Source organism: Phormidesmis sp. 146-12 (genome assembly GCF_052939495.1).
Genome location: NZ_JBJPHS010000039.1, coordinates 1 through 57192, shown reverse-complemented (window position 1 = coordinate 57192; position 57192 = coordinate 1). Strand labels below are relative to the sequence as shown.

Annotated in this window: 45 protein-coding genes and 1 pseudogene; 21 read left to right on the top strand and 25 right to left on the bottom strand. The window is 47.9% G+C overall.

The genetic code is table 11. The features are described from left to right. Positions 1 to 404: 404 nt before the first annotated feature. Positions 405 to 923 carry a hypothetical protein gene (locus ACKFKF_RS17385; protein WP_446868840.1) on the bottom strand — a complete coding sequence of 173 codons (519 nt, stop codon included), beginning with the start codon at positions 921 to 923 and terminating at the stop codon, positions 405 to 407. 461 nt (positions 924 to 1384) lie between these two features. On the opposite strand from ACKFKF_RS17385, the gene ACKFKF_RS17380 reads away from it, so the two are divergent. After that, positions 1385 to 1732 (top strand): hypothetical protein, encoded by a 348-nt coding sequence (locus tag ACKFKF_RS17380; RefSeq protein WP_446860044.1) that lies wholly within the window; start codon positions 1385 to 1387, stop codon positions 1730 to 1732. 45 nt (positions 1733 to 1777) lie between these two features. Here ACKFKF_RS17380 and ACKFKF_RS17375 read toward each other — a convergent pair whose 3' ends face one another. The 6 genes from ACKFKF_RS17375 to glgA form a co-directional block, all read right to left on the bottom strand. Next, positions 1778 to 2503 carry an ABC transporter ATP-binding protein gene (locus ACKFKF_RS17375; protein ID WP_446868839.1) on the bottom strand — a complete coding sequence of 242 codons (726 nt, stop codon included), beginning with the start codon at positions 2501 to 2503 and terminating at the stop codon, positions 1778 to 1780. Between the two features lie 61 nt (positions 2504 to 2564). Next, positions 2565 to 2792, bottom strand: coding sequence for an indolepyruvate ferredoxin oxidoreductase subunit alpha (locus tag ACKFKF_RS17370; RefSeq protein WP_446860042.1), 228 nt, complete (start codon positions 2790 to 2792; stop codon positions 2565 to 2567). A gap of 36 nt (positions 2793 to 2828) precedes the next feature. Beyond that, entirely contained in the window at positions 2829 to 4082 is a 1254-nt protein-coding gene (locus tag ACKFKF_RS17365; protein ID WP_446868838.1) for an ATP phosphoribosyltransferase regulatory subunit, read from the bottom strand. Next, the gene (locus ACKFKF_RS17360; RefSeq protein ID WP_446860040.1) at positions 4082 to 5017 is read right to left on the bottom strand and encodes a J domain-containing protein; all 936 of its coding nucleotides are present in this window, start codon (positions 5015 to 5017) and stop codon (positions 4082 to 4084) included. Before ACKFKF_RS17360 ends, ACKFKF_RS17365 begins: the two co-directional genes overlap by 1 nt. Before the next feature lie 139 nt (positions 5018 to 5156). Next, on the bottom strand, positions 5157 to 5987 hold the full coding sequence (locus ACKFKF_RS17355) for an inositol monophosphatase family protein (RefSeq protein WP_446868837.1): 831 nt from the start codon (positions 5985 to 5987) through the stop codon (positions 5157 to 5159). Between the two features lie 8 nt (positions 5988 to 5995). Next, positions 5996 to 7471 carry a glycogen synthase GlgA gene (gene glgA / locus ACKFKF_RS17350; protein WP_446868836.1) on the bottom strand — a complete coding sequence of 492 codons (1476 nt, stop codon included), beginning with the start codon at positions 7469 to 7471 and terminating at the stop codon, positions 5996 to 5998. Positions 7472 to 7991: 520 nt separating this feature from the next. Here glgA and ACKFKF_RS17345 point away from each other — a divergent pair. Next, on the top strand, positions 7992 to 9077 hold the full coding sequence (locus ACKFKF_RS17345) for a glycosyltransferase family 4 protein (RefSeq protein ID WP_446868835.1): 1086 nt from the start codon (positions 7992 to 7994) through the stop codon (positions 9075 to 9077). Positions 9078 to 9299: 222 nt separating this feature from the next. Here the strand turns inward: ACKFKF_RS17345 and ACKFKF_RS17340 are convergent, their stop codons facing one another. The 4 genes from ACKFKF_RS17340 to ACKFKF_RS17325 form a co-directional block, all read right to left on the bottom strand. Further along, the gene (locus ACKFKF_RS17340; RefSeq protein WP_446868834.1) at positions 9300 to 10184 is read right to left on the bottom strand and encodes an alpha/beta fold hydrolase; all 885 of its coding nucleotides are present in this window, start codon (positions 10182 to 10184) and stop codon (positions 9300 to 9302) included. A 461-nt stretch (positions 10185 to 10645) separates the two neighbouring features. Continuing rightward, entirely contained in the window at positions 10646 to 11491 is an 846-nt protein-coding gene (locus tag ACKFKF_RS17335) for a hypothetical protein (RefSeq protein WP_446868833.1), read from the bottom strand. Between the two features lie 576 nt (positions 11492 to 12067). Beyond that, positions 12068 to 13099 (bottom strand): polysaccharide biosynthesis/export family protein, encoded by a 1032-nt coding sequence (locus ACKFKF_RS17330; protein WP_446868832.1) that lies wholly within the window; start codon positions 13097 to 13099, stop codon positions 12068 to 12070. A gap of 272 nt (positions 13100 to 13371) precedes the next feature. Then, on the bottom strand, positions 13372 to 15561 hold the full coding sequence (locus ACKFKF_RS17325) for a GumC family protein (RefSeq protein ID WP_446868831.1): 2190 nt from the start codon (positions 15559 to 15561) through the stop codon (positions 13372 to 13374). Between the two features lie 453 nt (positions 15562 to 16014). Here ACKFKF_RS17325 and ACKFKF_RS17320 point away from each other — a divergent pair, with 453 nt between their 5' ends. The 3 genes and pseudogenes from ACKFKF_RS17320 to ACKFKF_RS17310 form a co-directional block, all read left to right on the top strand. Next, positions 16015 to 17406, top strand: a complete 1392-nt coding sequence (locus tag ACKFKF_RS17320; RefSeq protein WP_446868830.1) for a sugar transferase — start codon at positions 16015 to 16017, stop codon at positions 17404 to 17406. Further along, complete coding sequence (gene galE, locus ACKFKF_RS17315) at positions 17403 to 18506, top strand: UDP-glucose 4-epimerase GalE (protein WP_446868829.1); 1104 nt, start codon at positions 17403 to 17405, stop codon at positions 18504 to 18506. Before ACKFKF_RS17320 ends, galE begins: the two co-directional genes overlap by 4 nt. Further along, positions 18472 to 18951: pseudogene (locus ACKFKF_RS17310) on the top strand (YdcF family protein); the annotation flags it as partial. The gene galE and the pseudogene ACKFKF_RS17310, both read left to right, overlap by 35 nt. Before the next feature lie 117 nt (positions 18952 to 19068). On the opposite strand, the gene ACKFKF_RS17305 reads toward ACKFKF_RS17310, so the two are convergent. The 3 genes from ACKFKF_RS17305 to ACKFKF_RS17295 form a co-directional block, all read right to left on the bottom strand. Continuing rightward, on the bottom strand, positions 19069 to 20196 hold the full coding sequence (locus tag ACKFKF_RS17305) for a glycosyltransferase family 2 protein (protein WP_446868828.1): 1128 nt from the start codon (positions 20194 to 20196) through the stop codon (positions 19069 to 19071). Between the two features lie 78 nt (positions 20197 to 20274). Then, positions 20275 to 21072, bottom strand: coding sequence for a glycosyltransferase family 2 protein (locus tag ACKFKF_RS17300; protein ID WP_446868827.1), 798 nt, complete (start codon positions 21070 to 21072; stop codon positions 20275 to 20277). Between the two features lie 142 nt (positions 21073 to 21214). Further along, a complete protein-coding gene (locus ACKFKF_RS17295) occupies positions 21215 to 22351 on the bottom strand; it encodes a hypothetical protein (protein WP_446868826.1) in 1137 nt (378 codons plus the stop codon). Positions 22352 to 23068: 717 nt separating this feature from the next. Between ACKFKF_RS17295 and ACKFKF_RS17290 the strand changes: the two genes are divergently transcribed. Genes ACKFKF_RS17290 through ACKFKF_RS17280 form a run of 3 tightly spaced genes read left to right on the top strand, consistent with a single transcriptional unit; the run spans position 23069 to position 26280 of the window. Beyond that, positions 23069 to 24436: a flippase gene (locus ACKFKF_RS17290; protein WP_446868825.1), complete on the top strand. Its 1368-nt coding sequence runs from the start codon at positions 23069 to 23071 to the stop codon at positions 24434 to 24436. 1 nt (position 24437) lies between these two features. After that, entirely contained in the window at positions 24438 to 25286 is an 849-nt protein-coding gene (locus ACKFKF_RS17285; protein ID WP_446868824.1) for an FkbM family methyltransferase, read from the top strand. A gap of 52 nt (positions 25287 to 25338) precedes the next feature. Continuing rightward, complete coding sequence (locus ACKFKF_RS17280; RefSeq protein ID WP_446868823.1) at positions 25339 to 26280, top strand: glycosyltransferase family 2 protein; 942 nt, start codon at positions 25339 to 25341, stop codon at positions 26278 to 26280. Between the two features lie 59 nt (positions 26281 to 26339). Here the strand turns inward: ACKFKF_RS17280 and ACKFKF_RS17275 are convergent, their stop codons facing one another. The 3 genes from ACKFKF_RS17275 to ACKFKF_RS17265 all read right to left on the bottom strand — a co-directional run bounded on the left by ACKFKF_RS17275 (position 26340) and on the right by ACKFKF_RS17265 (position 32511). Continuing rightward, positions 26340 to 27620, bottom strand: coding sequence for a glycosyltransferase family 4 protein (locus ACKFKF_RS17275; protein WP_446868822.1), 1281 nt, complete (start codon positions 27618 to 27620; stop codon positions 26340 to 26342). Position 27621: 1 nt separating this feature from the next. After that, positions 27622 to 28563: a class I SAM-dependent methyltransferase gene (locus tag ACKFKF_RS17270; protein ID WP_446868821.1), complete on the bottom strand. Its 942-nt coding sequence runs from the start codon at positions 28561 to 28563 to the stop codon at positions 27622 to 27624. Positions 28564 to 28968: 405 nt separating this feature from the next. Next, positions 28969 to 32511 carry a DUF4347 domain-containing protein gene (locus ACKFKF_RS17265; RefSeq protein WP_446868820.1) on the bottom strand — a complete coding sequence of 1181 codons (3543 nt, stop codon included), beginning with the start codon at positions 32509 to 32511 and terminating at the stop codon, positions 28969 to 28971. A 416-nt stretch (positions 32512 to 32927) separates the two neighbouring features. On the opposite strand from ACKFKF_RS17265, the gene ACKFKF_RS17260 reads away from it, so the two are divergent. Beyond that, complete coding sequence (locus ACKFKF_RS17260; protein WP_446868819.1) at positions 32928 to 33509, top strand: hypothetical protein; 582 nt, start codon at positions 32928 to 32930, stop codon at positions 33507 to 33509. A 10-nt stretch (positions 33510 to 33519) separates the two neighbouring features. Here ACKFKF_RS17260 and ACKFKF_RS17255 read toward each other — a convergent pair whose 3' ends face one another. Further along, positions 33520 to 36183 carry a CHAT domain-containing protein gene (locus tag ACKFKF_RS17255; RefSeq protein WP_446868818.1) on the bottom strand — a complete coding sequence of 888 codons (2664 nt, stop codon included), beginning with the start codon at positions 36181 to 36183 and terminating at the stop codon, positions 33520 to 33522. Between the two features lie 825 nt (positions 36184 to 37008). On the opposite strand from ACKFKF_RS17255, the gene ACKFKF_RS17250 reads away from it, so the two are divergent. The 7 genes from ACKFKF_RS17250 (at position 37009) to ACKFKF_RS17220 (ending at position 44889) form a co-directional block, all read left to right on the top strand. Beyond that, entirely contained in the window at positions 37009 to 39192 is a 2184-nt protein-coding gene (locus ACKFKF_RS17250) for a hypothetical protein (protein ID WP_446868817.1), read from the top strand. A gap of 132 nt (positions 39193 to 39324) precedes the next feature. Continuing rightward, positions 39325 to 39927: a superoxide dismutase [Fe] gene (gene sodB, locus ACKFKF_RS17245; RefSeq protein WP_446868816.1), complete on the top strand. Its 603-nt coding sequence runs from the start codon at positions 39325 to 39327 to the stop codon at positions 39925 to 39927. Positions 39928 to 39962: 35 nt separating this feature from the next. Beyond that, a complete protein-coding gene (locus ACKFKF_RS17240) occupies positions 39963 to 40097 on the top strand; it encodes a hypothetical protein (RefSeq protein ID WP_446868815.1) in 135 nt (44 codons plus the stop codon). A gap of 107 nt (positions 40098 to 40204) precedes the next feature. Continuing rightward, on the top strand, positions 40205 to 40411 hold the full coding sequence (locus ACKFKF_RS17235) for a hypothetical protein (RefSeq protein WP_446860015.1): 207 nt from the start codon (positions 40205 to 40207) through the stop codon (positions 40409 to 40411). 3 nt (positions 40412 to 40414) lie between these two features. Then, on the top strand, positions 40415 to 42580 hold the full coding sequence (ppk1, locus tag ACKFKF_RS17230; RefSeq protein WP_446868814.1) for a polyphosphate kinase 1: 2166 nt from the start codon (positions 40415 to 40417) through the stop codon (positions 42578 to 42580). A gap of 694 nt (positions 42581 to 43274) precedes the next feature. Beyond that, positions 43275 to 44264, top strand: a complete 990-nt coding sequence (locus ACKFKF_RS17225) for a sigma-70 family RNA polymerase sigma factor (protein ID WP_446860013.1) — start codon at positions 43275 to 43277, stop codon at positions 44262 to 44264. A 217-nt stretch (positions 44265 to 44481) separates the two neighbouring features. Then, positions 44482 to 44889 (top strand): response regulator, encoded by a 408-nt coding sequence (locus ACKFKF_RS17220; RefSeq protein ID WP_446868813.1) that lies wholly within the window; start codon positions 44482 to 44484, stop codon positions 44887 to 44889. A gap of 610 nt (positions 44890 to 45499) precedes the next feature. On the opposite strand, the gene hemH is transcribed toward ACKFKF_RS17220, so the two are convergent. After that, positions 45500 to 46663 carry a ferrochelatase gene (hemH, locus tag ACKFKF_RS17215; protein ID WP_446868812.1) on the bottom strand — a complete coding sequence of 388 codons (1164 nt, stop codon included), beginning with the start codon at positions 46661 to 46663 and terminating at the stop codon, positions 45500 to 45502. 228 nt (positions 46664 to 46891) lie between these two features. Here hemH and ACKFKF_RS17210 point away from each other — a divergent pair, with 228 nt between their 5' ends. Both ACKFKF_RS17210 and ACKFKF_RS17205 read left to right on the top strand, forming a co-directional pair. Continuing rightward, the gene (locus ACKFKF_RS17210; RefSeq protein ID WP_446868810.1) at positions 46892 to 48088 is read left to right on the top strand and encodes a site-specific integrase; all 1197 of its coding nucleotides are present in this window, start codon (positions 46892 to 46894) and stop codon (positions 48086 to 48088) included. A gap of 312 nt (positions 48089 to 48400) precedes the next feature. Further along, positions 48401 to 49081 (top strand): class I SAM-dependent methyltransferase, encoded by a 681-nt coding sequence (locus ACKFKF_RS17205; protein ID WP_446868809.1) that lies wholly within the window; start codon positions 48401 to 48403, stop codon positions 49079 to 49081. 116 nt (positions 49082 to 49197) lie between these two features. On the opposite strand, the gene ACKFKF_RS17200 is transcribed toward ACKFKF_RS17205, so the two are convergent. The 5 genes from ACKFKF_RS17200 to infC form a co-directional block, all read right to left on the bottom strand. Further along, the gene (locus ACKFKF_RS17200) at positions 49198 to 50316 is read right to left on the bottom strand and encodes an alpha/beta fold hydrolase (protein WP_446868807.1); all 1119 of its coding nucleotides are present in this window, start codon (positions 50314 to 50316) and stop codon (positions 49198 to 49200) included. A 32-nt stretch (positions 50317 to 50348) separates the two neighbouring features. Continuing rightward, complete coding sequence (locus ACKFKF_RS17195) at positions 50349 to 51536, bottom strand: L-dopachrome tautomerase-related protein (protein ID WP_446868806.1); 1188 nt, start codon at positions 51534 to 51536, stop codon at positions 50349 to 50351. A 325-nt stretch (positions 51537 to 51861) separates the two neighbouring features. After that, the gene (locus ACKFKF_RS17190; RefSeq protein ID WP_446868805.1) at positions 51862 to 52458 is read right to left on the bottom strand and encodes a TetR family transcriptional regulator C-terminal domain-containing protein; all 597 of its coding nucleotides are present in this window, start codon (positions 52456 to 52458) and stop codon (positions 51862 to 51864) included. Between the two features lie 346 nt (positions 52459 to 52804). Next, positions 52805 to 53368 carry an ATP-binding cassette domain-containing protein gene (locus ACKFKF_RS17185; RefSeq protein ID WP_446868804.1) on the bottom strand — a complete coding sequence of 188 codons (564 nt, stop codon included), beginning with the start codon at positions 53366 to 53368 and terminating at the stop codon, positions 52805 to 52807. A 104-nt stretch (positions 53369 to 53472) separates the two neighbouring features. Beyond that, positions 53473 to 54000, bottom strand: coding sequence for a translation initiation factor IF-3 (gene infC / locus ACKFKF_RS17180; protein WP_446868803.1), 528 nt, complete (start codon positions 53998 to 54000; stop codon positions 53473 to 53475). A 333-nt stretch (positions 54001 to 54333) separates the two neighbouring features. On the opposite strand from infC, the gene ACKFKF_RS17175 reads away from it, so the two are divergent. The 3 genes from ACKFKF_RS17175 to ACKFKF_RS17165 are packed head-to-tail and all read left to right on the top strand — an operon-like array spanning position 54334 to position 56619. Further along, positions 54334 to 55287, top strand: a complete 954-nt coding sequence (locus ACKFKF_RS17175; protein WP_446868802.1) for an alpha/beta fold hydrolase — start codon at positions 54334 to 54336, stop codon at positions 55285 to 55287. 16 nt (positions 55288 to 55303) lie between these two features. Beyond that, entirely contained in the window at positions 55304 to 55867 is a 564-nt protein-coding gene (locus tag ACKFKF_RS17170) for a hypothetical protein (protein ID WP_446868801.1), read from the top strand. Next, positions 55864 to 56619 carry an ABC transporter ATP-binding protein gene (locus tag ACKFKF_RS17165; RefSeq protein WP_446868800.1) on the top strand — a complete coding sequence of 252 codons (756 nt, stop codon included), beginning with the start codon at positions 55864 to 55866 and terminating at the stop codon, positions 56617 to 56619. The genes ACKFKF_RS17170 and ACKFKF_RS17165 overlap by 4 nt, the downstream gene beginning before the upstream one ends. Here the strand turns inward: ACKFKF_RS17165 and ACKFKF_RS17160 are convergent. After that, positions 56583 to 56903 carry a hypothetical protein gene (locus tag ACKFKF_RS17160; protein WP_446868799.1) on the bottom strand — a complete coding sequence of 107 codons (321 nt, stop codon included), beginning with the start codon at positions 56901 to 56903 and terminating at the stop codon, positions 56583 to 56585. The genes ACKFKF_RS17165 and ACKFKF_RS17160 overlap by 37 nt on opposite strands. Positions 56904 to 57192 lie beyond the last annotated feature (289 nt).

Below are 57192 nucleotides of genomic sequence, written 5' to 3'. Positions count from 1 at the left end.
GGGCGACCCTAGCTAAATCCCGATTTCGTGAATCTTAGGGGAATCGGTCTGCCACACTCTTAAGATGCAAGGGGGCTGAAGCTAAATTAAACGAAGCGAGCCACTCTCATCGAACTGACGTTAAAAAGGGGGATTTTGAATCTGGTTCCTCCCTTTTTAAGGAGGGCTAGGCGGGATCTAACCCGTTCTGCTACCAGCGAGATGACTTTTAAAACATCCTCTAAGAGGAAGGTAAACGAGGTAGGGTGAAGTGATGAACCTGTGAGAATCCTGAGAGACACCACGCAATGTCTTGACTGCCATTCAACTCATCTCCGTAAAAACGGAATCAAGAAGGGTAAGGCTGTGATTAGTAAGGCTGTGCTGAGGGTTTAAACCTGCACAAATTTTTGACAAGCTGACATCTAGAATCGAATCCCTACGCCACCCTGGAGTGAAGTCGCTGCCCCACCTCGCTTGTAGCCGTCAAAAGCAAAAATAGCATTCCCAAAAAGCACCACATTACTGTTGGGCAGCGCATAATCAATCCCCGGTTGCAGCACAAAGCTCGTCTGGTCACCAATGGGCGTATTGCTCCCGATCGGGATCGAAGCCCCTGCGCCAATATAGACATCCGTTTGCCAATTGACCGGAATATCGTAGGAAACCGTCGGAACGAGCGCCACCCCATCGCCGATCAAAACTTGTCCTCTTAGCGAAATCGGCGCTCTCAAAAGCTTGTAGCGACCTGCAATCACGCCCGAAGTTTTGCGATCGTCATTTTCTGCCCTGGTCAACCCAAACGACGCGCCAACCCCAACATAGCTACCGTAAGCCGCCTGCGAAAAAGCGGAAGCCTGGGTCATCAGCGAAAGACCTACGATCGTGCCACTTCCTACGGCGATCGCACCCACTCTCAAACGCAACCAATTAAGAACTTTCATCAATGAACTCCTCAGTAACCAAACGGCAGAATCAGGATCGGCTCCCAATATTTAGGGATCAAATGTTAAATAGATGACTTTAAAGGATGGTAATAATTCACCTAAAATGCCCTGAATATCATTTAATAATACTCAACAACTTCAGTTCTCAACCCTTCAATTTCAAACCCTTGTTCTTTTACTTGTTCTTTTAGAAGTTTCCATTTGAGCATTTATCAAAAACAAATTCATCGCTCGATAGATTTTCTTCTAGCAAATCAGGCACTTCTTAAGCAGAAAACTAATCGCTCGAATATTCTTGATGCTCTAACCGTTGCGGGTTCTGTGTCTCTTATCACAATAAATTTGGGCAATTCTTAGAAACTAATAAAGATGCGTCGAATGTTCTCCCGATCGGTCTTTAATAGGCTCATGATAGAGAAGTGCTGCATCTTCACAATCGGTCATTCTCCCGATAACTTATGGATACCTCTTATTTAGTCCCAGACGATTTGCCGCCCTCCGAATGGACAGAGCAGGATGCTTGGCTGCGCCGAAGGTTAGAAGAGGCGGTCAATCGATGTTTTTATGAGTCCTGTGATGGGGTAATGCAGGCTTTGCTCATCAATTGTCACTGGGGGTTTTCGATTACAGCAAGCGCCCTGACGTTGGTGATCCATTGCCCTGACCAGGCGATCAATCTGCGGGTTTTAAACAATGTGGTGGCGATCGCCAACCTGCTCAAACCGTTCTCAAAAACTGCCAAAATTAGCATCTGTCCCCCAAATGGCGAGGCGCTTGATGTCCGCGTGGATGAAGTCTCTGTGTAGCGAGATTTGGTTTGGAGGGATGAGGGATGAATTAGAACTGGCTCGTTAGTGGGCTTTGCCAGCACCGAGGTAGAGTTCGGCGACTTTGGGGTTGTTGAGTAAATCGATGCCTCGTCCTTCAAAGCGATCGCGCCCCGCTTCTAACACATAGCCGCGATCGGACATTTCCAAAGCTCTTTTGGCGTTTTGTTCAACGAGGACGATCGCCGTTCCGCCCCGGTTGATTTCACGAATTTGCTCGAAGACGCTGTTGACTAAAATTGGAGAGAGCGCAGCAGAAGGCTCGTCTAGCAGCAATAGACTGGGCTGTAGCATCAAGGCTTTACCCATTGCCAACATTTGCCGTTCGCCTCCAGAAAGCGTGCCTGCGCGTTGTTTGCGCCGTTCTGCCAGACGAGGAAATTTGGTGAAGATCTCATCTTTGAGCGGCTGCAAATTTACGTCTCTGACAAAGGCTCCCATCTCTAAGTTTTCTTCGACGGTCAGCGACGGAAAGGTATTGGAAATCTGCGGGACGTAACACATTCCCCGTTTGACAATCTGGTCTGATTTGAGTCCGGCAATGCTCTCACCTTTGAACGCGATCGTGCCCTCATTGGGAGTTAGCAACCCAAAGACTGCCTTTGCCAGCGTCGATTTTCCGGCTCCGTTGGGGCCAATAATTGCCACCAATTCACCGGGGTACACCTTCATGCTTATACCCTGCAAGATGTTGAGATCCTCGATATAGCCTGCGTGGATGGTGTCAACTTCGAGAAGGGGAGAGGTCATGGAGGGATGAGGGATGAGGGATGAGGGATGAGAAGAAGCCTTGAAAGTGGGCGGTCGGAGGCTATTCGGGGGTTTTTTGGAGTTCGGGGCGTTCTTCGGGGACGATCGCACCCTCGACAGGACAAACTTGTAGACAGATTCCACAGTCGATGCAAGTGGAGAAATCGATCCAGTACCAGTCTGTGCCTTTGGTGTTTTTGCCTGGCCCAGGATGAATGCAGGCAACAGGGCAAGCGTCTACGCAGTCTGCAACGCCTTCACAAATATTTGTCACGATCGTATGGGACACAGTAGTTCTCTCAATGATGGGATGCTTTCATTATCGCTAACTCAGCGTCTCCACAACCGCCGAACCGTCTGCCTTGATCCAAGCGATCTTGGCGATCCGACGGCTTTGGGCTTGGGTGCGGATGGTTTCACGATCGAGGCTCAACTCTCCAGCACCGCCGCTGAGATCAAGTTCTACCTGGAGCGGTTCGGGTTGGTTGCGTAGGGTTTGGGCGTAGGAGAAGGCGATCGCATTCGTTTGGGGCGTTTCGGAGACGACAAGCCACTCGCTCGCAGCCGTCTGCATCGGAAGCTGACCCGTCTGCAAAAGTACTTGATGAAGCTGCTCGATTTGTAGAGAGAATCCGATACTGGGGATGGTCTGTCCCTGGGGATGAAACTGACCCAAAAGCTGGTCATAGCGTCCACCTTGACCCAAAACCTGCTGACCTGAGACGGGACTGCTGACCACCTCAAACACAATCCCCGTGTAATAGTCAAAGGTGCGAATGATGCTCAAATCAAGCACGATCGCCAACTCAGAAGCCTGGTCAGATTGCAGCCGCAAACTATCTTGTAGCAGGTCAACTAGAGATTTGAGATTGTTGACGGCTTCTTGCTGACTGTCGTCCAAATCTAATTGACTCACTTGTTGAATCACATCCGCAGGCTTACCGCGTAAATCCATCAGCACCAAGGCTCGATCGCGCAGTTCATTCGACAGGGGCAAGGCTTCGAGGGTTAATCGATCGAGATGAGCGATCGCCGTACGGACTCGGTTTCGCAGATCAGACGGAAAAACAGAGAGCAGCGATCGCGTCAGGCCCGCTTCACCCAAAATCAATGACCAGCCCTGAAACCCTAGCTGATCGAGACTGTCGATCGTCAGCAATAAAATTTCTGCATCAGCCAGCAAGCCGCCGCCGCCCAACAATTCAACGCCTGCTTGATAAAATTCTTGTTGTCCCGTGTGGCTGCCTTCTTGCGCCCGACGAAACACATTGGCGTTGTAATAAAGCCGTTGAGGAAAGGTCGATCCTGCCATGCGAGTGACCGCAGTCCGCGCGATCGAGGCCGTCAATTCTGGACGCAGCCCCAACACTTCATCATTGAGATTGTGTAATTGTAAGACGGTCGATCGCTCGATCGCTCCCCCCGCCATCAATGTATCCAATCGTTCTAGCGTCGAGGTAATGATCCGATGGTAGCCCCAGCGATAAAACACCTGCTGCAACCGATCTTCGATCCAGCGTTTTTGAGCCACATCCAAAGGCAGCAGATCTCTAGCCCCAGTGGGCGGTTGATACACCATTATTTTTTCTTTCCACCGAATAGGCCGCCAAAGAGTCCGCCGTTGGGCTTGGCGTTAGTTGGCTTGCTGGCGGGTTTTGTAGACGGTTGAGAAGTTGTACCGCTGGCTTTTTGCTCTAGCCACTGTTTTCCTTCGAGCGCCACGGGGTCTTGAGGATTCGCTGACAGCGCTTTGTTAAAGTGAATTTTGGCCATCGTCCCTTGATTTTGGCGCAGGTAAACCATCCCCATCAGGCTGTGACAGCGACTATTGTTTGGCTCAATTTTTAGTGCGTCTCGTAGCTCAAGGGTCGCTTTGGCATAGTTGCCTTTAGCCATAAACCCTTCTGCTCGACGGTAATATTGCTCGGCGATCGATTCTTCTTTGGGCGCAGCGGGAGTCACCACAACTTCGGCAGCAGGCGCAGGCGTGTGAGTGGCCGTTGTAAACAGTTGGGGTTTGGGTTCGACCAGTTCTCCGTTGGCTTCTCGCCGCATGACGTAGACGAGATTGAGTTCACTGATTTGAGCCGTTAGCTCGATCGCTTGGTCAAACTGCTCATATTGTCTGCCTGCGAGATCTTGTAGCGCCGTTCGATAAAAATAATCGGGATTGCTGGCGGTCATTAGCTGTTTGGCCAGGCTGCCCATGACTTCGATCGAGGGGTTGCGCTGTGCAGACTGCCCTTTGAGCTTGAGAATGAGAACGTGATCAACGCGGTTCTTTTCTTGAGACAGCTTTTCCCAGGCGGGGTTGACCATTTTTGAAAGAAGCTGATCCGCCAGCAGTCGATCGGAGTCACTCACGGCCAGTCCGCTATCAGGGTGCAGCCGCCGCGCAATTTTCAGATAGCTTTTGCGGATTTCTTTGACATCTGCCTCGATCGACACGCCCAAGACCGAGTGATGGTCAGCAAAATCCAACATGAATAGACCTCGTTGTATTTGAAAACTCATGTTGTTTTTCTACCTGCTTGCGCTAGATGATGTTTAGTGTATGCGATCCAGCCAGACTGATCTTATTTGTCAGACGAAGTTGACTTAGAGCATTGCTCGATCGTTTAGACCGACCTGTGAGCAGCCAATCAGTCTCCGATTATTCTATAAGATTTCTCGCTTTGCTCCCAACCTCGCTCCCAACCTCTAAAAGTGCCTGACTGAGGCTGTCATGGATTTGAGAATTGGTGGCCAAAATTCTGCCAGAACTGAGTTGAAAGGGTGTGCGATCGTAAGCCGTCACCCGGCCCCCCGCTTCTTGCACCAGCACGACACCCGCCGCCATATCCCAAATCGACAAACCGCGCTCCCAGTAGCCATCCAAGCGACCGCAAGCGATATAAGCCAGATCCAAAGCGGCTGCCCCGTCTCTCCGAACTCCCTGCGTCAAATGGGTCAGATGGGCAAATTCAGCGTAGTTGGTATCGGAGGTTTGGCGGCGATCGTAGGCAAATCCAGTCACCAACAGGCTTTTACTCAAGTCATCGGTTTGAGAAACTTGCATGGGACGGCGATTACAGGTTGCTCCCAGTCCCTTTGCCGCGCGAAACAACTCCTGACGAATCGGATCGTAGACCACGCCGACTTGAGGAATTCCATCAATTAACAGCCCGATCGACACCGCCACAAACGGATATTGATGCGCGTAATTGGTCGTGCCGTCGAGGGGGTCGATCGCCCAGAGATAGTCACTTGCCAACCCCTCCAGTTTTCCAGATTCTTCTGCCAGGATGGGATGATCGGGAACGTGTCGATGCAGGACTTCTAGAATGGCTTTCTCGGCGGCTTTGTCCGCTTCGGTGACCAGATCGCCCGATCGCCCTTTTTCTTGAATGTCTTCTAACTTGCCCCAGTAGTTTTGCAAAACGGCACCCCCAGAGAGGGCGGCTTCGGTCGCGATGTCGAGGAAAATTTGCAGAGATTGCGGCATGAGTTGGGTTAACGGTGACGAATGAAGTCGTAAATTTTCAGATAGTCCTCACCCGGATGGTTCCACGAGTAGTCGTAGTTCATGCCCTGGAGGACTAACTTTTCATACAGTTCGGGAGCGTGTTGGTAAAGCCCGATCGCCCGATCCATCGCTGATTCTAGGGCGGACTTGTCGGTTTGATAAAACACATATCCGTTGCGTTCTTCTAGCGGTTTGGTGCCTTCGTAGTCGCGATCGAAAACGGTATCCAGCAGTCCACCTACGCCGCGCACGATCGGAACGGTGCCATATCTCAGCCCGATCATTTGCGTCAATCCACACGGCTCATAGTTGCTCGGAACAATGATCATGTCTGCCCCGGCATAGATTAAATGGGCCAACTCCTCGTTAAAGCCAAGTTCTAAATGGCAGTCGGGATTGTCGTTGAGAAATTGTTTTTCGTGGTGAAAGTGGGCGTTGATTCCGGCTTCGGTTGCGGAACCCAACAGAACGAATTGCGCGCCCTGCTTCAAACTGTGGTAAAGCGCGTGATGGACTAAATGAACCCCTTTTTGCTCATCCAATCGTCCAATAAAGCAGATCAACGGGCGATCGCTCTCTCGTAACAACAGCCGCTCCTGTAAAGCCTTCTTATTCTTTGCTTTGTTCGTTAAGTCGTCAACGCTGTAATGATGAGGAATGTAGCGATCGCTCTGCGGATTCCACACGTCGTAGTCGATGCCATTCAAAACGCCGCGAAACCGATCTTGATGGACATGCAGCGTATGACCTAACCCATAGCCTTCTTTGCTAAAGCGAGCTTCCCAGGCGTGATGTGGCGAAACGGTGGTGACAAAGTTGGAGTAGGTAATGCCGCCTTTCATAAAGTTGATCGCAAACGGATTAAAGTCATCGCGCAGGCGATCGGACTGAAAGTAATAAGCCGCCTGATTTAACCCAGTTGCCGCCAAAATTTCACTGCCGCCCATGCCCTGATGCTTGAAATTGTGAACGGTATAGCAAACGCGCTGATACTCCATCCCGTGAAATTTGTAAATCTCAAACAGCATCACCGGAACCAGCCCCGTTTGCCAGTCGTGACAGTGAATCACATCAGGCCGTTTGTTGCTTCTAAGCAAAAATTCCAGTGCCGCCTTACTAAAAAAGGCAAACCGAAAATTGTCATCTGAGCAACCGTAATAACAGCCTCGATCGAAGAAGCGATCGTCCGACTGCGGTTGAATAAAGAAGCACAGGCGACCATGTACCCAGCCACAAAATACCTGACAGCAAACCACGCCCCCATACCAGGGCACCATCAGATCGCGGTAGGCTTCATGCAGCCCCCAAATGTGGTCATAGCGCATACAGTCGTACATTGGCAGCACCAGTTCGACGGTGTGACCCCGCATTTCTAAATCGCGGCTGAGGCCATAAACCACATCACCCAAGCCTCCCGCCTTGATGACAGGGGCGCACTCAGAGGCAACCTGCACAATGTACATATCTGTTCTCTCTTATCAGCTTTACAAAAGTTTGTTTTTCCGGTGTTCCCCTTAAAATGATACGCAACTTTGGGCCATCGTCTAGTCGTCGATCGAGAGATATCAAAAATTCTGAACAGACAATTGGATAGGACACTCTCAGTAGAAAAATCAGTTCATAAAACAACACAAACCCTTGCTAAATCAGTTCACGATGAATAAAAAGATTGATTAGTTAGCATCTCAGTAATCTGAATTGATGTATCAGAAAAACAGATTTGAGAACGCTGAAAAAACAGCAAAAATACTGGCTTAAAATACCGATACTGAGTTTTGATCGTTTCATCTAATCACTTTGTTGATGCTAAATTGATGCTAAGGTTTTGCTAGACTAATCACAGGTTATCTACTTCATCATTTCTTCATAGAAAGCAGGAATATCACTCTAAAGAAAGATAGGAAACGCAAACGAATTGGTTTAGATGTGGAATAGAGATTCCTGTCTCAGTCATCAAGTCGGCTATTACAACGGGAGATTTATATGCGAATTGCTCAGGTTGCCCCATTGTGGGAGCGTGTTCCACCTCCAGCCTATGGCGGTATCGAGTTGGTCGTAAGTTTGTTAACCGATGAACTGGTGCGGCGGGGGCATGAAGTCACGTTGTTTGCATCGGGTGACTCCCTCAGTCTGGCTAAATTAGAGTCGGTGCATCCCCAAGCGATTCGTTTAGATCCGACCGTGAAGGAATACAGCGTTTATGAAATGCTGCAACTGAGTCATGTGTACGATCGTGCTTCTGAGTTTGATGTCATTCATTCTCACTTAGATTATTCAACGCTGCTCTACGCCAATCTGGTCAAAACGCCGACGATTCACACGTTACACGGGGCTTTTATGCCCGATCGCGAAAAGCTATTTCGTCGCGCCAAGCATCAAAATTATGTGAGCATCTCCAACGCCCAGCGCAAACCTGGGCTGGATCTCAACTATGTAGCGACAGTTTATAACGCGATCGCCGTCGATCGTCACGAATTTCACGCCCAGCCAAATGATCCGCCTTATCTAGCATTTCTGGGTCGCCTCTCGCCCGAAAAAGGGCCACATCACGCGATCGCCATTGCCAAAAAAGCTGGACTCCCGCTCAAAATGGCGGGCAAAGTTGACAAAGTAGATGTCGAATATTTTGAGCAAGAAATCAAGCCTCACATTGACGGCGACCAGATCCAGTTTCTCGGTGAAGCCAATCACACTCAAAAAAATGCGCTGATGGGCGGAGCGATCGCCACCCTGTTTCCGATCACCTGGAAGGAACCATTTGGGCTGGTGATGATCGAGTCAATGGCTGCCGGAACTCCTGTGATCGCGATGAATCTTGGCTCAACGCCAGAAGTGATCGCCCACGGTCAAAGTGGCTTTGTATGCGACACGATCGATGAATGCGTCGATGCAGTCAAAAAAGTCGAGCAGTTGGATCGATCGTTTTGTCGGCAGTACGTCGCCAAACGCTTTAGTGTAGAACGCATGACGGACGGCTATGAAGCTGCTTATCAGAAGGTTTTGGCGGAGCGGTATGTGATGAATCGTCAAGCGCGACCCCTACGACTCAGTGTTAATCGGAGTGCTTAGGATTAAATAACCTGTAGCGTTGGCTGGCGATTCAAATCTCTTATTGTTGTCAACGATCGCCCAGGGTTTCAGGACTTTTGTTTAGTCATCCAGGAGTTCCGCACTCGATCGACCAGCCAGCCCCACAAAAGGGACAAGTTTCAGGACTTTTGTTTAGTCATCCAGGAGTTCCGGTGTTGCCGTTTGGGGCACAGAGCAACATGAACTTTAATCGACCGATCGTTAGTCGAGTAGCGGTAGGAATTTTTGAATCAGTCCGATCGTCACCGCTGGCAATTCTAATTGAGGAGTGAGGCCTACGTCGTCTAAGTAGTAGAAGATGCGAATGGCTTGAGAATTCATGTCAGCAAGACGGCGGCCGATTTCTGGACTGGTGTACTCGGTTTTTTGCCCCCAAATCATTGCTGTGGGCGTGGTGAGTTGCGTAATAAATTGCGACAGGTCAAAGCTCAAATCTCCCCGAACAAACGACAGGGCTGCATATTCTGCATTGTCGCGCTCGGCAGACATTAGATAAGCGGCAGTGATTTCTGGAAAGACCCGCTCTGGATGGGCAAACTGACGCTGTTCTAAAAAGGTTTGAATGCCAAAAGACGTTGCAATTCCAGTTTTATACAGCAGCAGATCAACGATCGGCACATTCACCACTTGAGCAAATAAACTCTGGCTATAGTCTTTGCCAAATTCTTTGAGTCCCTCAGCGGTCGTTAGAATTAGTGACTTAAACAAATCAGGACGCTGGATTGCGGCTCGAATTGTATAAGCGGCGGTCAAAGAAGACGCGATCACGCGAGTAGGAGCGGTGCAGGTTTTTTCTAAAAATTCAATAATTGTGGAGATGTAGTCGTCAGGCTGATAGCGTCTAGCGGGATGATCCGATCGTCCCCAGCCAATCAGATCGGGTGCCAAAATTCGATAGTTTGCCGCAAACGCAGGATAGACTTTTGACCATTCATAAGCAGAAGACCCACCCCCAAATCCATGCAAAAAAACAAGTGTCTCTTGGGTATCCGATTCACCCCACGGAGCATCTAACGCTGTGTAGTAAACCATTCTGCCCAGGTGAGTGAGCACCGATCGTTCGCCAAAACCAGGAGGAAGAAACATGGCTAACCCTCATTAATGCTTGTCCTGATTGTAGTCGCGATCGTTTGAGAAAGGGACTGCGGACGAGGGACTTTGGACGGGGATTTTAATACCAAACGCTTTCTTGTCTGAAGTTTTTGTCCAGAAATCAATAGCTAGAGGTTGAGAGAATGTTTGAGACGGGTTTGGTTATGAGATGGAGACTCGGCAATCCCCCTGACCCCCTTCAAAAGGGCTACCGTGTACACACAAGTCGTTCTCGCTTCGTTTCAGTCGGCTTCAGCCCCCTAAATCCCCCAGTCTGGGGGACTTTGACCAAGGAAAGATTTCCAAAGTTCAAAGCCATGACGACGGCTCAAAGTCCCCCATTTTTGGGGGATTTAGGGGGCGAAGGATCTCAGCAATGACAGATCGATCGACGTGTGTGTACACGGCAGCTTCAAAAGGGAGGAACCGGATTTAATGTCTAAGGTCTAATGTCTTTATAAACTTCCGGTTAGAGCGTCTGTTTTGAGTTGTGCAAGTCTGTCGTTGAGTTGATGATGTATGCGGTCAATGGTTGATTCTTGACTGAGGATAGGACTCACCTGATTGATAATTTTCTTGAATTGTTGTTCAATACGTTTTGAGTGAATCCAGAACTTGAAGTTTCTTGGAATATCGTCTTTTGACGGCATGTATAACCGACTAATTTTGGATGGATTGTGCTGAAGATTGAGCGTAGAAAGCCAATCTTGCCACTTAAAGTCATTGATGCTGCCATCTGATTTAATCGGAATCCAGGGCACTCTCAGCGCATCCGCGACGATCGCTCCGTGCATTGCCTCTGCCAGCACACATTCTGAGAAATTAATCATGCGAATGCAGCGATCGACTTCCCAACTTGGATCAATGTAGGCGATGCCAATTTCTTTGCAGACATTTTTGAGTCCGGGGTTGGCCATGGTATGATGGGGGATGTAGGAGTATTTATAAAGCTTGGTAGTCGCAGGCTTGATAAAATTTTTCACCAAGTAGGCTCCGTCTCCACAAGCTAGAGCAGCATCCAATCCTAGAGCTTTGGCACTGAGCAGTCCGCGAACACAGTATATTCTGCCGAGTGTTTTGGCGTTGGGCAATCCTTTTTTGATGTATCCGACTCCGGTGCTAAAAATAACTCTGTTAGCGTTCTCCTGTGTGTTTAGAAGCAATTCATCATTTAGAAGCGTTCCAACTCCGACGAGTGTTGTAGTTGAGGCTTCGTCGAGCAATTCTGGAATGAGTCTGCCCCAGAGCCAAGGATTGAGTTCATCACCAAAGTTCTTTCCTGACCAGTAGTACAGTCTCATAGAAAATTAATGTCTATAGATCTCAATATCGATCGAACACCCACACATTATGGAAAGAAGATTTGTTGAATAGCGAAATGTAAAGTCAGCGTTTCTTGACATGTATCTTGTACACTTGACTTTATTTTGCACTTATGGAAAAAGGCTATCACTTCTTCCAAAATCGCTAAAGTCTCTACTCAGTGGCGATTACAGCAACCTTAAGTTAGCTGCACTGACTATCACTAGAGCAGAGAATAGCTGATTAGAAATAGCTTAAAACCCCTATTACTCAACTTTGCAATAGAGTTTAGTCTATGTGATTACTTTAACTTAGTTAAAACTTAATGTAAGTTCGACTACATTTTTCACTTCGTTATTCAGCGCTTCTACCTCCCAACTATCCAATCCTGAAGGATTTTCAGACCAGATTTGCGGTTAAAGTCCCTAACTCGTGGGGAATTTAGGGGGCTGCTCGAATTGATAACCGTAGTGAAAGACTTCATCGGACTGACGTTAAACACGATCGTCAAATCAATGCGCGTTCAACCCTACCGCCCAAACCCGTCGATTTTTGAGAAATTTATCCAAAAAAATTTATCTAAAGAGATTCAAAAAGAACCCAAAGGGCCCTAGCACCTGTGAACCAATATCCAAAATATCGCGAGCCACACTCTTGTGCACAATCAACACATCGCCATCCTGGACTTGCTGATCATCGGTCAAGTTTCGCAGATCTAGATCGCGACGATCGACCTTACCGTTTTCATTCATCCGCACAAACGTCACCTTACCTAGTCTGGCTTTTTCGGTTGGGCCGCCCGCGATCGCAACTGCGCTAGACAACGTACCCTCTGGCGGCACCTCTACTTCTCCCGGTTTTTTGACCTCACCGACAACTCGCACGCGCACCGTCTTAGGAGAAAACACCGCCCGCGCTGCAATGCGACGATCGATAGGATTGTCACCCTCCGCCTTAGGCACAAAAATCGTGTCTCCATCCATCAAAACTTGATCCGTCTGAGCATTCTCCGATCGCAGCGCTTCCCACAAATTCACGACGATCGGAGCCGCATCGCCAGTGGGACTGTATCGCTTGAGCATGACGCGACGAATGTCTGCATTGCGACTGACCCCCCCCGCCTGGAGTAGTGCCTCCGTGAGCGTCGGAGTAAACACTTGATTGGTGCTTCCGATCGCATTCAACGGAGCCAAACTTTGGAGTTGGATCGGGCCCGGACGCTGCACTTCGCCCGCTACATTGACGCGAATCGGCCGCAGTTTACTAATGCCGATCGTCACTACCGGATTTTTGAGTAACGGCTGCAATCGGGCTGTAATTTCTTGAGCCAGGGTGTCGGGTGTTTTGTTGCTGGCGACCAATCTCCCAATCAAAGGCAGAGTAATGCTTCCATCGGGTAAGACGACCTGCGCTCCCGTATATTCTTCGTAATCATAAACCTTGATATCCAACACATCTCCGGGGCCCAAAAAGTAATTGAGCGTCGCCATTGGACGAGTCACTGTTGGAGGCGGCAAGGTCGGCGAAGCCTGTGCCAACACAGAAGTTTGAATCGCTGTCGCAAAGACGATCGTCACCAGTCCAGATCGCAAAAAAGAAGGAGTCATAGAAATTAAGGGGCAAAGCATTCGTAGGGGAGGGGCTTCGGACTATAGACTTTGGACTTTGGAATCCGGTCTTTGAACTCCGGTCTAATACCAAATCAACCAACAAATGATACTCATAAAAAATCAGTTAATTAACCGATTTCTATCTCTTAGATTTGAAAAGAACCTATCAGGGAAGCCGTTTCAAAGTCCCCCAAACTGGGGGATTTAGGGGGCGAGGATCTGTATCAGTAACTAGTGGATTTGGTATGAGGTCTTGTCTAAGGTCTTGTCTAATGTCTCCGGTCTAACATCTTTTGTCTAACGTCTCCAATCGGCTTAATCGTGGGCCGATAGCCATAGTAGCGATCGACTCCGTAGTAGCTGCCCGATTCATTTTTAGGAATTACCCCATTCACCACCATGCCCAAAACGCGCTGACCGGATTGATTTAACAGTGATTTTGCAGCCGCGATCGCACCCGAATTCACCACCCCCGGACGCACCACCAACAGCACGCCATCTGCCAGCTTGCCTAGTGTCAGACCATCCGCAGCAAGCGCGATCGGCGGCGTGTCAATGATAATAAAGTCATAATCTGCTTTGGCCGCTTCGATCACGGCTGCGATCCGTTTGGAACTGAGCAACGCCATCGGATTAGGAGGAATCGTGCCCGCCGTGAGAATGTCCAAATTGATCAATCCTTCAGCGACACTGGTTCGATATTCTGCCTGACCCACCAATACATTGCTGAGTCCCTTAAAGTTGGGCAAATCCCAGATGCCATGCTGACTCGGACGACGCATATCCGCATCAATCAGCAGCACCCGACGACCCATCTGAGCATTCGAGACCGCTAGATTGGCAGCGACAAACGATTTGCCTTCGGTCGGGAGAGCACTGGTTACCAACACGACTTTTAGCGCCCGGTCAGTCAGCGTAAAGCCCAGCGTCGTTTGCAGCATCTCAAAGGCAGCACTCACAGGCGAATAGGGATTGTCTCGCACAGGAACGATCGCCGCCCCTTCTCCCAGTTTTTGCGAAAATCGAGGAATTGTCCCCAACAGCGGAAAGTCGAGCAGCCGTTTGGCTTCGTCGGTGGTTTTGACCGATTTGTCGATCGCCTCCAATATCACCATCACGGACAGACCTGCCAAAATTCCCAAAAATCCGCCCAGTGCAAGATTGAGCAAAATTCGAGGAGAAATCGGACGGTTGGGCACCATTGCCGCCGAGATGACTCGCGCATTACCCACATTTTGATTTTCGACCACCTGGACATCTTGCAGCCGTTTTAGCAGTTCTTCGTAGGTTGATCGCGCCACCTGTAATCGACGTTCTAGCCCCCGTTGAGTTTGTTCTAACCGGGGCAGCACATTGGCCCGATTTTGATTAAACACATAGGCATTTCTCAAGACGGTAACGCGATTTTCTAGTCCTCTGCGATCGACTTCCAGCTTGACCAGTTCCGCCGTCATGCCTTGTTTTAACTGACTGATTTGCAAGTTTTGATCGGCCACCACTTGAGGATTTCCCAGGGTTTGGGTAACTCGTTTGTCAAGTTGAGTTTTGAGGGCGGCTTCTCTACGCTTGAGGTTAGCGATCAGGGGGTGGCCGTCTTGATAGCGCGCCTGCTGTACCGCCAATTGATTTTGCACCTGCCGATAGTCGTTCAACACCTGCTGGACTTGAGTAGACTGACTCAGAGAGGTGAGGGCGATCGCTTGTTGTGCATTCAGGTCTAGCTGATTTTGCATCGATCGAGCGCGAGAAGTCGTGTCTGCCAATTCTGCTTGCGCTTTGGTGATTTGATCTGCCAGATCGCTCAGTCCTGTCACCATTGTTTTGGCTTCTTCGTCCAGCGATACTACCCGATTGGCTTCTTTAAATTGGCGCAAATAGCTCTCTGCTTCTGAAACTCTGGCTTCGACGGTGGGCAGTTCTTTGCTGATAAATTCTCGTGCAGCGACGGCCTCAGCCCGATTCATACGAACGTTGCTTTCTAGATAATTTTGGGTGAGCAGATTGACCACCATTGCCGCTTCTTTAGCGTTTGTGCTGCGGTAAGACAACTCTAATACATCGGTTCCCCGAATGCTTTTGACCTTTAGTTTTTTGAGAAATCCCTCAACTGTAAGCGGTTTCCCGTCTGCGTCTTTGAGCTTCAGTCTGGCAATCGTTTTCTGAATCAGAGGTGTCGATCGTATTATCTCAGACTCAGTATCTAGCGGGTTACTCAACTGGGTCAGACCGCTTAACTCTCCTGCTTTCTCCATCGTTCCAGAAAGTGAGGAGACTCGATTCGTCTTGTTAAATAAAAGGGTTCCTTCTGCTTCAAAGATAGGCTTTTGCAGGTAGGTGAGCGCAATTGTCAGCCCAAATACAGAGCCGAGCGCCATAAAACCAGCCAGCCAGCGCCGCTTAAAAATCAGCCAATAGCGCTGCAAATCGAGAGAATCTTGATTTTCAGGGTTAGATAGCATGGCAAAACCGAGAGAGAGCAGGAATGAGGGATTTGAAGGTTGAGCGCGATCGAGGTGGAATAACTCACACAAAAGTTTAGATCAAATAGAGAAGTCAGAATTTAAAGTTAATTGGCTATCTGGGTTCTTCTCTGTAGCCCATAGACGGCGAGGCCATCCTGTTTGATAGGCATCACAGTGTTTTCTCAAGTCTGTCTAACAATCTCTGTAGTATCTCGACAGTATCTCGACAAATGAAGAAAAGTTTTTGCAAATTCCGTAATCTTATCCATAATTGGGCATCTTGGTGAAATTTGTAATGGCTGTGATTTATCGGCACATGATACTTCATTTCTCAAGAATTCATCGAAAATAACTGCTTGTGGTGGTCGTTTTACAGAGAACACGATTTGATTGCTTAATTGGATTGCTCAATCGCCCTCCCATTGCCCTTTTCGCGCTTTAAGTACTCAGATGTCTAGCACTCTTTTTTCTGAATCGTCAGCAAGGCTACCGCTCTCTCGCCGTCAACTTGCGATCGCGCTTCTCACCGGAGACATTTTCGGATTTAGCATTTGTTTGTCATTGGCACTGTGGTTCCGTTTGGGTTACGTTAGCGTACATCCGCTGTTCTATAGCGTTGGATTATTTGTTTTGACTGGGTTGTATTTAGTCGATGGCTATCGTCCAGAGTTGCAGATTCAAGGCGTTTGGGTGTCGCTGCGAATTGTAATTAGTAATTTGACGATCGCGCTGCTCAGTGCGGCTCTCATTTACTTATTAGGAAGAGAGATAGCATATTCACTGGCCGGAAGAGACGTTTTGCTACTTAGTTTGACCTTATTTACGGGTTGGGCAATTGTTTTAAGACGGGGTGCGATCGCCTGGTTTCAAGCTCAATCTCAGTGCGATCGCTGGTTAGTTGTAGGGGCTGGAGAGCAGACCTGGAGACTAGTTCAGGATCTCTCAGCACTACAGCCATCGGGACAAGTCGTGATTGAAAATTCTGAACTAACCATGCTCACTTTGCCGATCGAATCGTCTGGTATTGCAGCGCACAATCATTCAACTCAGCGTTCTCAATCCTGGTCGGGGGTCATTGTCTCCGCCAAAGATGAGTTGATCGAGCCACAGATTAAGCAACTGATGCACTTGCGGTTACAGGGTACTGTGATCTATGGATTACTAGATTTCTATGAAGCGTTCTTTTATAAATTACCTTCTCGATTACTCAGTGATTGTTGGTTTATTTCGAGTAGTGGATATCGACTGATCAGCGATCGGGTCACGCTCAAAATCAAGCGCATGGTTGACGTGGTATCCGCGATTACATTGCTGTTCGTATTCTCACCTGTGATGGTCGCGGCGACTCTGGCAATTTGGTTGGATAGTCCCGGCAGTGTGTTGTATAGCCAGATGCGATCCGGGCTAAATCGTAAGCCCTTCAAGGTCTACAAGTTTCGATCAATGTATCAAGATGCCGAGACGCGGGGCGCACAATGGGCACAAGAGCGTGATCCTCGAATCACACGAGTCGGGTACTGGTTACGCCTCATGAGAATCGACGAATTGCCCCAAATCTGGAACGTGCTGCGCGGAGAAATGAGCCTGATTGGCCCTCGTCCAGAACGCCCCGAATTTGACACCAAGCTGGCAGCAGAAATTCCCTATTATGACGTTCGATATTGGGTCAAGCCGGGCATTACAGGCTGGGCACAGGTGATGTATCCCTACGGAGCCTCTGTAGAAGATGCTTACGAGAAATTAGCCTATGACTTGTACTACATCAAAAATTACTCCCTCTGGTTAGAGTGGGCGATCGCATTCAAAACCATTCGAGTTGTTCTATTAGGAAAAGGCAGATGAGTCAAAAAGTCTTGGTGACGGGCGGTGCAGGCTACATTGGTTCGCATGTGGTTCGTCAATTGGGTGAAGCAGGCTACGACGTAGTTGTTTATGACAACTGCTCAACGGGTAGCGCGTCGGCCGTGCTGTCGGGCAATTTGATTAATGCAGATTTAGCGGATGTCGATCGCCTCTACAAAGTCTTTGCGACTCATCAATTTACGGCGGTGTTCCATTTTGCAGCCAGCCTCAATGCTCCTGAATCAATCACCAATCCGCTTGACTACTACACCAACAACACTCGCAATACATTAAATTTGCTGCGCTGCTGTGAAACCTTTGGCATTGATAAGATGATCTTTTCTAGCACAGCGGCCGTCTATGGAGAACCCGATCGCAATCCCGTGACCGAAGAGACTCCCACCCGGCCCATCAACCCCTACGGCCGATCAAAGCTGATGAGTGAATGGCTAATTCAAGACACCAGCAAAGCATCTCAGTTACGTCACGTCATTTTGCGCTATTTCAACGTGGCCGGAGCCGAACCGAGAGGGCGAATCGGACAAATGAATCTTGAAGCGACGCACCTGATTCGAGCCGCCTGTGACGCTGCTTTGAGCCGTAAACCGGGCGTAAGAATCTTTGGCACTGATTTCCCCACTCCCGACGGCACTGGAATTCGTGACTACATTCATGTCGAAGATCTCGCCTCGGCTCACCTGTCAGCCCTACGCTATCTCGAAGCAGGTCACGAGAGCCAGGTATTAAACTGTGGCTATGGTCAGGGCTATAGCGTCAGGCAGGTGATCGATCGCGTCAAGGCGATTTCGGGAGTTGATTTTTCGGTCATTGAAACCGATCGCCGTCCGGGTGATCCGGCCTGTGTGACGGCCTGCGTTGATCGCATTCGTCAAATTCTCAACTGGCAACCGCGCCACTATCATTTGGATACGATCGTTCGTACTGCCCTCTACTGGGAAATTCACCGCGACAACCAGACCCTCAAGCATCCTCTCATCCAACTTCTCGCCAAGCGTCTTAGACAATCGCTTCCTGTCGCGCAGACTCCTTCTCCCAAGAGCCACCATGTACAAGCGCCCGCGATCGCGAGACATCCCTAGTCAATTGTTTAAATGGTTTTTGCTGGGATGCGTGACTGTCAGTGCAGTGGTTCCGATTCGATTAGCGATTTCAATTCACCAAACTCCCCATCCGCAGGCGATTTTTGTGTTGGGAGGAGATGTCGAGCGCATGAAGTTTGCGGCTCAATTCTGGCATTCTCACTCTGATTTAACGATTTGGATTACTGATTTTCCAGCTTACGAAGTTGAGCATCGCCAGATTTTTCAACAGTCGGGTGTTCCGGAGGATCGAGTTAGATTTGACGGCCGAGCGACCGATACTGTGACAAATTTCACTTCGCTTGCCAATGATTTTTCTCAACAAAAACTACGGCACTTTTATCTGATCACCTCGGACTATCACATGCGGCGGGCCAGGGCGATCGCGACGATCGTATTCGGTAGTCGTGGCATTACCGTGACTCCAGTTTCCGTCCCCAGCCAAAACCAACCGTCAGAATCTTTGACACGAATTTTACGAGACTGTGGGCGATCGTTTCTTTGGCTTATGACTGGTCGTAGTGGGGCAAAGTTGAATACCCGGATCGATGCCGATAGCAGATTACCAATGCTTGATTCCAAAAACATTGTGACGAACGAGTTGGTAAGCAAAGCCAGAAAAGTGAGCGATCGGCATTGTACAAATGGCTACGCTACAAAAAAACCATCGACTCAGGAACGAGGGAATTTGATTTTCTTCACCGCGCCAAAACTCTGATGCAAACGTGTCGCTATACTTTAGATTAACGCGTAAACTTTCTAACAAAGGAAGAAGAAAAGCGCCAGGAATCAACTGTTCGATCGGCAGTCCTAACTGAGGGAAAGCTACGTCAAATAACACAGCAGCAATGCTCAAAGAAATCACCAAAAAAGGTAGTTTTCCTCGAAGCTTTGAGTGTGCATGTTTAGTCGTCGTTAGAAAGCGACCTCTCCCATATCTGAAGTATTGAATAAAGAGCGATCGCCAGCTATTTCTAGGATAGTACCAGGTACGAATTTTAGAGCTAACATAAATCGCTTTTGAGTTTTGCAACTGCAATCTTTGATTAAGTTCAGCATCCTGATTTGTAACTTGATTTACGTCAAAAGTAGCTATCAGTCTGAGGTTTAGCTCATAGTCTTCATTGGGAGTTGATTCTGCACAATAACCAGAACATTCTAATAATAGCGATCGCCAAAAGCAGCCCAAATAAACAGTATCCGCGTAGCCATCGTAGTGAGGATTACGATATTTTGCGCCTCCACTCCCCAAGAAACTTCTAGTAGATAAAGCAACTCCCGATTGGAAGGCATTTTTTGCAACAAAACGCTGTGCGCCACCGACATTAGCTGCTCCAGAACTCAAAAGTTCTTCAACACAACGCTCAATATAATCAGACGCATAATCTGAATGACCATCCGCTCGTAGAAAAATTTCTCCCGTCGCCTTTTCAACCGCTATGTTGAGTCCGGCCGCTTGAAGCTTAAGAGGATTATTGATTAGTTGGACTCTCGCATCTTCCAAAGATAACTTTCTGACAATTTCTTGAGTTCCGTCATTGCTACCTCCATCTGCGATCAAGACTTCAACCAGGTTTGAATATTTGGTCGATAAGAAGTCTCGAATAATTCTTTCAATGTACAAAGATTCGTTGTAAGTTGGGATGGCGATCGTCACCGTTGGACAATTAGAAACAGAATCATCAAGCACTGAAACACCTCTGATTTATAAGACAAATCGGTTAACCAAATTACAATTTATTGACGGCATTCATCATTTAGAAATCTTTTATAAAAGCTGCTTGGCAGGAATCATCAAAAAACGTTTTGTTGTTTTTAATAAGCAGGTCGCGTCGAGCAAAAAGTTGCGAACTGGGTTAAAAGAAAAGTACTTTCTACGCAGTTTTCGATGGCATAAATAGCTTTCAAATACCTTCGTAGAGGATACCCCCGTCGTATCATAATAAGCGACTGGAAAGCGCAAGAGATGGGGTGGAGCAACTAGAGAAGCTCTTACATTAAAGTCATAGTCTGCTTCTAAAAAAAGCTGCTCATCATATCGTCCAACCTTTTCGAGAATCTCACGGGAGAAGACCGCAGATTGATGACAAATTGGATTGCCATATAGAAATAATTCTTGTTGCCATCGTTGAGGGTGTTTGATATGACGCTTGAGATATTTTCTACGACTTCTAGAAATCGTTTCTCCAAAGGCCCAAAGCCAGCGATCGCTTCGATAAGATTCTACCAGTCTGGCTACTACATTCTCATCCACAAAAACATCCCCCGAATTGAGAAAGATAATCAGATGTCCCGCAGAGTGGCTCAAGCCAATGTTAAACGCATTTGTAATTCCAGAACCCTGCTGATCAACGATTGAAAGAGACTTGCCATGATCGAACTCTTGAATAATATCTAAAGTACGATCGGTAGAGCCTCCGTCAATGATTAAATGATTAATGTGGCAGTAGGTTTGCGAACTCACACTCTCTAAAGTTGCTGGAATTACCTTAGAAGAATTTCGACTCAAGGTAACTACATCAAGCTGGATGAAAACCTGCTCATTTGTATGCGTTGGCTGGTTCATGATTGTGCTTCTCTCGATCAATGAGGCTAAATCAATGAGGCTAATTGAGTCAGTTGCGCCTCTAGTTTACGAAAATAATTTAAGAAAAGACTGAATTCTTGTAAGCGGACATTACTGGCAGAAACTCCACAATTCATCACTATCACGCTTGGTGAGGCTCAGACTTCCTTGAAACAGACTGACTGCAAATCGCACCACTGAGAAAGCCACACAACATCCAAAATAACCCTCCAGTTTTTGACAGTGTAAACACTTCCTGAGTGATTGAAAATGTCATGAAAGACCAGAAAAGTCCTATCATCAAAGGTGCAATTGGAAGGAGGGTTTGTGATAGCTTTCTTCTAAAAAATAAGTATAGTTCTTTCAAAGCATTCAGATACAACAAACCGCCAACTAGACCGCCACTCACAGCAACATAAACTAACTGACTATCCGCAGCATTGAGCAACATGCCAAAGATTTCATAGGTGCCTCCCGACCCCAATCCAATCAAACCTAGCGCAGGAGATTGAGAAACCAGCCACGCATAGTCTGAAATCACTCCAGACCAGTTGGTCACCCTACCTTCTTCTTGAACATCTGAAGTAAATAGTTCCAGGTGACGTTGAGGTAGATTTTCTAACAAGGGCTGTATGTTAACTCCCAGCATCGGACTCAAAGTCATGAAGAGATAACAGAGAGTCACACCGACTATCAAAAGCAACACTAAGCGACCTCCTAACTTGCTGCTATTTCTAAGATTTAACAGTGCATAAAAAACTAAGATAAATAAATAAACTAACAAAGATAAAAGCGCGCCTCTTGAGCCAGTAAGCCCTGTAAAAATGACGTTTAGTGAAAATAAGACTACCCAGAAAGCCTGTTTGATCTCAGTTCTTTCAATCATGAAAAATAAGCTACACAAGATTGCGAAGAAGTAAAATACAGAGCCAGTGAGCGTAGGACTAATTTCATTCAAAATCCCTAATCCGTAGTAACCTGAGAAACTTGAGGTAGTAATCTGAATAAATGCATAGATCAAGTTAGGAACAAAGCAGAAGATTAAGCTAGCCGCAATCCTCTTAAACTCCTTCGACGCTAATTTACAGGAGACTGCAAAGAAGAAACAGAAGTAGATTAGATACTGTGAGCTTTTTAAGGAAGGAAGAAGCTTTTCAAAGAGTGAGACGTTGTTAAAGCCAGAATAGTGATTGACGACTGCTACTATCGAGTTAAACAAAAACAAACTCAGAAAAGCCAGCACGATTTTGCGAATAGGACGAATTCTAGGAAGCAGCACGATCGTGATGATCGCCGTGATCGGAAGCAGAACATCGTCTACTCGAATAAAATTTAACAGCCCACTCTCGCCCAATCTAGGAGACAGAATCAGGCTCGCAGTAATCATCATTGTCCAAAACCAGAGAAAATAGTGGCTTAAAGGTTGCTGCTTCTTTGAAGGGAAAATCAAGTCGGTTTGGATCATGTCTACTGTATCTGTATTTTGGGTTCACAGGGCTTCTACTGTCTTCCTTCTTCTCCTGGTATAAGACTGCTGAGGGGGTTTGCAGAAAATGAAAATTGCAACTTAAAGAATCTTCTCGATCGACCTCAAAATTTTACTTAAAGAGTGTTAGACTTCCTCTGTATTATTGCCAAACTCTATGTCACCACTAGAGGCAGGAATTAGAGGGCGTGGATTGTAAGAAGTCATTGTTAACAACGGGTAAAGGTGCTGATTTTGTGCCCTCTCTCCATGTACAAGCTGGACTTTTCAAATCACTTGAATACTGGAGCAGCAAGCACTTTTTATGAACTTCCAGGACAGTTTCGCATTATTATATCCGGTAATCTCTCTACTGGTCTAAGAAAATGTTGAGGTAAGACTAGAATTTTTTAAGTGCAGTTGTGCCAAGATTCTGGACAGGGTGATTCTAAGTCTCCAAGGCTTTTTGTATAAAATCTACAGATGGTGTTTTTAGGTGGCGCAGTCGATATGAGTTAGAGGCATAAATTAATGACAAATAGGCTGTCCATCATCACGCAAAGGCTAAGTCCTAATCTATTGAAGATTTTAGGGAATGCAACCTGGCTGTTTTGCGACAAGATTTTACGGATGGCGATCGGACTAGTTGTAGGTGTCTGGGTTGCGCGTTATTTAGAACCGCAGCAGTTTGGTCTTTATAATTATGCGTTTGCATTCTCCTCTATCTTTAACTCGATCGCGAACTTGGGTCTCGATGGAATCATCATCAGAAACATAGTCCGTGAGCCGGAATGCAAAGATGAGACGCTGGGAACCGCTTTAATTCTAAAGTTAGTGGCCCAGCTACTAGCCATTTTGGTAGCAGTTAGCATTATTCTAATACTTCGCCCTCAAGAAGCTATATTGCATTGGCTAGTTGCAATTTTTACAGCAGGAATGCTGTTTGAGTCCTTTTATGTTATTGACTTCTGGTTTCAGTCACAAACTCAATCAAAATACTCGATTTGGGCTAAAAATATAGCATTAGTCGCCGCCAATCTTTTGAGAGTTTTACTGATTTATCTACATGCTTCGTTAACTCTATTTGCATTATCTTACTTAGTAGAAGCTTCTTTGAGCGCGCTTGGCTTATTGAGCATTTATCGACTTCAAGGAAACCTGATTAGAGCCTGGAGATTTAGCACTGAACGTGCCGTAGAATTGCTAAAAGATAGCTGGACATTAATCCTCTCCAGTTTTGTCATCATGATCTACATGAGAACTGATCAAATTATGATCGGGCAGATGAGAGACGACGCAGCGGTTGGCATCTATTCAGCAGCAGTTAGAGTATCGGAGCTTTGGTACTTTATCCCCTTAGCTATCACCAGTTCCATCTTTCCAGCCCTTGTACAAGCTAAACAAAAAGGCTCAGAGATTTACTTTGATCGACTTCAAAAAGTTCTCGATTGGTTGTCCGCCCTGGGATATGCGATCGCATTGATTGTGTCATTATCTGCTAATCAAATCGTGACGCTGCTCTATGGAGAAAGTTATGCAGAGGCTGGAGTAATCTTATCAATTCACATCTGGAGTGGTCTATTTGTCTCTTTAGGAGTGGTGCGAACCTCTTGGACGACAGTAGAAGGCTATATGTCGTTTGCATTTCTGTCAACTGCCATCGGAGCAGGGGTTAACGTCATCCTAAACTATTTCTTTATCCGGCTTTACGGAGGAGTCGGAGCGGCTATTTCTACTCTGATTGCTCAATGTTTTGCAGCCTACATTGCGACTGCTTTCTTTGCAAAAACGAGAGCATTTTTTGGAATGCAAACCAAAGCTTTAATAATCCCCAGCGCTCTTTATAGAATAAGTAAAAGCATTAAGAGTTTTTGCGATCGTTCATCCAGGAGAGATTGACATGCGGAAGGTTCTTCGTGAGAAAGTTAGAGATGTTTTAATCAGAATCTATCGACTCATTTTTCTTAGAAAATCACTTTTTAGGTTAAATCAATTAATTTTTCAACTGAGCTTGAGAGGAATAGGACTCCTCAACTATGACGATGATCAGCAGAGTGGAGAAGATGCCTTTCTTAACCAAATTTCTGAGTTCCTAGATGATGGGGTGGTCATTGACGTAGGTGCCAATGTTGGAGAGTATTCTAATAAAGTTAGAAGGCTTTCACAAACTGCCAAGATATATGCATTTGAGCCTCACCCAATAACTTTTGAGAAGTTATCAGATCAGGCAAGCCAGCATCATTACACTGCAATCAACGCAGCCTGTAGTGATATCCAAGGAAAGCTAAAACTATACGATTATCAGGGCGATCAAAGTGGCTCAACTCATGCCTCTCTTTATCAAGACGTTATCAGTAACATTCACAAAGGCGCTTCTGAAAGTTGGGAAGTAGATGTCATCACTTTGGACGAGTTTATTCAACACTCTAATCTCGATCACATCAGACTTCTCAAAGTTGACACAGAGGGAAATGAACTAAAGGTTTTATTAGGAACTCAGCAAACACTCAAGCAGAGAAATATAGATATGGTTCAATTTGAGTTTAATGAAATGAATATAGTCAGTCGAGTCTTTCTCAAAGACATTCTAAATCTGCTAACTGATTACTCATTCTACAGATTGCTTCCAGATGGACTGATTCCAATGGGTGATTATTCTCCAATGCATTGGGAGATTTTTGCTTATCAAAACATTGTTGCAATTAATAAGAAATTTCTTCCTGAAGTTCAGCATTCTCTCAAAATTTAACCCAGTCAAATCCTGATAGTTCTATCTCTCGGTAGCTCCTTAGAAAGAAGAAATGACTCCTGTTGCCTTTCTCATTTTTAATCGGCCGCACACTACTGCCAGAGTCTTTGAAGCGATTCGACAAGCTAAACCAACCCAGTTGCTTGTTGTGGCGGATGGGCCGCGATCGAACCGCACTGGAGAAGCTGAACAATGTGCTGCGGTGCGTGCCATTATTGATCAAGTTGACTGGGATTGTGACGTATTAAAAAACTATTCTGATATCAATTTAGGCTGTAAGCAGCGTGTTTCTACCGGGCTAGATTGGGTGTTTGAGCAAGTAGAGGAGGCGATTATTTTGGAGGATGATTGTCTACCAGATTCAACGTTTTTTCCTTTTTGTGAAGCTCTACTTGATCGCTATCGTGATGATTTGCGGATTATGGCGATCGCAGGCAGTAATTTTCAGTTTGGTCGCAGACGAATGCCCCACAGCTACTACTTTTCCTGTTATCCACACATTTGGGGCTGGGCAACTTGGCGGCGGGCATGGCAACAGTATGATCTTGAGATGCAGCAGTGGGAAACTCTACGCGACGGCGACTGGCTTAATGATTGGTTAGGTGATAGGAATGCGGCTCGATATTGGACGAAAATATTTCAAACCTTTTACGAAAACAAAATTGATACCTGGGATTTTGCCTGGGTTTATACCTGTTGGATGCAGAGTGGTCTAGCCATTTTACCCAATGTCAATTTAGTCTCTAATATTGGATTTGATTCGACCGCAACGCATACCAAAGCGACAGGAAGTTTGCTAGAAAATATGGCAACTCAAGCATTAGAGTTTCCCCTTGTTCACCCTTCTTTTATGATTCGAGATGCTAAGGCTGATCAGTTCACTCAAAGAATTTGTTTTGATTTAGGCCCGATCGCACGCATCAAGCGTAAGGTTGGAACAATTCGGACAAAGATACAGATGGGCACAGATGCAAAATCACGCTTAGAAGTGTAATTAAACCGAGATGAATTTTATTATGACTTGTTGACCGCCAATTCTAAAATCTGACCGCATTACGGAATTTTACTTGGGGTTTTGAGGGCGTAGAAGTCTTCTCTAATCTCTGCAAAAAGGGTCAAATAGCGTTTGGCTTGTAGATTTAATGTAAACTCCTGTTCAACCTTTTCACGAGCAGCATAGCGCAATTTTTGGGATTGACTGTTTTCAAGTACCCAGGTGATACCTTGTGCCAAGTCGATCGCGTCCAAAGGTTTTGCCAGATAGCCGTTTTGCTGATGATCAATCATATCCGGCATTCCACCAATATTAAAAGCAACACAGGGAGTTCCACAGGCGATCGATTCCATTACGGTATTTGGCAAATTGTCTTCTAGAGAAGGAGCAACGAATACATCAACGGCTGAATAAACTTGAGCTAAGGCAGTTTCATCATTGAAGTTTCCTAGATAATGCGCTTTAATTCCCAAGTCAATTCCATCAGAATGGGAGGCACCAAAAATGACAAGTTCACAGCGATCGCGAAGTTTGTGGTTGAGAGTTTCTAGCGCCGATCGCAAGTAGTTAAAGCCTTTTCTTGAGTTGCTAAGAGCATCACTTGCCCCAAAAAGAATTAAGTATTTATCCAAAGGAAGTTTCAGCTTATTCCTAACAAAGGTCTGCTCAAAAGGCTTATAGGTTTCTGTATCTAACCCATAAGGAATTACTTCAACTCTATAATCTTGAAATAAGGCACTTGAACGAGCGCAATTAGCCAGCCAGCGACTTGGAGTTACGATAGTTGGATTCAAACCAGCCCAAGCTTTTGACTTACGCTGCCACACCCAACTTGATAGATCTAAGTGATATCTAGGCGGCATTTGTGGGCAGCTTTCACAGGCTTTTAGGTAGCGATCGCACCCCTGACTATAGTGACATCCCCCTGTAAAAGCCCACATATCATGCAGTGTCCAAACGATCGGCTTTTTTAGTTGAGCGATCGCTTCTATCTTGAGAAAACCACCACCAATCCAGTGAATATTAATAATATCGGGATCTAGTTCTTTAATCTTAGACAAATTAAACGCAGGAACCCAATGTAAAGAATAAGGAGTTCGCTTATTTTTATCCAATCCTCTAAACAATATTTTAGGTAGAGCGTCAACAGAAGTTTTTAGCCGACTTAAGGTTTGAGTAACTTTTTGATCAGCCCCAATCACAGAAGAATCCTGACTAAACTTAGCGCGCACTAACATCTTTGAGTCAGTTCCACAATTGGCCAATCCCTGGTGCAGTCGATAAGCAGAACGCGCCGCGCCGCCGCTAATGTCAAAGGTACTGAGTAGTAAAGTTTTCAAGCTACCCCTTCTTTTGGTAAACAACGATGACTGAATGCCCAACTGGTAGTGCCCGATCGTCTTGTAGACCAGGTTCTAAAAATAGACTGATTAAGGTCGAAAATTTGGAGATCAGCCGATAAATCAGTGAATCATCTAACAGCCGTTCTCGAATGCTAAATAACTGCTTGAGGCGCTGGGTCAAGATGTAGGCGAGATATCCTTTTCTATGTAAAGGAGACAGCTTTTCGTGATGAATAGAGATCAACTTTAGATCAAAAAAATCAGCTACATACATCAAAGCTTTGTCAGACCACCAGGTTACATGATGAGGCGGAATGTTGAGTACATTGTTAGTCAGTAATGCATAAAAAGAATCAGCACTGGGCACTGAATAAATCAGCAAGCCACCGGGTTTGAGACATTGAAGACTAGCCTCAATAAACGATCGAACGTTTGCAACATGTTCTAATACTTGAAAGGCACAGACGACATCATAATATTCAGTCTTTGAGGCAGCATGTTCTTCCACAAATTCTCTAATTACGGTGAAACCTTTCTGAGATGCCATCGTTTGGGCTTTTTCACTTAGCTCTAATCCAACGTAGTTTTGAACGTCAATTTTCTCAGCAAAGGCTCCACTTCCGCAGCCGACTTCAAGAAGAAGGTCAGTTTTTTTAATTAGATTTTTGACATACTCATATTCATACTTTTCATCGGTATAGTACCAATCAAATCTTTGGAGTTTTTCATAAAATTGCTCTGACCCCATAACAGCAGGATGAAAAAACCTTAAGTCTGATTTAGTGCAGTGATAAAAACCAATTTGTTGAACTTGTTCTAGCTCAGATGAAACATCTAACCTCAAATAGGATTGACGGTAGACTTTCTTCAAAACCTCCGCGTCGATTTTGTCGAGCAGCGAAATATCAGACTCGCCGCTAAGAGGACAAAAAATGCTCATCTCTTTCACCATCTTGCAAACTTGTGCGGTTTCGATTTGAGTAGACTTAGGTTAGTTTGGCTAACTTTGATAGGGAAGTAGTTTATTAAAACACACGGTTGCCCACAACTCTCGAAATTGTAGAGCCAATATCTTTAATCACGCAGTCTCCGCAAATTTGTGAGCACACAAAAGTTTGAACCTGAAGCCAAGCGCTCTTTTTTGACACTCTCCAGGGCTAAAGCCACGGGGATTCTTGGCTCTACGACAGTACTTGCTCAGGCAGGTTGTCACCAGCATGAGTAGAGGCTCCGTCTCCCCAAGCACTGCACGGTTCAAGACCTGATCTGAGTCGTTCAAACAAAAAAATAGAGCAGACTGTGCAATCTGCCCTAAGCTTGAGAAATTCGATCGAGCGACTCGTGTCTACAGCACCAGCGGAAGGTCAGTCGATGAGCTAAAGTTCAATCCGTCAAGCTTCCAAATCGTTGTTGAGTTGGTATTGTCGGCTCGCCATAGAATATCTACTTTTCCATCTTTGTCATAGTCTTGGAGTCCGACGACTTCCCAGTTCGCGCCTCCTACGGTCGGTAGTGAGAAGGATGACTCAAAGCTGGTGCTATTCATCTTCCAAACGTTGGTAAAGCCATCTTGAGCGTCATACCAGAGAATGTCGATCGAGCCATCTCGGTCAAAGTCAGCTACGCCCGCAATCCTCCAGTTAGATCCCAGAATCGAAGGCAGCGTTATAGAAGACCCAAAACTGGTGTTGTTCATCTTCCAAACGCTGTTGGCTCCAGTGTTGGAGTCGCGCCAGAGAATGTCGGTAAAGCCATCTTTGTCAAAGTCTGCTAAACCTGCGATACTCCAACCTCCTGTGACGGTCGCCAGCGCGATCGACGAGGCAAAACTGGTGCCGTTCATCTTCCAAATGCCGTTGCCTCCGGTGTTGGGGTCGCGCCAGAGAATGTCGGTAAAGCCATCTTTGTCAAAGTCTGCCAACCCTGCGACGCTCCAGCCTCCTGTGACGGTTGCCAGCGCGATTGACGAGGCAAAACTGGTGCCGTTCATCTTCCAAATGCCGTTGCCTCCGGTGTTAGGGTCGCGCCAGAGAATGTCGGTAAAGCCATCCTTGTCAAAGTCTGCCAATCCCATCACTTTCCAGCCTCCAGTCACGGTGGGCAGGTCGATCGACGAGGCAAAACTGGTGCCGTTCATTTTCCAAATGCTGTTTTGTCCGGTGATTGCGTTGCGCCAGAGCAGGTCGATCGAGCCATCTCGGTCAAAGTCGGCGTTGCTCACGACTTGCCAGGCAGAGGTCGCATCATCATTGACCAAAATTCCTAACCCAATGCCTGTGCCGCTGATGGTTGAATTACTCGCATTAGAGAGCCGAACGCCAAAACTTTCGTTATTTTCGGGCTGGGTGTCTCCGTTGGCAAGAAGGGTGATAGTTTGAGTTGTTTGGTTGGGGGCAAAGGTGAGTTGACCAGAAGCCGCTACATAGTCACTATCAGCGACGGTGGCTGTGGCATCAACCGTAGTGTAGTTGACGGTGACGGTATCGTTGATAGCTTGTGAGAGTGTGACGGTGAAGGTATAAGCCGTGGTGCCGCTGTTACCTTCGTTTTGAGTAACCCGGTTGATGCCCAGGGTGGGGAGGGGAGTGACTGCGATCGTAACCGTTTCTACCGCCGTACTAAATGCTGTGGTGCCTCCGTTGTTGGTGACACTCACACTGGCTTGTCCGTTGCTTCCACCATCAGCCCCATCCCAGGCCCGAACGCTAATTTGTGCGTTACCCGCATAGGTGGCATTGGGGACAAATCGAATCCGGGTGTCGGTCTGAAGGGCGATCTGACCCACATTGAAGATGCCTTGAGCCGAAGTCGTGTTGTCACCCAAAAAGACAAAGTTAGGCAGCGCATAGGGGCTAGGCGATCCGTCTGGAGAAGTCCAGTTGCGGTAGTCGCGTAAAGTCCCCGTCAAAATCTGCGTCCCATTAGCAAACAACTGATAGGTGTTGCCTTGAATCGCTAATCGGTAGGCCGTGAGTGCATTGGTGTTAAAGGAGATACTTTCGGCTCCTACAAACTGATTTTGAGCGTCTAAATTTTGGGCAAAAATGCGACCGTTCGTGCCGTCAAATTGAAAGCCTAGCTCAATGCCTTGATTGTCCTGACCGAGCAGAATGACTGCAAAGCCTCGATCGTTATTCGTATGGGTTTCTTGCAGAACTTGTAGATTGAAGGAGAGATCGTAACCGGAAGCGCGATCGAGGGATGGAAACGCCGGATTCTTGAAGGATTGTGAGAAATCAGGATTGATTTGATAGTTGGTGTAGCCTGCATAGTTGCGGATATCTGCTGTGGTGTTGAGCAGAGTGCCGTTGGTTCCAGGGAATTGAGTTGAGGTTCCCGCTAAAGCTATACCAGAGACAAATCGCAGATTGTTATAAGACAGCCAACTCTGGGTGTTAATCGCATTTCCTAGTTCAGGGGCGTAGAGAGGCGTTGCGCCTAACAAGGTAGCAGCATTGTCCGAAACAGTGCCCAGATTTGTCCAGTTGGTGCCGCCGTTTGTAGAGAATTGCCAGGTTCCATTGGTGTTGTCGGCTCCGGTAATGGCAATCCCCTTGAGTGCTCCAAAGTCTGCATCCGTGATGCCCGTTCCGCCCAAACTCGCAATCAGATCAGCGACTCGCGTCCCAATGGGATTAGAGACTCCTTGCCGAATAGTTGGTAAAGTCGGGTTGCCAGTAGTATCTAGCACAGGAGCAACGTTGCCACGCAAGCTATTGATCCAGGTTGTATTACTTCCACCGTTAGGAAGTCCAGGCGTTGCAGATGTGGATACGGTATCAGGCGACCAGTTATTTGCATTGGTAGCACCCGCAGCACCGTTACTCTGGTAGGCCGTAAATTTTCCTCCGTCACTGCTTTGTCTAGGCAGAACATAAATTTGTGTTCCACTGGTATTGACTAGCTGCGGAAGATCTGTCTGGCTTGCATTACCAAATTCACCAGACAGTCCACTCCAGCCAAGAGTGCGAGTGAGTGCAAAGTTTCCAGTGGCGTTTAGGGAAGAGACTTGTAGAGAGTAGTCTCCTGCTGTGGGGTTATAGGCTAAGTCCGGGGTGATCGTTCCATCTTGATCACCCCCGTTGTACAGCACAATCAACGTTCCCGATTTCAACGATGCAAAGCCAGTACCAGTTAGTTGAATGTTTAGTGAATTGTTGCCATCCAGGAGTCGATGGTTCTGAAGATTCAGGTTATCGGTGACGACCAAAATTTCGACCCACTCTTTCCCTCCACCACTGCCTTGAGAAAACTCGTTGATGGTCACATCCCCTACATTTGCCAAAGTGTGGTCATAACGGGCCAAAGCTTGTGGGTCGAAGACTAAAGGTGTCTCAATGTCTCCCGTCTTCACTTCCAAATCCCAATCGCCACCGAGAGCCGAACTGCCTGTCAAGTCATCCGAAGCGGCGACCTCTGCACCTGTCAATTTTGCCAACTGTTGTACAAAGGTTTGACCGATTTTACCCTCGGCCACATCGCAGCCATAAAGCAGAATATCAGCATCTTCGGTCAGCGCACTTGCCCAGGATTGTAGTTGGTTGGCGTAACGATCGAGATCGCCCAAATCCACCCAATCCCCTCCCAAGGCTAAACTTCCGGCTGCTCCATGAGAGAGGATCTGCAAACTGGAAATGTTGGATCGTCCTATCAGAGTTTGAGTAATCTGAGCGATCGCGTCCGTCGAATCGAGAATGTGAACTTCGGCTTGGGTGCCTGCGATCAAACTTTGATAATCGCTCACCTTGGAATCGACAAACAGTAGAGAAGCCGATCGCGACAGTGAAGTTGTGAGCGGGGCTGATGCCGCCTGCGAGGTCAAATCGGGTAAGGCCGTCTCTAACGACACTTCAGAACGATTCCAAACGGACGATCCAGCAGATTCCATATTCTGTACTCCTAAAACTCACAAGTTAAAACGATCGGGCAACTCTAATTCGTGTCAGCAAAAGACTAAAGCCATTGTGCCCGTTATTAAGTTACAAAAATCACTCAGCTTATCCGGCAACTACTAGCTTTAGAAACAATAATTGGCTCAAAAAACACCGATACAAAACAATCCGGCTGTGAGTTGACGCGACAAACTTCACCAATTCGCCTGTATTTGAACAAGAAGGATTTGTATAAATTGTGAATTGTCTTCTGTTTTTAATAGCGATTACAACAAAAATCAGTCCCTTCACGGCTCGGTTTACTTATGTCGTTAGGTAGGTTTTCTTTCTAATAAATTAAGGAAAATTAGCTAAACAGGGAATTATTCAGTAAAATCTGTACGCATTGGATAAACAATTCCTTAAAATCGTTATGGTGAACCAACAGGGCACTGATCAGGGTGGCACTTCTCCGGCGCTCCCCCCTCGAAAACGACTCTCCCCTCGAAAACAGCCCCCCTTCTGGCTAAGAATTTTAATCACATTCGCCGATCGACATCCCTTCTTGCTCTGGAGCGGAGTTTGGCTGCTGATGGTGTCGATGTCTTGGGCTGGCGTTAGAAGTTTGATTCATATCGATCTGGCAGAGGTCGAAACGCCACAGCCGCAACTGGCAGTCGAAACCCCTCAGCCCTCACAATCTCCTCAGTTTGAAGCCAAGCCTGCCTCTTCGTTTGGATTGTTAGCCGCGATCGCGCTGGGCTGTGGTGGCATGTCTTTCTTGCTGGCCAGACAACTGACCCCTAGCAAACCTCAACCGAGACTGGTGACCCGCCCAAAACCCCCTTCTACTATGCAGATCGCGGCTCCTCAGAGGTCTACTCCTGCGACCAGCCCTCAACCGATCGTGACTGTCGTTCCGACTGAGGAGGCGCATCCTTTAGACTGGGGCGATGCGAGTTTGGCGGACATGATGGACATTCGCAAACAAAAGTCGATTTCTTCGCTGATGTGAGGGTAGCGAACTACTTGATTGCCTGCAAGGATTTCCAGTCGGCGATCGCGGCTTCTGTCCAGAGCCAGTTTCGAGAGAGCGTGCCCGGTAAGAATTTGTCGGGGGCAGCTTTGTTGACGCGATCGCGCAGTTTGACCGCTTCCCCTCGAAGTCTAGCTTGTTGAGCAGGCGGCTGACTGGGTGCAGATTTGAGAGAAGCCAGCGCCAAACCCGCGTAAGCAGTCAGCGCATCTTGAGAAGGTGCCCCATTTTTTTTCAGTTCCTCACTCAGTTTAAGGGACTGAAACCAAGAATCTGTCGCTCGCTGCAAATTGCCCTCTGCGTAGTAAGCAAAGCCTAGAGCATTGAAGTAGAGCGGATCAGGCTTGTTTTTGGCAGCGCTTTCCCAATAGCGGCGCGCATCCCCAAAACTGTAATTGCGGCTGCCACGAGCGATCGATTGCCAGGCGATTCTTCCTCTCAAAAAACTAATCGCGGGCGTGTCGAGTTGATTAGGCGGCACGGAAGCAAAGGCCGTTTCGGCAGCGGTGATGGCTCCGCGATCGAGCAACGCTTCTACACCCTCTTGCCCCAATCTCAAGTTGCCCTGACTAAAATTCTTGATAGCCAGTGCGGTTGCGTCGTTGGTTTCATCTCGACTGGGGTTCGCTGAATTGGCTGGAGTTTTGGGATTTTGGGTGAGCGCGTCCAGTTGGGGCAGTATCTCATTGGGTCGAGGATTTTTGGGCAAGAAGCGAGAGGCTCCCCAGATGCCAACGCCTAGAATGACGACGCTGGTCACGCCCACGATCGCCCACGATCGCTTGAACCCCCAAGATTTTTGCCGTGATGGAGCTTCTTGAGGGCGAGCAAAAATTCGATCGACGGGAGTTGATTGGGTCAGTGAATCGGTGGAGGCGATCGTCATTTCTGACCCTCCTGAAACTCCAGACTGAACGAGATTGCTGGGCTGAGGGGGATTGCTGGACTGAACGAGGTTATTGGGCTGAGGATTGCTGGACGAGACGGAATTTTGACCAGGGAGATTATGAGCCACTTGGAGGCGCTGCAAGTTGTGTCGAGCGCTTTCTAAAGTGGAGTCAAGCTCGACCGCCATCTCGTAAGCAACGATCGCCTGAGTAGTTCTACCGTAGTCTTCGAGGGCAGTACCCAAATAGTAGTAAGCCGGAGCCGAATTGGGATCAATCGCCAAGGCATCTCCAAAGGTCGCGATCGCCGCCGCTGTATCGCCCTGCTCATACAAAACTTGCCCCAGGGTGATCAGGTCTTCGGCGCTGTGAGAGGGGGCGCTGTTTGAAGCAGCCTGCTCATCTGGGAAGAGATCTTCACCTGGCTGAAAAGGATTTTGAGCGGTCGCTTCGGGGGGGCGAATCAGTTCTCCAAACATGTCTTCGACCGCTTTTTGGTCGTCTGGGTAGTCCGGGTCATTGAGATCAATCTCTTCGATAAAGTCCTCCGCCTCGGCTTCGTCCCACTCGTTGATCGGCGGTTGCAAATAGCCGTCAAAATCGGGATGCAGGTAGAGGATCGGCAATGCCCAATACAACTGATTGGAGCCATAGGACGAAAGTAATCCTTGTCTAGCGCGGCTGAGACTGAGATCGATGGGCGATCGCTGTTTGAGGTTGCGATAAAACAAACGGCTCAAGGTCAAAGCGACATCATCAGGAATGCGTTCGGCCATCGCCAACACAGCGGGAACGCCTCGCTTTAAAAGCGCCTCGGTGAGATTTCCGGCATCGGCTTCTCGGTCGGGATCAGAGGTCGCCGTATAAACGCCCCGACAGGAGTTAAAAACAGCCATGTGAATGCCGTTGTTAACCAGCAAGCCCGCTAGATCGTCTCCACTCAACACTTCAGTCAGTCCTGTGCGATCGCTCACTAGATAGAGATCGCCGCCCGATGCGCCTAGATTGCTGTGCCCCGCGTAATGGAGAACTTGATAGCGACCTTGCTCGATCGCTTGGGTGAGTTGTTCGCGTCCAGGTTGTTCGAGAATCGTCAATTCGATGCCTGAGAGGGTGTCCTGCGCCTCTTTTTGAAGTTCTTGGTTAAGGTGATGAGCTTCTTCTTTGAGGGCCAGCACTTCTTGATCAGTGGGAGCCGCCAAAACCATGAGAATTCGTAGCGTCTGGCTCTGGTCTGGCGAGTGGGTGGGGGTTCTGAGCGGACGGGGCGAATGGAGAACCGTGGCCATCGAGGCAGAGGCCTGATAGCGAGAGAAAATGACATCAGTGCCCGTCGAAAGCGGACGATTGCCCGCATGTAGCACTTCCCAGGGGAGGCGAGGTAGGAGATCTCCCTTTAAGCCCAGTCGCAGCCGCAGATCTTCTCGATGGTTGTGAGCAATGCCTTGAGCAATCACCCAGCTATCGCGAATCGTGCCCTGAAACAGAGAGTTGTAGAGGTTTTGCCCAAACTCCACCAGGCTCGAAGACAGCGTGGCACCATTTTCTGACCCCGATCGCGTGCGTTGACCCAATGAGATCAAATTTCCTCGCAGCAGACCCAGCAGCGGATCGTGCATGAGTTGACCTGCTTGAGTCAGCCAGTCTTCGACCTTCCAGGTGACTAGCTCTTCGGCAAGCGGCACCCCGGTCGCGACTCGTTCTGTCCGAATCAGATATCCGTCTTCTCCAACGGGAGTTACAGAAATGTAGAATTCCTGAGTCACAACTACTCTCCAAGAAGACCTGGTTTACGTGTTTACTTCGTCAAGGCAAAAGTCTGTTCGCATCGACTCCTCAATTTCTCATTAACCGCTCCTTAAAGCGGCTGGTCAGGCAAGATCGGTATATTTGCGATCGAACTTTAGAGTTTCATCAAAATCCCCCGCTCTTAGAATGACAAACTGTGTTCCCATTCGCCGAGGAAATGTTGGGTATTACAGGGACTCAGTACAAATGACGTAGATGGCGAGCGTGTGTGCCGATCGTAAAGTAGAAATTTGAACTAAGTAAAAACACCCAAGTACCTTCACGGTGAGACCGTTGAGGGTCAGTTACGCCCTGTCAGCCAGAAAAACCCAATGTGTCCGATTTACGTTATCGAAAGTTTAACTAATCTTGCCTTTATCTTTATGATTCCCCGATCGGTTAGTCCGGAGTACGTCCAGAATTGCGGCATTAAGGAGTGGTAGATGCACCCTGATTTATGGCCTCAGTCCATGCCTAGTGGATTGGGGCTTTTTTGTTTTAAACAGGATGCTCCTGATAGTGGGTTAATCGGACATTGGATAGAGCCTGTAAGGTGGGCACTGCTCACACTCTTCAAGCCAGTGACACTCTCTTCACTCCTCACTTCCTCCTCACACCTCACACCTCACACCTCACTCCTCACTCTTCTATCTTGAGCCTCAAAAGAACTTCTTACCATCCCTGTCGATCGACCCCCAAGACTCACCCACAAGATAGATTAACAATTTGCTTTTGCCAACCAAAATGAGGACGGTTCTGCTATTGGTCGCAGAGCAAAATCTGCCATTTGAGAGGTGTTTGGAATGCTACCTTCTCTTGGGTCACGTGAGAAAGCGCAGGCAGAGTTGCCGACTGAGACTAAAAGGGTAGCTCCGATCGGGCTATTCGCTTTTTTGTTGGGGATGTCGATTATTTTTGTGTCCGCCTATATCTCGCACGAACGGGCGTTTTATTGGTTTGATTACGTCACTTATGAATGGATTTTAGACAAACTAGCGGCTGCCCTACAAGCCTCACCCCTTCCAGCTTTGAGGAGTGTCTGGAGATCAACGGGAAGCGATTATAGCGACTATCCGACGCTGTTGCTCTTACCGTTTCGTTGGGTATTTGGTGATTCGCGGTTGGTCTATATTCTCGGTGTTAGTGTGCTGTATTCTGTCCCGTTTGGATTTGTTTTGGGCGCGATCGCGACAAAGCTGATTCGGTCAGCAAATCCCAGAACGGTCTGGTGGTCGGGTGCATTGATTGCGATCGTCACGCCCTTATTTTGGGCCCCAACCCTGCGCGGATATGTGGATGCGGGGGCGGCGTTGCTAATCGCGATCGCGGTTTGGGTTTACTTGCAGGATGTCACGCTCAGATATCGCTGGCAGATTGGGGCGATCGGCTTTTTGCTTGGTTTCACGCCTTTGTTTCGGCGGCACTTTGCCTACGCGGGGATTGCTTTTTTTGCAGCGATGGTGATTCAGGCGGTGATCCGCTCTTTCACACTGCGGCAACAACCTCGTCAAGACATTCGGATACTGATCGGCAACTTGACACAGATTGGATTGATTGGGCTGGTGAGTGTGGCGACGATCGCCATCTTGGGCAAACACTTTCTCCTGCGAGTGCTACACAACGATTTCACCAGTCTCTACGCTTCTTTTGAGGTGCCGCTGACTCAAGCTTTGCAGTTCTATGGTCTGTCGTTTGGGTGGGTTGCCTGGTTGCTGGCGGCTTTAGGATTTGCGGTTGGGCTAAAAACTCGTGTCCTGGCTCGCCCTGCTACGACCTTTATCCTTTTGTTTTACGGGATTTTGTGCCTGGTGTGGGTGGCCAAAGTCAGACAGTTGACGGTTCACTATACGCTTCACTTTACGCCGTTGGTGATTTTGGGTTTGATTGCGTTTGGCTGGACAGTTTGGCTAACGCTCAATCGATCGCTGCGACGAATCGGATTGGCTCTTTTTGTGACTTATCTCAGCCTCAATGCGCTGATGGGTCTCGCCCCCGTCGATTTTCTAGATCAAACCCCCCTGCGGCCGACTCGCTTTGGCATGACTATTTTGCCAGAAACGATCGGTGCGCCTCTGAGCGAATTGTTTGCGGCTAATAATCCACCCCTGCGACGATCGGACTACGCTGAAATTGCCCGGCTGATCGGCGACCTTCGCAGCAAAACGCCCAATGGTGAGCCGATTTATGTGGGTGAGTCTTCCTCCATCATCAATCCGACGCTGCTAATGAGTGCAGAAACAATTTTGCACCACCAAAAGTCGCTCAATTTCTTGTCGCTGCAAGACGTTGACTCGCGAGACAGCTACCCGCTCAAAGAGTTTTTGCAAGCCGATTACATCGCGGTAGCAACGCCTTTTCAATACAATATTCGCCCCGAAGATCAGGATTTGGTAAGGCTGGTGGGGCGGGTTTTCTCTGAAGATTGGCAGATCGCTCAAGACTTCAAGCAGCTTCCAGAAACCTATCAGCTAGAGAAACAGGTCAAGGTTAACCTTTATCAGCGTCAGCGATCGACCTCACTCAATACCGCGATCGCCACCTTTGAGACCATGAAAGCCTTTATGGGATCTCGCCCCGGCGGGCAACTTGATTGGATCGTCACCAGCAGAATCCCAGGCTACTACCTGTGGGGAATGAACGGCGTTTACAACCTCAAAACCAATCCACTGCGACCGACCCGATCGAGTGGGTTTCTCTATATCAATCCTCTGCCAAAATCGAGCGCTCAACTCACTGGGCAAATTGTGTATGACGATCGTCAGTGTCCTGGGATAGAAATTAGGCTAAGTGGAGTCGATCGCAGCGCTCAGACGATCCAGATTGCAAAACTTGATCATGGGCCAGCCGCCTCTTCCAATTTCTCGCTGTCCATCCCCACTCAAAACGCAGACTACTTATTACTAGAACTCAACAACAAAAGCGCGACCCCTGAAGATTTGAAGCGATGCACCCTTACTGCGAGTTCGCTCCAGGTTTCTTCTAACTGATGGTAGAATTTCAGTATTAAGTTATGTTTCTGCCGATTTTTATTGACAATGCGGTCAGAAACGAGCTTGATTGAGTGCGAAGATGATTCCATTCGTTTGAGCCAAAAACAGACTAGGAGAGGATAGAACACTATGGCATTCACACAGCCCCCTTTACCCTTCGCCAAAGATGCGCTTGAGCCATTTGGCATGAAAGCCGAAACCTTTGACTACCACTATGGCAAGCACCACGCCGCCTACGTGACCAACCTCAACAATCTGACCAAAGACACCGAGTTGGCAGACAAATCCCTCGAAGACGTGATTAGAATCACCTTCAAAGATCCGGCAAAGGTTGGCGTTTTTAACAACGCGGCCCAAGTCTGGAACCACACCTTCTTCTGGAACTGTCTGTCTGCGGATGGCGGCGGCGCTCCGACTGGGGAACTGGCTGCCAAGATCGAGGCCGCTTTTGGAAGCTACGAAAAGTTTAGAGAAGAGTTCAAAAATGCGGCTGCGACCCAATTTGGTAGCGGTTGGGCCTGGCTGGTCGAAGAAGCCGGAACGCTGAAAGTCGTCAAAACCCCCAATGCTGAAAATCCTTTGGCAAACGGGCAAAAAGCCCTTCTCACTCTCGACGTGTGGGAACATGCTTACTACCTCGATTTTCAAAATGCTCGTCCTGCGTTTATCGACAACTTCTTAGACAAGCTGGTTAACTGGAACTTTGTCTCCCAAAATCTGGCGACCGCTTAGTCAGCCGTTCATCGATCAAGCAATTCATCAAGCAATTGATCGAACAATTGATCGGACAGTTAATCGGACAGTTAATCGGACAGTTGAGCAAACCATCCGAAATTATTGAGACAGTCGCGATCGCGGGGCTGTTTTTTTTATCAATTTTGACGCTGAGACAGACGCATTGAGAGAGCGATCGCGATAGGGTATAGACACATTTAGCACTCAACGTTTTCGCCTTGACTCGACGGTTCTTAAACCTGCCTTAATCCTCACCCCTTACGCTCTAGTCTGTATGGATAGCAACGACTTGGCACGCTACCTCGAAGCGACTGACGGCATCTCAAAACCGTGGCTTTTGGCTCAACTGCGATTGGCAAAGCTCAAAGAACAACGAGAGAGCCTTTCTCCCCAAGATTACGAAAACAGACTGGCAGACATCCACCAAGACCTGATGAATTTAGGCGAATGGTGGAACGGTATTGAAGACGAGGTTTTTTAAGACATGCGGCGGCAAAAAAAAACGACGGACGTAAATCTCACCGATCCTCAAAACTATTTCAACCGTGAGATGAGTTGGCTGGAGTTTAACAATCGGGTGCTACATGAGGCGTTTGATCCTCGAACTCCTCTGCTAGAGCGGCTCAAGTTCATGGCGATCTTTAGCTCTAACCTGGACGAATATTTTATGGTTAGAGTCGCCGCCCTCAAAGAGCAAGTAGAGGCAGAAGTCCGCAAACTCAGCGCTGACGGACGCACCCCCCAAGAACAGTTACAACTGATCAATGAACGGCTGCGCCCAATGGTGATCAAGCAGCACCGTCACTTTGAGCAAGCCCTGCGTCCTCAACTCGCCGATCAGGGCGTTTATCTGCTGGACTATATTGATCTCAGTCAAGAACAGCGCAGCTATCTAAAAGAGTACTTTGACGAACAGGTGTTTCCGGTCTTGACTCCGTTGGCGATCGACCCCAGTCACCCCTTCCCCTACATTTCAAATCTCAGCCTCAATCTGGCAGTCGTTGTCAAAGATGGCTCAACAGGCGAAGAGTTGTTTGCCAGAGTCAAAGTTCCTAAAGTGCTGCCTCGGTTTATTTCATTGCCGTTAGAAACTCAAGATCTGCCTGTCTCGGCTCCCAAAACTCGTCCGGCTGTTTGGGCAGGCGTTCCTTTAGAGCAGGTGATTGCCCACAATCTTGATCCGTTGTTTCCTGGCATGGAGATCACGGAATATCATCCTTTTCGGATTACGCGCAACGCGGATTTGGATGTCGAAGAAGATGAAGCGGATGATCTGATGTTGGCGATCGAGCAAGAACTTCGCAAGCGGCGATTTGGGGGGTCGATCGTGCGCGTCGAAGTCCATTCCTCAATGCCCGAAAACATTCGTGAGATGTTGGTGCGGGAGATGGAGCTGACCCAAACTGATGTTTACGAAATCGATGGGTTGCTCTGTCTGCGAGATTTGTTTTCGTTTGGGTCGTTGCCGCTTCCCGATCTCAAAGATCCGCCCTGGAGTCCGGTTACGCCGTCTCGCCTCAGACGGGTCAACGAAACCGATATTGAAGATTTGGGCAAAGATGGTGAAGAAGATTTTTTCTCGGTGATTCGCAAGCAAGACTTGATGGTGCACCACCCTTACGATTCGTTTTCTCGCAGTGTGCAGCGATTTATCACAGAGGCGGTCTACGATCCCAATGTGCTGGCGATCAAAATGACGCTCTATCGGACTTCTGGAGACTCGCCGATCGTCAATGCCCTGATCACCGCCGCCGAAAACGATAAGCAAGTCGCCGTCCTGGTTGAATTAAAAGCGCGATTTGACGAAGAAAACAACATCAACTGGGCCCGCAAGCTCGAAGATGTGGGCGTTCATGTCGTCTACGGACTGGTCGGACTCAAAACTCATACCAAACTGGTGCTGATTGTTCGTCGAGAAGAAGGCAAAATTCGCCGCTACGTCCACATTGGCACAGGCAACTACAACCCCAAAACCGCCCGCCTCTATACTGACATGGGTATCTTTAGCTGTCGAGATGACCTCGGTGCTGACCTAACGGAGTTATTCAATTTTCTCACCGGATACTCTCGCCAAAAATCTTACCGCAAACTTTTAGTCGCTCCGGTAGACCTGCGCGATCGCATGGTGGCCCTGATCGAGCGCGAAATCGAACACCAGCGCAACGGCGGACAGGGGCGCATCGTCGCCAAAATGAATGCCCTCGTCGATCCAAAACTGATTCAAACGCTGTATCAAGCCTCACAAGCGGGCGTTCAGATCGATCTGATCGTGCGGGGGATCTGCTGTCTGCGTCCCGGACTCAAAGCCATCAGCGAAAACATTCGAGTCATCAGCATCGTCGGACGATTTTTAGAACACTCTCGCATTTTCTACTTCAACAACAACGGTGAGGATGAATTGTTTATTGGCAGTGCTGACTGGATGCCCCGCAATCTCGATCGCCGAGTCGAGGCCGTTGTGCAAGTCGAAGATGCCAACATTGCCAAAGACCTGCAAGAAATTTTGGGCATCATGCTGGCCGACAATCGTCACGCCTGGGATTTGCAGCCCGACGGACACTATCTCCAGCGTCGCCCCGCCAATGGGACACCAGAGCAAAATTCTCAAAAAATCTTTATGGAGATGGCCCAGCAGGCAAATGAAGGATAACTTCGTTCTACTTCGCGATGAAAAATGAAGTGGTTTTGAGCGATCGCAATCACTTCTTTTAATGTGTAACTTAATGAGCGACTTCAAACCTATGTCTCCCTTTCTTGAGCTTGAAGGAGCTAGGGAAAGCTTAACGTGAGGCGGCAGAGTGAAGTGATCTTTCCAATCCTCCTTAAAAGAGGGGACTTAACGAAGTCGCACATCGCAATTACTTGATTACTTGGTAGGCATATCGTTATTCTCGAAGGTTGGGAAACGGGTTTCTGAGTAGATTCCTTAACCCGTTGCTTTTGCTTGCCGACTTCTAAGCTTACAGAAATATAAAGGTTTGAAAAAAACTGCTCAAATCTGAGGTTTGGGGAGATAATCGCGTTTGCGATCGACAAAAAACCAAAACTGCGCTATAACCGTGACTAATTGTTGAGGGACGAAATCTTAATCCTAAAAAGAGAGGCACAAAGACAAAAATCGTTTAATATACCGTTTTTAACCACCCTTGTTTCTTCCGTAGACCTACGGATATTTCACTTTAGAAAGCAGCAATTTTGGTTAATAAACAAAAAATAGCAATCGAGAAGAAGAAAGAAACAAAAAAATCTGTTTTTCTCGAAAAAATGTGAACAAAGTCCGTGAATTGAGCTAAAGTTGGAAGCAAATTTTTGCTCGAAACGTTGCAACCTTGGCATGACCTACAATGACAACTAAATTACCTGCTGACTCCTTTCCGATCGACGCGGTTGCTATCGAACCCAATATCGACTTAACTGAGTTGGAAGCCATAGATAATGAAGAGTTGACCCCCGAAAATCTTGCTCGATCAGTCAAGGGCAAAACCAGTGATTATCTCGGTCTTTCTGATGACTCAGTTGGCATATTTTTGCGAGAAATGGCTCGTTATCCCCTGCTCACCCAAGCACAAGAAATCGAGCTTGCTAGAGAAATTGCAAAAGGAGGGGTCGTCGGAGAGCAAGCTAAACGAAGACTCGTTCGGGCAAATCTTCGACTAGTCGTTTCTATTGCTAAGAAATATCTCAATCGAGGCGTTCCTTTTCTCGATTTAATTCAAGAAGGAGCTATGGGCTTGATGCGTGCGGCTGAGAAATTTGACTATGAACGGGGCTACAAATTCTCAACTTACGCCTACTGGTGGATTCGTCAGGGCATCACACGGGCGATCGCCTCTCAGTCTCGCACGGTTCGCCTCCCCGTCCACATGGTCGAAAAGCTCAATCAAGTCCGCAAAGTCCGTCAAACCCTTTCTCAGACGCTAGGCAGAAAGCCCACCAAGCAAGAACTCGCCGCAGCCCTGGACATGGAAGAAGACAAGCTAGAGCAAGTCTTAGACGTAAGTCAGCGCACTTTATCGCTCCACGCCTGGGTCGGACGCGACGAAGACACAGAACTAATGCAACTTATCGAAGACTCAGACAACGTAGCGCCCAATGTTTGTCTTGACCACAAGCTGCTGTGCGATCGCCTCAATTCAGTTTTAGATCACCTGAGCGATCGCGAACGAGAAATTATCAAGCTGCGATTTGGTCTCACTGACGGTCAACACTACACCCTCACTGAAATCGGCGAACTCTATCATCTATCTCGCGAACGGGTGCGGCAGATTCAAGCCAAAGCTATGCGAAAACTGCGCCATCCGAGAAGACAGGCATTGCTCAAAGACTGGATGTAGCGATCAAGTGAGGCGATCAAAGAGACTGCCAAAAGATCACCCAATTGAGAAGTGAATGTCCAACACTCACCCTCTCATTTCGCCCTGTTTAGTCAATTCTCTTTGATCCCGTTCTCTGTCTTCTTAAAGACAATTTGGTTAATCCCTATGGTAGAGGTTTGCAAAGCGTCTCAACGGTTACACTTCATCTAGGTATAAAAGTATGTGACCAGAGTAAATGCTGTCTTGTGAGCGTCTAGTGTTGCGTGTTTTAGTTGTTGATGATCATGAATTGACTCGATACAGCCTGAAACTTGCCCTCAAGAATCAGGAGGGGATTGAGCTTGTCGGTTTAGCCAGCAACGGAAAAGAAGCCGTTGAAATGGCCAGGCGTTACTCTCCAGATGTGATCATTCTGGATCTTCAGATGCCTATTATGGATGGTCTAAGTGCCTCGACGCAGATCAAAAGTACCCATCCAACGACTCAGATTCTGGCCTACTCATCTCTAGAAGACCCCCAGACCGAAGTCATGCTACAGACTGCTAAAGTGGATGCCTTTTGTAAGAAGGACACCGCCATGCAGGATCTCATTAAAATGGTCAATCACCTGGGTCAAAATAAGACCCAAAACGAGGCTAGCTAAAAACAAGGACGACAGTCTTAGTGAGAGCTAGTTAGTTTTACAGAGCAATCTTCAGAAGTCAGGAATACTCGCTTGAGTTGCTTGATCTTGAGTTAATTCTTTTGTGTATGGCTTCTGTGCATAGTTTCAACCCTCGACTCAGATATCTTTCAAAAAGATAAGAGAACGAGGGTAATTTTGAGTATTTGTGACCGTCTGAAGCTATTCCCACAAAAGAAGTTACCAAGGGTAGAGTGGACAATGCCCACGTTGCGATCGCGCCTCTACGACGTTTAATTTAACGTGAATTCGATGAGAGTTTTCCACTTCTTTTCCACTTCGTCGTTCACGGCTTTTGCCCCCCAAGCTGCCAATTTTGGGGGACTTTAAGAGAGGAGTTCTGGTTCAAAGTCCCTCACTCGTGGGGGATTTAGGGGGCGTTCCTGGAGCTAAAAGCGAAGCGTTGATCGAACTGACGTTTAGTTTAAAGGCCTTTTTGAACAAAAATCTTTTACCCCAATTTCTCAGAGAGATGTCCGCTTTATTGATCCCCCAAAAAAAGGGAAGCTCAAGACAAGAATTCCTGCAAAAAGTCTAAATTAGCCAGAAGCAAAGTTAATTTGTGCCTAATCTACATCAACCCGAAGGCGTGAAGTGGGCCACGCCCCAACAGCATTTCTAAAATCAACGCTAGTAGACCGATCATGGCTACTCGTCCATTCCAGACCTCAGCAGAAGTCGTCAGCCCCCATTCCCAGTTTTCTTGAGGATACATCTTGGTTCCCTTGTCGGGGCGAATCACCTCTTCAAACTTTACCGCAGGCGAATTGAGCGCATCGACCACCATTTCGGCCAAGTCGTTGATAAAGACTGGGTGCGTGTTGAGCGCCGGAACTCGATGGAAGCCTTCAATTCCTGCTTCTTCAGCGATTTCTCGATATTCCATGTCGATCTCTTGCAGTGTCTCAATATGCTCAGAAACAAAGCTGATCGGTACAACCACCAAGTCCTCAACGCCTTGAGCAGCAAGATCTTCGATCGCATCCTCAGTGTAAGGTTTTAGCCATTCGACCGGCCCGACTCGACTCTGATAAGCCAGCGTGTGAGGATTGGGGCGATTTAGAGTCTGCATGATTAGCTCAGTGCAATTCTCAATTTCTTGCTGATAGGGGTCGCCTGCTTCTTCGACGTAGCTGACTGGCACACCGTGAGCGCTAAAGAAAATGTGAGCGTGATCAGGGTTGGGCAACTGATCTAACTGTTGGGCAATCAAGTCTGCCATCGCTTGCAAATAACCCGGACGATTGTACCAGGATGGAATCACCGTGTATTCAACCTGATCGAGAACGGGATCGCTGCGCCATAGATCTTCGAGCAATCGGAAGCTAGACCCACTGGTACTAATCGAGAAGTGAGGATAGAGCGGCAAAACCACCAGTTGATCTACGCCATCGCGTTTGATGCGAGCGATCGCTTCTTCGGTAAACGGGTGCCAGTAGCGCATTGCGATATAGACGCTGACATCCTGCCCGTGCTGGCGCAACTGTTCTTGAAGGGCTTGCGCTTGCTCTTCAGTGATGCGCTTTAGAGGAGACCCACCGCCGATTTGCTTGTAGTTATTTTGAGATTTTTTGGCACGAGAGGTCGAAATCAACCACGCCAGAGGACTTTGTAGCCACGGGAAGGGCAGACGAATGATTTCTGGGTCAGAAAATAGATTGTACAAAAAGGGGCGGACATCTTCCAGGCGATCCGGCCCTCCTAAATTGAGCAATAGAACTCCTACTCGACCCATAGCTACAAAAATCCCTTCAGTTCTCAGCTTTGTTACTGATTTTAACAATAAAATCTTCATGAGTTTGAAGAAAGTATTACGAATCCGCCCTTAGAGTGATTTGAGGGTGCAAACTCGCTATAAATTTCAGATCTCATTGAGAATTTGTTGCAATTATAGGGCCGTGCAGCAAGACGATCGCAAGCTGCTACTATCAACAAACGCTAAGGAGTCTCAGGTTAGTCAGCGATGGATGCGGGTTTTGAAGCGGTGGACGCAGCGATCGTTCAAATTAATCAGCGGCTCAAAGCTGCTCGACTGGGCGTACAGATTGAGCGTCGCAGCACTAAATTAAATCTCAGGGCGACGCTGCCGCCGCGTCCAGACAGCCCTCGCGTGAATCCTTACCAACAGCGCCTCAGTTTGGGCTTGCCTGCGACCAAAGCCGGACTCAAACAAGCCGAACAAGAAGCCAAGGTGATTGCGGCGCAACTGATTCAAAGCAGCTTTGACTGGAAAACTCATCGCACCTTTGCGGGGGGAAAGCGTCTCAGCCAAATGGATTTCGCCGAACAGCTTCAAGCCTTTGAGCAAGATTTTTTTAGTCAGAGCGATCGCCTCAAAAATCCCGCTTCGACCAAAACCACCTGGAATTGTGCCTATGCGCCCTATCTTAAAAAATTGGCGGCGATCGCTCAGAGTAATGGACAACTGACGATCGCGGAAGCCATCTACAAAACCGTTGACTCGACGGGGATCAATTCTCGCAGTCGGCAGGTCTGCTGTACGGCGCTGGGTGCGCTGGCTGAATTTCTCAATTTGGAGCTGCCCAAAGATCTCAAAACGATGTGGGGCGGCTACGGTGCCAGTGAGATGCAGTTTCGCCAGTTGCCTACGGATGAGGAGATTTTGGCGATTTGGGAGACGATTCCTAATCCCGCGTGGCAGTTTGTTTACGGAGTGATGGCGACCTACGGCTTGAGAAATCACGAAGTTTTTTTCTGCGACTTTTCTGCGCTCAAGGGTGACGAAACCAGGGTGCAGGTCTTACCCACCACTAAAACCGGAAGCCATGAGGTGTGGGCGTTTTACCCGGAGTGGATCGAGGAATTTGATTTGCAGACGGTGAAATTGCCAGCGATCGAGACTGACTTAACCAAGACCACACTTCAGGTCATTGGGCAGCGGGTGACGGCTCAGTTTCGTCGCTATCAGGTGCCGTTTTCTCCCTACGATTTGCGCCATGCCTGGGCGGTGAGAACGATTCACTTTGGTCTGCCGGATACGGTTGCCGCTCGGATGATGGGGCACTCAGTCGCCGTCCACACGCGCACTTATCACCAGTGGATTTCTCGCCGAGATCAACAGCAGGCAGTAGAAACAGCGTTGCAGCGGAGTGGAGCGATCGCGCCTCGGAAGGGGAGGAGGGAGGAGGGAGGAGGTTAGAAATGGGGTTTGGGTTCTAGAGTTAGAGAATGGTTGGAAATTTGTCGTTTGTTGCAACACTCGCCCGTGAATAGAATCCGGGCTAACGGTGCAAACTCCGTTGAAACGGACTAGAAGAACTGAAACGGCTCCTAAGTCCCTTCAGTGGACTTTCTCTTACTAGCCCGTACTTCCAGGGCAGGGCGGGACAGCATCGAAGCCAAGAAATTGTCTACGTTCTCCCCAACCTAACGAAGCACCAACTCAAACTGTTCCCTTTCATCCCTCATCTCTCATCCCTCCTCCCTCCTCCCTCCTCCCTCATCCCTCCAAATGGCTACTATTCTCCGCGATTTAAGTTATCAATATCAGTGGTTATATGACGGCATCTCTCGTTTGGCAGCGCTGTCTGTAGGCGGAGAACGTCGGTTTCGACAATTGGCTTTAGAGGGGTTAGACATTGGCCCAGATTCAAAAGTGCTGGATCTATGTTGTGGAAGTGGTCAGACGACGCAATTTTTGGTGAAACGACCCCTTGCGGGTAACTCGAAGAGATCGCATCACGTCACTGGATTAGATGCCTCGCCACTTTCAATTAGACGGGCCAAACAAAACGTTCCTCAAGCGGACTATATTGAGGCGTTTGCTGAAAAAATTCCGTTACCAGACAATCAATTTGATGTAGTTCACACCAGTGCCGCGATGCACGAGATGGAGCCTGAACAATTAAAGAAAATCTTGCAAGAAGTCTATCGAGTTCTCAAGCCAGGTGGATATTTTGCAATGGTCGATTTTCATCGGCCAACCAACCCAATTTTTGTCCCAGGATTAACCGTATTCTTTTGGTTGTTTGAAACAGAAACCGCCTGGAAGTTTCTCAAAACAGATCTGGTTGAATTGTTGAGTGAGATTGGATTTGAGGTGAATGGTTCCTCTGGAGTTGCGCCCGGCGCTAATCGCTCTCTCCACGCTGGGGGCAGTCTGCAAGTGATTCAAGCTCAAAAAACCAGCTAAGGAGACGCTTTAAAACACAGCTATCCAAGCGGGCTGCCTGAATTGGTAACCGCAGCGAAAGGTTTCATCGAATTCACGCTAGTGAGTTGTTTTGTTTGAGCGATCGCTCGATTGTATTACCGTGCCAGAAATTTTAGCAACGCTTGATTAACTTGCTCCGGCGCTTCATGATGAGGAATATGACCCACGCCCGAAAGCTCTACCAGAGTGCTACGAGAAATTGCCTGTGCAGCAAAGCGACCGAGTTCTGGAAAATTGCCCATTGTCGCTGCAACCTCCTGACTAACATAAGCTCGACCGAGAGCAATCCGGTCTTCCAAGCCAATAATCAGGAGTGTGGGTTGTTTCAGCACAGATAATTCGTAGCGAATCGGTTCTCGATAAATCATCTGCCAAGATCGAGCCATTGCCCGTGTCCATCGACTGTATTCTGCACTTTGAGCTAAACGCACACGGGTTTGAACAAAGCGTTGATCTCGTTCCGTTACCCACGTTTTAACGAAGTTGCGTAGGAAGCGTTCGATGACCGCTGGGTCGCTCAGAGATTCATCCTGCTGTAATCGTTCGATCGTTTGAGGCGGCACTTTTAATCGATAATCTTCCAACCCGACAGGGGTTTCTAGCACAACTCGTTGGACGCGCTTTGGAAATAGCCGCGCCAGGCGCACTGCTAACATTCCACCCATCGAGTGTCCCATAACCTCTATAGATTGAATGTTCAGCGCGTCGAGAAGCTGTATCGTGTTCGTCGCCAGCATATCAAAGCTGTAATCTACATCAGGTTTGCTAGATTTACCAAATCCGATTTGATCAGGTACAATCACGCGATACCCTGCGGCAGACAGCGCTTGAATTGTGGGCTGCCAATAGTTTCCCGAAAAGTTTCGTCCATGTAAGAGGAGAGCCGTTCGGCCATTCGCCTGAGCGCCAGGCCGGATATCCATATAGCCCATGCGAACAGGCTCCCCTTCCACAGTTAAGCTCAAAAACTGAACAGGGTAGGGGTAGGGTAGTCCTTCCAGGGCAATGCCCAGAGCCTCGGTTGAAGAATTGAGTTGCCAGAGAGAATTGCTAGGAGTCTGAGCGATCGTGGGCGACGGGTAGATCAGCCCGATCACAATCCAGATCGAACCAAGCACCAATCCGCTACATAGAATGAATTTCCACAGTAATCGCCAAAATAATCGCCACCGAGCGATCGCAGTCTGCTGCATTTTCAGCTTCACCCATTGCATTGAGCTTTCTCCCATTAAGTTGGTGGCTAGGTTTATCGTCCAGGCTGTCCTTTTGTCCCAGTCCACACGCGCGCAATCAGATAGGGAGGCCGTCCAGCATCCGCTTTGCCCGTAAAGATTGAACTGCGATGCAGTTGATTGACGGCAACGTATAGCCAAGAATCTGGGCCAAAGCGAACATTATCGGGAAACAGAAAGCGCTTATCTTGCACTAACCGAGTCAGCTTGCCGTCTTTGTGTAAAACATCGATCGCGCTATCGCGTAAGTTCGTAATAAAGTGGTTCCCTTCTGCATCGGTGCTGATGCCATCTGAGACAGGCTTTTTGCCAGCTACTTGAATCGCTTGACCAATCTGAGCGTTGGTTGCTCCTTCTCGAAACAGTCGAGCAGGCACTGAGTACAATGTCTCGCCATTCATTGCGCCGTAATAGATTGTTTCGCCATCGGCAGAGAGAGTAATCGGATTGATTGGGACTCGTGCATTTTGCATTTTGCCATCGGCTCCGGGAAACTTTAGCGTCTGCCCTTCTACAACTAAATCCACATTCTCAGCATTGAGTGAGGGGTGATTGGTAAAGCGCCGTGCTGTTTTGTTGTTGATATTGACGACGACGATCGCAGGAGTCGAACCACAATCTGCGATATAGACAAACCCACGTTCTGCATCGACTGCTAAATCCTGCATGATGCCACCTCGCGGGCCAATTTCCTCTGGAAAATCCAGGCGAAATACCTCCTGCCGCGTGTTGATGTCAAAGGCAACTAATTTTGGTTGCTGTGGTTTGCCATTGTTTGGCATCCAATTGCCATGATCAGTTACCCACAGGCGATTTTTGGAGTCGATCGCGACACCATGAGCCGTGTTCAACACATTCACGCCACTGCCTGGTTTAGCATTCCATTCTTTGTTTGGAAAGGCTTTCCAGTTATTCTTACCTGGTTTGATCTCGATTAATTGAGCCGCACCGCGCCGCATTCCATGAACGCTTGCAAACATTCGCCCATCGCTTGATGCAGTAACGTTTCCAGGAGTAATGTCCAATTCTGCGACAACTTCAACTTGTCCGATAGGCGGAGAGGCAGATGGAGATGTTTGAGCAACAGGCGTTATGACTGAAAATATTGAGGATTGCTGCGTTGGGTTTGCCATAGAGCAAGCAGAAGCAATCAGAGTTGCTGTAGACAGAAGGGTGAGAATAAATTTTGAGGTTTGTTGCACGAGTAAGCTCCTTGAAAATTAACGAGTGAGTTTTGCGGTGATGAAATCTAAGAGGGGGTTTGAAAAAGGATGGCTTGTGATGCTTGACATTTCCTGATCCCCCTGCCCTCCTTAAAAAGGGAGACTTTGAGCAAGAAATCCTGTCCGAAAGTCCCCCAGATTTGGGGGTTGGGGGGCAGAAGCGCTAAATACCGAAGCGAAAAAACTCCATCGAATTCACGTACTTATAAGCTTGCTACTTACAGAATAGACCAGTCTACTCAAACTAGGTTGCAATATTTCTAATGATTGGAAAGGAAGGAAGTCTATGGTTTGATTGTCAGACCTATTTCAAAATGACCCCAAACATAAACTGCATGTAGTTCTTGAGTGGTGCATCACTCTTAGTCACTTTCATTTGCAGCAAGGCACCTTCCCAACTGTTGAGACAAAATTCTGCCAGGTCTTTCGCCTGCTGCTTTTTCGAGACTTCACCTGCATCTTGCGCGGCTTGAATACAGGCTGCAAACTGATCTCGCCAGCGATCGATCGCTTCCTGCAATCGCACCCGAAATGTCTCGTTTTGATCTGCCATCTCCTGACTGAGATTCCCAAACAAACAACCTTCTCGGTATTGCAGCGTTTCAAACTCTTCCAGCTTAAACGTAAAGTATTGCTTGAGGCGATTGAGTGGACTCAGGCTGATATCTCCTAAATACTGCTCAACGATGCGATCGTGCATTTGCGAGTCATCGTCAATGATGGCTAAACCAAATTCCTCTTTGCTGCTAAAAAAGTGATAGAACGACCCTTTAGGCACACCAACCGCTTGTAAAATTTCCTGGATGCCAGTGTGGTTGTATCCTTTTTCGACCACAATACGCCTTCCTGCTTTGATTAGAGCAAGTTTTGTGTCTTCTCTAATCGTATTTTTTTCAGTCACAGTAAACACCATTTGCTAGCTTGCGTAGACTAGCCGCTTTAACCTGCCGATGTTCAGAATAGACCAGTCATCTCATTTTGAATCACCTGTATTGAAATGGGAAGAATCCACAAAAAATAATACGGCAGAAACGAATTTCTACCGTACTGGTTTAACTTAGGTTGTTAGCAGAAAAGCCGAAGCCTTTCATAATAGAGTTTTAGAAATAATCGAGCGAGATAGTTTGGCTTCAAGTGAAGTGAGCAGGTTTGCTTTACTTCATGTGAATAATGTAGCCCCTTTCCTCGATCGAACTGCTCTATCTCTAGAAAGGCAATTTCCTCACTCTGAAGATAGATTATCTCACCTAGTTTTTCACCTGATTGAGTTGTACAAAGCTTTCTAGCCAGCTTTGAGTCATTTGAGGAGAAGTCAATCTGATTTTTTTGAGGTGAGAATATTCGGGTTGCTCAAGTAGAAACAAGTATTTTTCTCGATTTTTTTGATAAGTTTGTAGCACCCAAAGAATCACAGAATCACGGCTGAGAAAAGCTATCTGAAAAGTTTCTCGATTGCCATTGCAGCATTCTTCTTGCAGCGCAACTCGACGAATCGTTCTTTGCACAATTTGCTTCATCACCACCCAAAAAGGATAGTCCAGCCACACCACTGTATCGGCTCGGCTCCAAACCAGATCGCGAATCTTACCGTAATTGCCATCGACGACCCAGCGCCCGCCCGCCAGAGCCTCTGTTACCCGTGATTCAAAAACCGAGATTGGGGCTTCAGTCCAGTTCGGTTCCCAATGGAGACGGTCTAGCTCAACGTGAGGAATGTCCAACTTCTTGGAAATCTGACGAGCCAATGTTGTTTTGCCCGATCCGCTGGTGCCGACGATCGTGATTCTCTGCCCCGCCTCAATCCACTCCATCTATCCCCCCTAGATTTTGCACTCAACCCTCAACAAAAAAGGCATCGAAGACTTTGACATCTCCAACACCTTTTTGATTTCAAAACGTTTGATTTAAGTCTGGCTTACTTTTTGGGAGCCATCAGCATCATCATATTGCGCCCTTCTTTTTTGGGCGCCTGCTGCACTTCGGCGATCTCTTGCAGGTCAGTTGCCATCCGTTTGAGCAACTCTTCGGCCAGATCACTATGCTGAATCTCACGACCGCGAAACATGATTGTCGCCTTCACTTTGTCGCCTTCTTGCAAAAAGCGCTTTGCCAGCTTGATTCGCACGTTGTAGTCGTGTTCCTCAATTTTGTAGCGCATCTTGACTTCTTTCACGTCAACCGTATGCTGCTTTTTCTTGGCTTCTTTGGCTTTCTTTTCTTGCTCAAACTTGTGCTTCCCATAGTCCACAATCTTGCAGACTGGGGGATCAGCTTTATCACTGACCAAAACCAGATCCAGTTCTTTCTCGTCTGCCAGTTGCATGGCTTCGCGAGACGACATAATTCCTAGCTGAGAACCGTCCGAGTCGATAACGCGGACTTTTGGAAAACGAATGCGTTCATTGATTACGGGGATGTCTCGATTAGGTCTCTTTTCAATCACTGGCGGCATGTAGGAAAAAAAGTAGTGGGGTGATGAGCGATCGGGTTACAGAGAAGCGGTTTACAAATGAGAAGGAATCGACCTATACAGTATCGACTCAATCTGACCGAGTGTATCCGTCACGGGGTGGACTATGTAATTTACTAAAGGTTTGTACTCGCCATTCTACTCAGTCTGGGAAGAATTTTGTCCAATTCTTAACTTAAGTTTGGAGCAATGACTGTTGAAAGGGGAGCAATCGAGGTCAGAAAAACTCCCAAAAGTCCTGAATTCTCAACCTAAACCCAAACTCAAAGCTTTTAGAATAAAGTGAGATGGCAACCTGAGGAAACTGTGACAACTTCTTTACAGACAAACTCTTTACATTGGCGACAACGGATCGGGAGTCAGCGCGACTGGGTGTGGCGTGGCTGGCAAACTCGCTATACCTATCTTAGATCAAAACAGGCGGATGCTGCTCCTCCGTTGATGTTGCTGCACGGGTTTGGCGCGTCGATCGGGCATTGGCGACAAAATCTTTCAGCTCTGGCAGAACATCACACGGTCTATGCGCTGGATATGTTGGGGTTTGGCGCATCCGAGAAGGCGATCGCTCCCTATAATATTTCGCTGTGGGTGGAGCAGGTTTACGATTTTTGGCGGACGTTTATCAGAGTGCCGATCGTGCTGATTGGCAATTCGATTGGGTCACTGGTCTGTGTGGCGGCGGCGGCGGCCCATCCTGATATGGTCTGTGGGATCGCGATGCTGAGTCTGCCTGATCCGTCGATCGAGCAAGAAATGATTCCTGAACCGATTCGCCCGATCGTCAACACGATCAAAAGTTGGGTAGCGTCTCCTTTTTTGCTGAATCAGTTATTCAAGTTTGCCAGAAATCCTAAAGGAACTCGTCGCTGGGTATCGATCGCCTATGCCAACCGAGATGCTGTGACGGATGAATTGGTCGAGATTCTCGTAGATGCTGCGAATGATCACGGCTCTGCTCAAGCGTTTTGCGCGATTATGCGGGCGATCATCAGTCCTGATTTTGGGCCGAGCGTCAAGAAAATTTTGCCCGAATTGAAAATTCCCATGCTGCTGATCTGGGGTGCCAAAGATCGCATGATCCCGCCCAGTCTTGCGGCCCAGTTTGCCAGCTATAATCCCAGACTAAAGCTTGTCGAAATCGATGCGGGCCATTGTTCTCACGACGAGGCACCTGAGCAAGTCAACCCCGAAATTCTCAACTGGATCGCCTCCTGGAACGATCGTCCCCTTCTAAAAGCCGAAGCTCCTCCGTCTCTCTGATGTCTCTGTGATCCCCATGACTCAATCTGCTAACCCGCCTGCCCAATCGGACATTTTTCGCATCTCTCCGCTAATTCGGATCACGCTGCTCAGTCTCTATGCCGCTTTGACCACGCCGCTTCCCTTTCTTTCAGAAGCCACCAAATCGCCCATTTCACCCACCTGGCTCTGGGTTGGGATCGGTGCAGGTGCGATCGTCCTGTTTGCCGCATTGAGTGAGCGAGTGATTACGGACGATCAGGGCATTCAAGTCACCTATCCCAAATGGGTGCCGACGCTGATTCGTAAAGGCTGGCAGCTACCCTGGGCAGATATCAAAGCGCTTAAACCGCGATCAACAGGTCAGGGCGGATTGGTTTACTACTTTTTGAGCCATCAAGATCAGGGCTATTTACTCCCAATGCGCGTAGCTGGATTTGCGCGTCTCGTCCGCACCGTCCAAGCCAAAACGGGGATCGACACCACCGACGTAAAGCCGCTTTCTCAACCCTGGATGTATTTAATTTTGCTGGTCTTCACGCTGATGATGTTTGCGATCGATGCCTGGACAATCTGGACGGCGACTACATTGGCATCATGACAGCGCCTCAGATTCGAGTAGAGCAGGTCAGCCTCGCGTCGAGAGTTTTGAGCAAAAAATCCAAACTTCCGATCCACTATTTGCTGAAAAATCTTTCGTTTGAGGTGATGGGAGGCGATCGCATCTCGATTGTGGGCGCATCTGGATCGGGCAAAACGTCCCTATTGCGCTTGTTAAATCGACTCAGCGAACCCTTTGAAGGCACGATTTATTTTGAAGGTCAAAAATTTCAAGCGATCCCCGTGATCCAATTGCGCCAGCAGATTGCTTTGGTGCAACAGGAAACCAAACTTTTAGGGATGACCGTTCGGGACGCTTTGCGCTATCCCCTCAAGCTTAGAGGCCTGTCAGAAACCGCCATCGATCGCCAACTCAGCGACTGGATCGATCGACTACACATTCCTCAAAAATGGCTCGACCTGACAGAATTGCAGCTTTCAATGGGAGAACGGCAGTGGGTAGCGATCGCTCGCTCCATGATCACCCAACCCAAAATTCTGCTGCTCGACGAACCGACTTCTAGCCTCGACGCGGGGCGCAGTAGCCACCTACTCAAAGTGCTATCTGAGCTATCGCAAACCGTTCTCATGACCAATCATCAATTAGATGTGGCGCAGTCTTTTAGCGATCGAGTCCTCCATCTCCACAAAGGCGCGCTAATTGGAAATGAAAAGAGCGATCGTGTAAATTGGCAAGAGTTGGAAGGAGCGATCGTTCAAGCCGAGGCCCAAGAAGCCGAAGAATGGGAGTAGATTTCAGAATGGCCTATCCGATGAACGGCGCGGTGCCCAACTCGGACAAACCAAATTTGAGCATCAGGATAATGAGCCAACAAAAGATCGGATGCAATTATGCTGTTTTTACCGACTTCAAAGGCTCCGGTTTCAATGTCGATCGCCACAATTTTGCCTTGATTGTCTTTCTCAACTTGTGACCCTTGCGGCATCTGCAAAGCAGCACGTACTTGAGCTTCGTAAATCTCAGAACCGCGTCGGGCAAACTCTTCTTTGCTATAACGAAGTGGTCGAACGGTCATTAGTTTCTCTCACCTCAGCTAGCTTGATGTATTCATTTTGCCCCAAGTCAGGTTGCTGAGTATGAGTCTACCTAAGTAGCGTGCAAAATCAAGGCGAGATAACCACTTCAAGAAGCTAATATCAACTTGCATTTGCTAAAGAGCGAACCGTTAGAATCTCGTCAGGACGTAGAGCCGCTACTGTAGAGACTGGGACGGCGATCACTTTAATAGATTCGCCAACAGCATTAAACACTTCGGCGTTGCATAATGGAGGGATGAATGAGGGTGTTGTACTATGCAGTGTCGA

Bases quoted from the DNA above. Each gene is read 5' to 3' on its own strand.
- ACKFKF_RS17385 (WP_446868840.1), bottom strand. From the start codon at position 923: ATGAAAGTTCTTAATTGGTTGCGTTTGAGAGTGGGTGCGATCGCCGTA.
- ACKFKF_RS17380 (WP_446860044.1), top strand. From the start codon at position 1,385: ATGGATACCTCTTATTTAGTCCCAGACGATTTGCCGCCCTCCGAATGG.
- ACKFKF_RS17375 (WP_446868839.1), bottom strand. From the start codon at position 2,503: ATGACCTCTCCCCTTCTCGAAGTTGACACCATCCACGCAGGCTATATC.
- ACKFKF_RS17365 (WP_446868838.1), bottom strand. From the start codon at position 4,082: ATGGTGTATCAACCGCCCACTGGGGCTAGAGATCTGCTGCCTTTGGAT.
- ACKFKF_RS17360 (WP_446860040.1), bottom strand. From the start codon at position 5,017: ATGAGTTTTCAAATACAACGAGGTCTATTCATGTTGGATTTTGCTGAC.
- ACKFKF_RS17355 (WP_446868837.1), bottom strand. From the start codon at position 5,987: ATGCCGCAATCTCTGCAAATTTTCCTCGACATCGCGACCGAAGCCGCC.
- glgA (WP_446868836.1), bottom strand. From the start codon at position 7,471: ATGTACATTGTGCAGGTTGCCTCTGAGTGCGCCCCTGTCATCAAGGCG.
- ACKFKF_RS17345 (WP_446868835.1), top strand. From the start codon at position 7,992: ATGCGAATTGCTCAGGTTGCCCCATTGTGGGAGCGTGTTCCACCTCCA.
- ACKFKF_RS17340 (WP_446868834.1), bottom strand. From the start codon at position 10,184: ATGTTTCTTCCTCCTGGTTTTGGCGAACGATCGGTGCTCACTCACCTG.
- ACKFKF_RS17335 (WP_446868833.1), bottom strand. From the start codon at position 11,491: ATGAGACTGTACTACTGGTCAGGAAAGAACTTTGGTGATGAACTCAAT.
- ACKFKF_RS17330 (WP_446868832.1), bottom strand. From the start codon at position 13,099: ATGACTCCTTCTTTTTTGCGATCTGGACTGGTGACGATCGTCTTTGCG.
- ACKFKF_RS17325 (WP_446868831.1), bottom strand. From the start codon at position 15,561: ATGCTATCTAACCCTGAAAATCAAGATTCTCTCGATTTGCAGCGCTAT.
- ACKFKF_RS17320 (WP_446868830.1), top strand. From the start codon at position 16,015: ATGTCTAGCACTCTTTTTTCTGAATCGTCAGCAAGGCTACCGCTCTCT.
- galE (WP_446868829.1), top strand. From the start codon at position 17,403: ATGAGTCAAAAAGTCTTGGTGACGGGCGGTGCAGGCTACATTGGTTCG.
- ACKFKF_RS17300 (WP_446868827.1), bottom strand. From the start codon at position 21,072: ATGAACCAGCCAACGCATACAAATGAGCAGGTTTTCATCCAGCTTGAT.
- ACKFKF_RS17290 (WP_446868825.1), top strand. From the start codon at position 23,069: ATGACAAATAGGCTGTCCATCATCACGCAAAGGCTAAGTCCTAATCTA.
- ACKFKF_RS17285 (WP_446868824.1), top strand. From the start codon at position 24,438: ATGCGGAAGGTTCTTCGTGAGAAAGTTAGAGATGTTTTAATCAGAATC.
- ACKFKF_RS17280 (WP_446868823.1), top strand. From the start codon at position 25,339: ATGACTCCTGTTGCCTTTCTCATTTTTAATCGGCCGCACACTACTGCC.
- ACKFKF_RS17270 (WP_446868821.1), bottom strand. From the start codon at position 28,563: ATGAGCATTTTTTGTCCTCTTAGCGGCGAGTCTGATATTTCGCTGCTC.
- ACKFKF_RS17265 (WP_446868820.1), bottom strand. From the start codon at position 32,511: ATGGAATCTGCTGGATCGTCCGTTTGGAATCGTTCTGAAGTGTCGTTA.
- ACKFKF_RS17260 (WP_446868819.1), top strand. From the start codon at position 32,928: ATGGTGAACCAACAGGGCACTGATCAGGGTGGCACTTCTCCGGCGCTC.
- ACKFKF_RS17250 (WP_446868817.1), top strand. From the start codon at position 37,009: ATGCTACCTTCTCTTGGGTCACGTGAGAAAGCGCAGGCAGAGTTGCCG.
- sodB (WP_446868816.1), top strand. From the start codon at position 39,325: ATGGCATTCACACAGCCCCCTTTACCCTTCGCCAAAGATGCGCTTGAG.
- ACKFKF_RS17235 (WP_446860015.1), top strand. From the start codon at position 40,205: ATGGATAGCAACGACTTGGCACGCTACCTCGAAGCGACTGACGGCATC.
- ppk1 (WP_446868814.1), top strand. From the start codon at position 40,415: ATGCGGCGGCAAAAAAAAACGACGGACGTAAATCTCACCGATCCTCAA.
- ACKFKF_RS17225 (WP_446860013.1), top strand. From the start codon at position 43,275: ATGACAACTAAATTACCTGCTGACTCCTTTCCGATCGACGCGGTTGCT.
- ACKFKF_RS17220 (WP_446868813.1), top strand. From the start codon at position 44,482: ATGCTGTCTTGTGAGCGTCTAGTGTTGCGTGTTTTAGTTGTTGATGAT.
- hemH (WP_446868812.1), bottom strand. From the start codon at position 46,663: ATGGGTCGAGTAGGAGTTCTATTGCTCAATTTAGGAGGGCCGGATCGC.
- ACKFKF_RS17210 (WP_446868810.1), top strand. From the start codon at position 46,892: ATGGATGCGGGTTTTGAAGCGGTGGACGCAGCGATCGTTCAAATTAAT.
- ACKFKF_RS17205 (WP_446868809.1), top strand. From the start codon at position 48,401: ATGGCTACTATTCTCCGCGATTTAAGTTATCAATATCAGTGGTTATAT.
- ACKFKF_RS17200 (WP_446868807.1), bottom strand. From the start codon at position 50,316: ATGCAATGGGTGAAGCTGAAAATGCAGCAGACTGCGATCGCTCGGTGG.
- ACKFKF_RS17185 (WP_446868804.1), bottom strand. From the start codon at position 53,368: ATGGAGTGGATTGAGGCGGGGCAGAGAATCACGATCGTCGGCACCAGC.
- ACKFKF_RS17170 (WP_446868801.1), top strand. From the start codon at position 55,304: ATGACTCAATCTGCTAACCCGCCTGCCCAATCGGACATTTTTCGCATC.
- ACKFKF_RS17165 (WP_446868800.1), top strand. From the start codon at position 55,864: ATGACAGCGCCTCAGATTCGAGTAGAGCAGGTCAGCCTCGCGTCGAGA.
- ACKFKF_RS17160 (WP_446868799.1), bottom strand. From the start codon at position 56,903: ATGACCGTTCGACCACTTCGTTATAGCAAAGAAGAGTTTGCCCGACGC.